General features: G+C 72.7%; 50 protein-coding genes (1 of these 50 running past the window's edge). 23 read left to right on the top strand and 27 right to left on the bottom strand.

What is annotated here, in order from left to right; genetic code table 11:
- Positions 1-651, top strand: partial view of a fumarylacetoacetate hydrolase family protein gene (locus J3A75_RS13370; RefSeq protein ID WP_029361308.1) — the 3' portion only. It extends 378 nt beyond the left edge of the window; only the last 651 of its 1029 coding nucleotides appear in the window; its start codon lies off the left edge, out of view; its stop codon occupies positions 649-651.
- A 114-nt stretch (positions 652-765) separates the two neighbouring features.
- Here J3A75_RS13370 and cysN read toward each other — a convergent pair whose 3' ends face one another.
- From cysN to J3A75_RS13355, 3 genes are read right to left on the bottom strand one after another with little or no spacing between them, the layout of a single operon-like run.
- Positions 766-2196, bottom strand: a complete 1431-nt coding sequence (cysN, locus tag J3A75_RS13365; RefSeq protein ID WP_012318769.1) for a sulfate adenylyltransferase subunit CysN — start codon at positions 2194-2196, stop codon at positions 766-768.
- A complete protein-coding gene (gene cysD / locus J3A75_RS13360) occupies positions 2196-3155 on the bottom strand; it encodes a sulfate adenylyltransferase subunit CysD (protein ID WP_012318768.1) in 960 nt (319 codons plus the stop codon). Before cysD ends, cysN begins: the two co-directional genes overlap by 1 nt.
- The gene (locus J3A75_RS13355; protein ID WP_209650284.1) at positions 3152-3994 is read right to left on the bottom strand and encodes a phosphoadenylyl-sulfate reductase; all 843 of its coding nucleotides are present in this window, start codon (positions 3992-3994) and stop codon (positions 3152-3154) included. The genes cysD and J3A75_RS13355 overlap by 4 nt, the downstream gene beginning before the upstream one ends.
- A gap of 265 nt (positions 3995-4259) precedes the next feature.
- Between J3A75_RS13355 and J3A75_RS13350 the strand changes: the two genes are divergently transcribed.
- The 6 genes from J3A75_RS13350 to J3A75_RS13325 all read left to right on the top strand — a co-directional run bounded on the left by J3A75_RS13350 (position 4260) and on the right by J3A75_RS13325 (position 12442).
- The gene (locus tag J3A75_RS13350) at positions 4260-4775 is read left to right on the top strand and encodes an Lrp/AsnC family transcriptional regulator (protein ID WP_010686224.1); all 516 of its coding nucleotides are present in this window, start codon (positions 4260-4262) and stop codon (positions 4773-4775) included.
- A 111-nt stretch (positions 4776-4886) separates the two neighbouring features.
- The gene (locus tag J3A75_RS13345; RefSeq protein ID WP_024830361.1) at positions 4887-6656 is read left to right on the top strand and encodes a sulfite reductase flavoprotein subunit alpha; all 1770 of its coding nucleotides are present in this window, start codon (positions 4887-4889) and stop codon (positions 6654-6656) included.
- Between the two features lie 236 nt (positions 6657-6892).
- Positions 6893-8743: an NADPH-dependent assimilatory sulfite reductase hemoprotein subunit gene (locus tag J3A75_RS13340; protein WP_012318765.1), complete on the top strand. Its 1851-nt coding sequence runs from the start codon at positions 6893-6895 to the stop codon at positions 8741-8743.
- 391 nt (positions 8744-9134) lie between these two features.
- A complete protein-coding gene (locus J3A75_RS13335; protein WP_209650283.1) occupies positions 9135-9434 on the top strand; it encodes a hypothetical protein in 300 nt (99 codons plus the stop codon).
- A 130-nt stretch (positions 9435-9564) separates the two neighbouring features.
- A complete protein-coding gene (locus J3A75_RS13330) occupies positions 9565-9831 on the top strand; it encodes a hypothetical protein (protein ID WP_012318763.1) in 267 nt (88 codons plus the stop codon).
- A 430-nt stretch (positions 9832-10261) separates the two neighbouring features.
- Complete coding sequence (locus J3A75_RS13325) at positions 10262-12442, top strand: TonB-dependent siderophore receptor (RefSeq protein WP_024830363.1); 2181 nt, start codon at positions 10262-10264, stop codon at positions 12440-12442.
- Positions 12443-12500: 58 nt separating this feature from the next.
- Here J3A75_RS13325 and J3A75_RS13320 read toward each other — a convergent pair whose 3' ends face one another.
- From J3A75_RS13320 to J3A75_RS13295, 6 genes are all read right to left on the bottom strand, one after another.
- A complete protein-coding gene (locus tag J3A75_RS13320; protein WP_029360869.1) occupies positions 12501-13697 on the bottom strand; it encodes a PepSY-associated TM helix domain-containing protein in 1197 nt (398 codons plus the stop codon).
- A gap of 76 nt (positions 13698-13773) precedes the next feature.
- Positions 13774-15378 carry a galactarate dehydratase gene (garD, locus tag J3A75_RS13315; protein ID WP_024830365.1) on the bottom strand — a complete coding sequence of 535 codons (1605 nt, stop codon included), beginning with the start codon at positions 15376-15378 and terminating at the stop codon, positions 13774-13776.
- A gap of 44 nt (positions 15379-15422) precedes the next feature.
- Entirely contained in the window at positions 15423-16310 is an 888-nt protein-coding gene (locus J3A75_RS13310; protein ID WP_012318759.1) for a 2-hydroxy-3-oxopropionate reductase, read from the bottom strand.
- Positions 16311-16334: 24 nt separating this feature from the next.
- Positions 16335-17099 (bottom strand): HpcH/HpaI aldolase family protein, encoded by a 765-nt coding sequence (locus tag J3A75_RS13305; protein ID WP_058621221.1) that lies wholly within the window; start codon positions 17097-17099, stop codon positions 16335-16337.
- A gap of 136 nt (positions 17100-17235) precedes the next feature.
- Entirely contained in the window at positions 17236-18126 is an 891-nt protein-coding gene (locus J3A75_RS13300) for a LysR family transcriptional regulator (protein WP_012318757.1), read from the bottom strand.
- 121 nt (positions 18127-18247) lie between these two features.
- Complete coding sequence (locus tag J3A75_RS13295) at positions 18248-19381, bottom strand: branched-chain amino acid ABC transporter substrate-binding protein (protein ID WP_116655533.1); 1134 nt, start codon at positions 19379-19381, stop codon at positions 18248-18250.
- A gap of 352 nt (positions 19382-19733) precedes the next feature.
- Between J3A75_RS13295 and J3A75_RS13290 the strand changes: the two genes are divergently transcribed.
- The gene (locus J3A75_RS13290) at positions 19734-22451 is read left to right on the top strand and encodes an MGH1-like glycoside hydrolase domain-containing protein (protein ID WP_209650282.1); all 2718 of its coding nucleotides are present in this window, start codon (positions 19734-19736) and stop codon (positions 22449-22451) included.
- Positions 22452-22503: 52 nt separating this feature from the next.
- Here the strand turns inward: J3A75_RS13290 and J3A75_RS13285 are convergent, their stop codons facing one another.
- Together J3A75_RS13285 and J3A75_RS13280 are read right to left on the bottom strand one after the other, a co-directional pair.
- Positions 22504-22821, bottom strand: a complete 318-nt coding sequence (locus J3A75_RS13285) for a hypothetical protein (RefSeq protein ID WP_012318754.1) — start codon at positions 22819-22821, stop codon at positions 22504-22506.
- A 175-nt stretch (positions 22822-22996) separates the two neighbouring features.
- Positions 22997-23275 carry a hypothetical protein gene (locus J3A75_RS13280; protein WP_012318753.1) on the bottom strand — a complete coding sequence of 93 codons (279 nt, stop codon included), beginning with the start codon at positions 23273-23275 and terminating at the stop codon, positions 22997-22999.
- A gap of 583 nt (positions 23276-23858) precedes the next feature.
- Between J3A75_RS13280 and J3A75_RS13275 the strand changes: the two genes are divergently transcribed.
- The gene (locus J3A75_RS13275; RefSeq protein ID WP_209650281.1) at positions 23859-25574 is read left to right on the top strand and encodes an outer membrane beta-barrel protein; all 1716 of its coding nucleotides are present in this window, start codon (positions 23859-23861) and stop codon (positions 25572-25574) included.
- Between the two features lie 318 nt (positions 25575-25892).
- On the opposite strand, the gene J3A75_RS13270 is transcribed toward J3A75_RS13275, so the two are convergent.
- The gene (locus tag J3A75_RS13270) at positions 25893-26441 is read right to left on the bottom strand and encodes a sugar O-acetyltransferase (protein ID WP_041372302.1); all 549 of its coding nucleotides are present in this window, start codon (positions 26439-26441) and stop codon (positions 25893-25895) included.
- 151 nt (positions 26442-26592) lie between these two features.
- Between J3A75_RS13270 and J3A75_RS13265 the strand changes: the two genes are divergently transcribed.
- The 6 genes from J3A75_RS13265 to J3A75_RS13240 all read left to right on the top strand — a co-directional run bounded on the left by J3A75_RS13265 (position 26593) and on the right by J3A75_RS13240 (position 36173).
- Positions 26593-27138 (top strand): TetR/AcrR family transcriptional regulator, encoded by a 546-nt coding sequence (locus J3A75_RS13265; RefSeq protein ID WP_029360879.1) that lies wholly within the window; start codon positions 26593-26595, stop codon positions 27136-27138.
- Between the two features lie 199 nt (positions 27139-27337).
- Entirely contained in the window at positions 27338-30811 is a 3474-nt protein-coding gene (locus J3A75_RS13260) for a PAS domain S-box protein (RefSeq protein WP_209650280.1), read from the top strand.
- 508 nt (positions 30812-31319) lie between these two features.
- Positions 31320-32996 (top strand): methyl-accepting chemotaxis protein, encoded by a 1677-nt coding sequence (locus tag J3A75_RS13255; RefSeq protein ID WP_209650279.1) that lies wholly within the window; start codon positions 31320-31322, stop codon positions 32994-32996.
- Positions 32997-33499: 503 nt separating this feature from the next.
- Positions 33500-34513, top strand: a complete 1014-nt coding sequence (gene tauA / locus J3A75_RS13250; RefSeq protein ID WP_012318747.1) for a taurine ABC transporter substrate-binding protein — start codon at positions 33500-33502, stop codon at positions 34511-34513.
- 23 nt (positions 34514-34536) lie between these two features.
- Positions 34537-35328, top strand: coding sequence for a taurine ABC transporter ATP-binding protein (locus J3A75_RS13245; protein ID WP_012318746.1), 792 nt, complete (start codon positions 34537-34539; stop codon positions 35326-35328).
- A complete protein-coding gene (locus tag J3A75_RS13240; protein ID WP_070999290.1) occupies positions 35325-36173 on the top strand; it encodes an ABC transporter permease subunit in 849 nt (282 codons plus the stop codon). The genes J3A75_RS13245 and J3A75_RS13240 overlap by 4 nt, the downstream gene beginning before the upstream one ends.
- On the opposite strand, the gene J3A75_RS13235 is transcribed toward J3A75_RS13240, so the two are convergent.
- Positions 36170-36889: a hypothetical protein gene (locus J3A75_RS13235; protein ID WP_209650278.1), complete on the bottom strand. Its 720-nt coding sequence runs from the start codon at positions 36887-36889 to the stop codon at positions 36170-36172. The genes J3A75_RS13240 and J3A75_RS13235 overlap by 4 nt on opposite strands.
- A gap of 712 nt (positions 36890-37601) precedes the next feature.
- On the opposite strand from J3A75_RS13235, the gene J3A75_RS13230 reads away from it, so the two are divergent.
- Entirely contained in the window at positions 37602-38201 is a 600-nt protein-coding gene (locus J3A75_RS13230) for a PAS domain-containing protein (RefSeq protein ID WP_024830378.1), read from the top strand.
- A gap of 12 nt (positions 38202-38213) precedes the next feature.
- Here J3A75_RS13230 and J3A75_RS13225 read toward each other — a convergent pair whose 3' ends face one another.
- Complete coding sequence (locus J3A75_RS13225; protein WP_012318742.1) at positions 38214-38390, bottom strand: hypothetical protein; 177 nt, start codon at positions 38388-38390, stop codon at positions 38214-38216.
- Between the two features lie 266 nt (positions 38391-38656).
- Between J3A75_RS13225 and J3A75_RS13220 the strand changes: the two genes are divergently transcribed.
- From J3A75_RS13220 to J3A75_RS13210, 3 genes are all read left to right on the top strand, one after another.
- The gene (locus J3A75_RS13220) at positions 38657-39166 is read left to right on the top strand and encodes a ferritin-like domain-containing protein (protein WP_012318741.1); all 510 of its coding nucleotides are present in this window, start codon (positions 38657-38659) and stop codon (positions 39164-39166) included.
- A 97-nt stretch (positions 39167-39263) separates the two neighbouring features.
- Positions 39264-39908: a cysteine hydrolase family protein gene (locus J3A75_RS13215; protein WP_083743835.1), complete on the top strand. Its 645-nt coding sequence runs from the start codon at positions 39264-39266 to the stop codon at positions 39906-39908.
- Between the two features lie 203 nt (positions 39909-40111).
- Positions 40112-40309: a hypothetical protein gene (locus J3A75_RS13210; protein ID WP_012318739.1), complete on the top strand. Its 198-nt coding sequence runs from the start codon at positions 40112-40114 to the stop codon at positions 40307-40309.
- Between the two features lie 91 nt (positions 40310-40400).
- On the opposite strand, the gene J3A75_RS13205 is transcribed toward J3A75_RS13210, so the two are convergent.
- A complete protein-coding gene (locus tag J3A75_RS13205; protein ID WP_209650277.1) occupies positions 40401-41171 on the bottom strand; it encodes an SDR family NAD(P)-dependent oxidoreductase in 771 nt (256 codons plus the stop codon).
- 152 nt (positions 41172-41323) lie between these two features.
- Here J3A75_RS13205 and J3A75_RS13200 point away from each other — a divergent pair, with 152 nt between their 5' ends.
- Positions 41324-41953 (top strand): TetR/AcrR family transcriptional regulator, encoded by a 630-nt coding sequence (locus J3A75_RS13200; protein WP_012318737.1) that lies wholly within the window; start codon positions 41324-41326, stop codon positions 41951-41953.
- A 45-nt stretch (positions 41954-41998) separates the two neighbouring features.
- Here J3A75_RS13200 and J3A75_RS13195 read toward each other — a convergent pair whose 3' ends face one another.
- The 5 genes from J3A75_RS13195 to J3A75_RS13175 all read right to left on the bottom strand — a co-directional run bounded on the left by J3A75_RS13195 (position 41999) and on the right by J3A75_RS13175 (position 46636).
- Complete coding sequence (locus J3A75_RS13195) at positions 41999-42343, bottom strand: DUF1330 domain-containing protein (protein ID WP_029361121.1); 345 nt, start codon at positions 42341-42343, stop codon at positions 41999-42001.
- Positions 42344-42407: 64 nt separating this feature from the next.
- The gene (gene pyrF, locus J3A75_RS13190; RefSeq protein ID WP_029361122.1) at positions 42408-43100 is read right to left on the bottom strand and encodes an orotidine-5'-phosphate decarboxylase; all 693 of its coding nucleotides are present in this window, start codon (positions 43098-43100) and stop codon (positions 42408-42410) included.
- A gap of 70 nt (positions 43101-43170) precedes the next feature.
- Positions 43171-43788, bottom strand: coding sequence for a uracil-DNA glycosylase family protein (locus tag J3A75_RS13185; RefSeq protein ID WP_012318734.1), 618 nt, complete (start codon positions 43786-43788; stop codon positions 43171-43173).
- Between the two features lie 137 nt (positions 43789-43925).
- Positions 43926-46121, bottom strand: a complete 2196-nt coding sequence (locus tag J3A75_RS13180) for a xanthine dehydrogenase family protein molybdopterin-binding subunit (RefSeq protein WP_012318733.1) — start codon at positions 46119-46121, stop codon at positions 43926-43928.
- A 59-nt stretch (positions 46122-46180) separates the two neighbouring features.
- Complete coding sequence (locus J3A75_RS13175; RefSeq protein ID WP_012318732.1) at positions 46181-46636, bottom strand: (2Fe-2S)-binding protein; 456 nt, start codon at positions 46634-46636, stop codon at positions 46181-46183.
- A gap of 284 nt (positions 46637-46920) precedes the next feature.
- Here J3A75_RS13175 and J3A75_RS13170 point away from each other — a divergent pair, with 284 nt between their 5' ends.
- On the top strand, positions 46921-48456 hold the full coding sequence (locus J3A75_RS13170) for a sensor histidine kinase (RefSeq protein WP_070999283.1): 1536 nt from the start codon (positions 46921-46923) through the stop codon (positions 48454-48456).
- Between the two features lie 27 nt (positions 48457-48483).
- Here the strand turns inward: J3A75_RS13170 and J3A75_RS13165 are convergent, their stop codons facing one another.
- Positions 48484-48900: an EVE domain-containing protein gene (locus tag J3A75_RS13165; RefSeq protein WP_012318730.1), complete on the bottom strand. Its 417-nt coding sequence runs from the start codon at positions 48898-48900 to the stop codon at positions 48484-48486.
- Between the two features lie 224 nt (positions 48901-49124).
- On the opposite strand from J3A75_RS13165, the gene J3A75_RS13160 reads away from it, so the two are divergent.
- Entirely contained in the window at positions 49125-51503 is a 2379-nt protein-coding gene (locus J3A75_RS13160) for an EAL domain-containing protein (RefSeq protein WP_024830382.1), read from the top strand.
- 25 nt (positions 51504-51528) lie between these two features.
- On the opposite strand, the gene J3A75_RS13155 is transcribed toward J3A75_RS13160, so the two are convergent.
- The 5 genes from J3A75_RS13155 to J3A75_RS13135 form a co-directional block, all read right to left on the bottom strand.
- On the bottom strand, positions 51529-52527 hold the full coding sequence (locus J3A75_RS13155) for an NAD(P)H-dependent glycerol-3-phosphate dehydrogenase (protein WP_209650276.1): 999 nt from the start codon (positions 52525-52527) through the stop codon (positions 51529-51531).
- Complete coding sequence (locus J3A75_RS13150; RefSeq protein ID WP_012318727.1) at positions 52524-53381, bottom strand: GNAT family N-acetyltransferase; 858 nt, start codon at positions 53379-53381, stop codon at positions 52524-52526. The genes J3A75_RS13155 and J3A75_RS13150 overlap by 4 nt, the downstream gene beginning before the upstream one ends.
- Positions 53378-54442 (bottom strand): tRNA (adenosine(37)-N6)-threonylcarbamoyltransferase complex transferase subunit TsaD, encoded by a 1065-nt coding sequence (tsaD, locus tag J3A75_RS13145; RefSeq protein ID WP_012318726.1) that lies wholly within the window; start codon positions 54440-54442, stop codon positions 53378-53380. The genes J3A75_RS13150 and tsaD overlap by 4 nt, the downstream gene beginning before the upstream one ends.
- A 99-nt stretch (positions 54443-54541) precedes the next feature.
- Positions 54542-54751: a molybdopterin-binding protein gene (locus tag J3A75_RS13140; protein WP_012318725.1), complete on the bottom strand. Its 210-nt coding sequence runs from the start codon at positions 54749-54751 to the stop codon at positions 54542-54544.
- Positions 54752-54823: 72 nt separating this feature from the next.
- Positions 54824-55162, bottom strand: a complete 339-nt coding sequence (locus J3A75_RS13135; protein WP_012318724.1) for a DUF2293 domain-containing protein — start codon at positions 55160-55162, stop codon at positions 54824-54826.
- A gap of 102 nt (positions 55163-55264) precedes the next feature.
- Between J3A75_RS13135 and J3A75_RS13130 the strand changes: the two genes are divergently transcribed.
- On the top strand, positions 55265-55570 hold the full coding sequence (locus J3A75_RS13130; protein ID WP_012318723.1) for a hypothetical protein: 306 nt from the start codon (positions 55265-55267) through the stop codon (positions 55568-55570).
- 111 nt (positions 55571-55681) lie between these two features.
- Here J3A75_RS13130 and rpsD read toward each other — a convergent pair whose 3' ends face one another.
- Positions 55682-56299, bottom strand: a complete 618-nt coding sequence (gene rpsD, locus J3A75_RS13125; RefSeq protein ID WP_010686187.1) for a 30S ribosomal protein S4 — start codon at positions 56297-56299, stop codon at positions 55682-55684.
- Between the last annotated feature and the right edge of the window lie 98 nt (positions 56300-56397).

Here is a 56397-nt window from a genome sequence, read left to right as displayed (position 1 = left end):
GTCACGCGGCCCGAGAAGATCATCATGATGGGCTTCAACTACCGCCACCACGCGGAGGAGACCGGCACGCCGATCCCCAAGGACCCGCCGCTGTTCAACAAGTACAACAACGCCCTGAACCACCACGGGGGCACGATCGCGCTGCCGACCCAGGCGGCGCGGGAATTCGACTACGAGACCGAGCTGGTGATGGTGTTCGGCCGGGAATGCCGGAACGTGTCCGAGGCGGACGCCCTCGATTATCTCGCCGGCTACTGCACGGGCAACGATTTCAGCGCCCGGGACCTCCAGACGCTGACCTCGCAGTTCATGATCGGCAAGACCTCGGACGGGTTCGCCCCGCTCGGCCCCTACCTGGTGACCGCCGACCGGGTGAAGGACCCGAACAATCTCAAGCTGAAGACGCTGGTCAACGGCCAGGTGCGCCAGGACTGGAGCACCAACGACATGATCTTCAACTGCCGCCAGCTCATCAGCTTCGCGTCGAAGGTGATGACGATCCGGCCGGGCGACATCTTCTACACGGGCACGCCGCAGGGCGTGATCTTCGGCGAGAAGATCCCGCGCAAGGACCGGGCCTGGCTGAAGCCCGGCGACGAGGTGGTCTCGGAGCTGGAAGGGCTCGGCGCACTGCGCTTCAGGCTGGTCTGATCCGTCGTCCGAGCGGTGCGACCCGCACCGTCATCACCGACGCGACGCGCGGCCGGCCCCCTCTCCTGTGCGGGAGACGGGGGCCCGCGCGCGAGCCGCGTCGCGCGCCCGGCCTCAGCGCCCGAACAGGCGACCGAGACGGGCGAGGATCCCGGCCCCTTCCGCGGGCTTCGCACCGGTCGCCGCACCGGTCGCCGCACCGGGCGTCGCCGCCTGCGCGGCCTCCGCCTTCGGCGCCAGGACCAGCCCGAGGGCCGCCGTGTCGGTGGTCTCGCGGTCGATCAGGATCAGGCTGCCGGTCTCGCGGTTCTCCGCGTAGGCGTCCACCGCCACCGGCCGGTCGAGGCGCAGGGCCACGTCGGCGATGTCGTTGGCCGACAGGCGCTCGGCCGGGCCGGGCTTGCCGGTCTCGGGGTCGATGCGCGAGACGATCCGCTCCACGGTCGCGGTGACCGTGGCGGTGCCGATCTTGGCGAACAGGCTGGCGCCCGGCGCCAGATCGGTCTCGGCCGCCCAGAACAGGCGCGCGTCGAGGGTCTCGGTGACCCGCATCGGCGCGCCCGTCGCCACGATCACCTGCCCGCGCGAGGCGTCGATCTGATCGGCGAGCACCAGGGTCACCGACTCGTCCTCGCCGGCCTCGGGCAGGTCGCCGTCGGCGGTGTAGATCCGCGCCACCGTGGAGGTCCGGCCGGAGGGCTGCACCGTCACCGAATCGCCCGGGCGCACCCGGCCGCTGGCGATCCGGCCGCTGTAGCCGCGGAACTCGGAATTGGGCCGGTTGACCCACTGCACCGCCATCCGGAACGGCGCGTTGAGCGCCTCCGCGTGGACCGGCACGGTCTCGAGGTAGTGGAGCAGGGTGCCGCCCGTGTACCAGGGCGCCGCGACGCCCGCGTCCACGACGTTGTCGCCGTTCTTGGCCGAGAGCGGGATCGCCTTGACCTCGGCGAAGTTCAGCCCGCGGGCGAAGTCCGAGAACCCCGACACGATGCCGTCGAAGGTGCCCTGCGCCCAGCCGGCGAGGTCCATCTTGTTCACCGCGAGCACCACCCGGCGGATCCCGAGATTGGAGACCAGCAGCGCGTGGCGCCGCGTCTGGCGGGTCAGGCCCTGGCGGGCGTCCACCAGGATCACCGCCACGTCGGCCGTCGAGGCGCCGGTGGCCATGTTGCGGGTGTACTGCTCGTGGCCCGGCGTGTCGGCCACGATGAAGGAGCGCCTGTCGGTGGAGAAGAACCGGTAGGCGACGTCGATGGTGATACCCTGCTCGCGCTCGGCCTGGAGGCCGTCCACCAGCAGCGCGAGGTCCACCTCCGCGCCCTGCGTCCCGTGCTTGCGGGAATCCCGCTGGAGCGCCGAGATCTGGTCGTCGAAGATCTGCTTGGTGTCGTGCAGGAGCCGCCCGATCAGGGTCGACTTGCCGTCATCCACCGAGCCGCAGGCGATGAAGCGCAGCACCGCCTTGTTGCGGTGGGCGGTGAGGAAGGCCGCGTAGCCGGCGGCGCGGTCGGCGAAGGCCGTGGGAGCCTGGTGCACCGTCATCAGAAGTACCCCTCCTGCTTCTTGCGTTCCATGGCGCCGGCCCCGTCCTTGTCGATCACCCGGCCCTGGCGCTCCGAGGTCCGGGCGGCGAGCGTCTCGCCGATGATCTCGGGGAGCGTCGCGGCGTCGCTCTCCACCGCGCCGGTCAGCGGGTAGCAGCCGAGCGTGCGGAAGCGGACGAGGCGCTGCTGCGGGGTCTCGCCGGGCTCGAGCGGCAGCCGCTCGTCGTCGACCATGATCAGCTGGCCCTCGCGCTCCACCACTGGCCGCTCCTGGGCGAAGTAGAGCGGCACGATCGGAATGTTTTCCTGCTCGATGTAGAGCCAGATGTCGAGCTCGGTCCAGTTCGACAGCGGGAAGACCCGCAGCGACTCGCCGCGCTTCTTCTTGAGATTGTAGAGGTGCCAGGGCTCGGCGCGCTGGCGCTTCGGGTCCCAGCGGTGCTGCGCGGTGCGCAAGGAGATGATCCGCTCCTTGGCGCGGCTCGCCTCCTCGTCGCGGCGGGCGCCGCCGAAGGCGGCGTCGAACTTGTGCTTGTCGAGCGCCTGCCGCAGGGCCTGCGTCTTCATCACGTCGGTGTGGACCTCGGAGCCGTGGCTCACCGGGCCGACGCCGCGGGCGAGCCCGTCGGGGTTGGTGTGGACGAGAAGGTCGAGGCCGAGCTCCTTCGCCCGGGCGTCGCGGAAGGCGATCATCTCGCGGAACTTCCACGTGGTGTCGACGTGGAGCAGCGGGAACGGCAGCCGCCCGGGCGCGAAGGCCTTGAGGGCGAGGTGCAGCAGGACCGAGGAATCCTTGCCGATCGAGTAGAGCATCACCGGGTTCTCGGTCTCGGCGACCGTCTCCCGGAAGATGTGGATGGCCTCGGCCTCCAGCCGCTTGAGGTGGCTGAGGCGGTCGGCGGTCTGTGCGGACGCGGGGGCGCTCGGCTGCACGGCGGCGGCGAGGGCGGCGCTCATCGGGCGAACTCCGGCTGGCGGGCTGTCTGATTCGGGGTGGTCTTGAAGGCGGCGGGCTCGAGGATTGCGGGCTCGAGGATTGCGGGCTCCTGGCCCGGCTGCACCGACGCGCCGGGGCGTCCGACGTGTAGGCCGCACTCCTTCTTGTCTTCCTGCTCCCACCACCAGCGGCCGGCCCGCTCCGGCTCGCCGAGCCTCACGGCCCGGGTGCAGGGGGCGCAGCCGATCGACGGGAATCCGCGATCGTGCAGGACGTTGTAGGGCACGAAATTGTCGCGCACGAAGCGGTCGACCTGCTCCCGCGACCAGTCGGCGAGCGGGTTCAGCTTGATCAGGCCGCGCTCCGCGTCGAGCGCGGCGAGCGGCGTCGCGGCGCGGTTGGCCGACTGGCCGGCCCGCAGCCCGGTGAGCCAGCCGCTCGCGCCGGCGAGCGCGCGGCCGAGCGGCTCGACCTTGCGGAAGCCGCAGCAGGCCTGCCGGGCGGCGACCGAGCGCCGGAAGCCGTTGATGCCCTCGGCCCGCACGAATTCCTCCGCGGCCGCGCGCTCGGGCGCGTAGGCGGTGATCCGGATGCCGTAGGCCGATTCGGTCTCGGTCCAGGTGTCGTAGGTCTCGGCGAAGAGGCGGCCGGTATCCAGGGTGACGATCTCGACGCGCCCCTTCGCGAGGCCCGCCATGGCCAGGGCGTGGGTGAGTGCCTGATCCTCGACCCCGAGGCTCGTCGTGAAGACGAGGCGGCCGGGGATCTCCGCGGCGATCAGGTGGAGGCGGCCTGGAAGGTCGAGCCCGGACAGCCGCTCCGCGAGGGAGTCGGCCGCCTGTCGGTCCGGACGGGTCATCGCGCCATGTCCCGGGGTTCGCGTGATGGAAAGGCCACGGCCCGCGCCGCGCCTGTTGTCGAGCGGTCGAAATGTTCGCTATACCGAACGAAGTCAAGGCGCCCCGGCGCGCTCGACCGGGTCGGACCGGCGGTTCGGCGTGCGGTTGCGCACAGCTTCCGGCGCGGGCAGCATGGGCCCGAGGTAAAAGATTCTTCTCACCGGTGCCGGTAGACACGTATATGCGCCCGCGCCCCGCGCGCGGCGGAAGCCCACGGAGACGGCTTTGGACGCGATCGATCTGAAGATTCTCGCCCTGCTGCAGACGGACGCCACGCTGTCCATCGCGGCGATCGGCGAGCGCGTGGGCCTGTCGCAGACCCCGTGCTGGAAGCGCATCCAGAAGCTGGAGGCCGACGGGGTCATCGACCGCCGGGTCGCGGTGCTCGACCCGGTGAAGCTCGGCCTCGGGCTGACCGTGTTCGTGTCCATCGAGACGGCCGACCATTCCCAGGAGTGGCTGCAGCGCTTCGCCGCAACCGTCTCGGCCATGCCGGAGGTGCTCGAGTTCTACCGGATGGCCGGCGACGTGGACTACATGCTGCGGGTCGTCGTCGCCGACATGCAGGCCTATGACAGCTTCTACAAGCACCTCATCGCGGTGCTGCCGCTCAAGAACGTCACTTCCCGCTTCGCCATGGAGAAGGTGAAGTCCACCACGGCGCTGCCGCTGCCGGCGCCGCCCAAGAACGGGCGGCACCTGCCGGGGACGGCCCCGGTGCTGGCCGTGGTGGGAGAATGATATTCTCTTTTTTCGCAGCGCAGCGAATGTGATGTCCTATACGCCGCCCGTTCTGCAAAACGAACGTTTCTCGATTGACACAGGCCCTACCGGCCCCGACATGGTCCCGTGATGTCCCGCCCCAATCTCCTCCCGCGCACCGCCCCGTTCGGGGACGGCGAGCGCGCCAGCCTCGACGCGGTGCTCGGCACCGCGAGCCCCACGCAGCGCGCCTGGCTCGCCGGCTTCCTGGCCGGGCTCGACGCCGCGGGCGGCCAGCCGGCCGCGGTGCCGGCCGCCCCGCCCAAGGCCGCCGCGCCGCTCACCGTGATCTACGCCAGCGAATCGGGGAACTCCGAGGCGCTCGCCGGCAACGTCGCCAAGCTCGCGCGCAAGCAGGGCTTCAAGCCGAAGGTCGTGGACTTCTCCGACCTCGACGTCGCGACCCTGCCCAAGGCCGGCAAGCTGATCGCCATCGCGGCGACCTGGGGCGAGGGCGAGCCGCCGGCCCGGGCCGTGCGGGCCTACGGCGAGCTGATGGGGGAGGGCGCCCCGCGCCTCGACGGCGTCGAGTTCGCGGTCCTGTCGCTCGGCGACACCTCCTACGCGGAGTTCTGCGCCATCGGTAAGGCGCTCGACGCGCGCTTCGAGGCCCTGGGGGCTAAGCGCGCCGCCGAGCGCGCCGACCTCGACCTCGACTTCGAGAAGCCCGCCGCCGACTGGATCAAGGGCGCGCTGAAGGCGCTCGCCCCGGCGGAGCAGCCCGACAACGTCGTGGCGGTGGACTTCGCCCGCGCCGGCGCCGGCGAGGACGACGAGGCCGAGCCGAGCCGCGAGCCCCTGGTGGTCGAGGTCGTCGAGCACGTGAACCTCAACTCGTCGCGCTCCGACAAGGAGACGATCCACCTCGCGCTGGCCTTCGAGGACGGCGCGCCGGCCTACGAGCCGGGCGACTCGCTGGAGATCTTCCCCGAGAACGACCCGCAGCTGGTGGACGAGATCCTGAACGCCGCCGGTCTCGCGGGCGACGAGGCCCTGCGCCGGGCCCTGCTCGCCGAGCGGGACATCACCACGCTCTCGGCCGCCACGATCGAGCGGTTCGTCAAGGCCACCGGCCACGCGGACGCGCAGACGCTCATCGACAGCGGCGAGGCCAAGGCCTGGATCGAGGGCCGGCACCTGATCGACCTGCTGGAGACCTACCCGGCGAAGCTCACGGCCGAGCATATCGGCACGATCACCCGGCCGCTGCCGCCGCGGGCCTACTCGATCGCCTCCTCCCGCAAGGAGGTGGGCGACGAGGTCCACCTCGCCATCGCGGCGGTGCGCTACGAGACCCACGGCCGGGCCCGCTCGGGCGTCGCCTCGGTCCACGTCGCCGACCGGATCCGCGACGGCGCCAAGCTGCGGGTGCGGCTGAAGCCGAACCGCCACTTCCGCCTGCCGCAGGATCCGGCCACCGACATCATCATGGTCGGCCCCGGCACCGGCGTCGCGCCGTTCCGCGCCTTCGTGCAGGAGCGCCGGGCCGTGGAAGCCCCCGGGCGGTCGTGGCTGTTCTTCGGCGACCGGCACTTCACCCACGACTTCCTGTACCAGCTCGAGTGGCAGGACGCCCTGGAGGACGGGTCGCTCACCAAGATCGACGTCGCCTTCTCGCGGGACCAGCCGGAGAAGGTCTACGTGCAGGACCGGATCACCCAGCACGCGCAGGAGCTGGTCTCCTGGCTGGACGGGGGCGCGCATCTCTACGTCTGCGGCGACGCGAAGAACATGGCCAAGGACGTGCGCGCCGCGGTCGTGAAGGCCTACGAGACGGCCAAGAGCCTGAGCGCCGCCGACGCCGAGGCGCAGGTCGCGGCTCTGGAGCGCAGCCACCGCTACCAGCAGGACGTTTACTGAGGACACACCGCTCCCCGCACCGCGGGGGGCCTTCGACGAGATGCGGCAGAGACAGGCGTGACGCAGGTCCCCTCTCCCGGGCGGGAGAGGGGCAGGGTGAGGGATCAGGTCGTTCCGGAGAGGGCGCAGCCCTCACCCCGAGGTCGCGGATCCGGTTCCAGTCCTGCACCGGCTTCGCTCCGCTCGCCCCCTCCCCACCGGGGAGGAAGACGCGTTCAGACAGACGGATTCACCCCATGGACGACCACAGCCCCCGCGACGCCGCCGAGACCCCGGCCCCCGGCCCTGCCGCCACACCGGCCAAGCGCGTCTACGAGACCCCGCCGACCTCCCGGCCGATCACGGATGCCGAGGCCGCGCGCGCGGAGAAACTCGCCGCGAACGAGCACATCAAGATCGCCAGCGGCTACCTCCGCGGCACGCTGGCGGACGGGCTCCTGAAGCACGCCACCGGGGCGATCTCGGAGGATGACGGGCAGCTCGTGAAGTTCCACGGGATGTACCTGCAGGACGACCGCGACCTGCGCCCCGAGCGGACCAAGAAGAAGCTCGACAAGGCCTACAGCTTCATGATCCGCCTACGCATCGCCGGCGGCGTCATCACCCCGAAGCAGTGGCTGATCCTCGACGACATCGCCCGGACCTACGCGGGCGGGGCGCTGCGCGCGACCACGCGCCAGACCTTCCAGTACCACGGCGTGATCAAGTCGAACCTGAAGCGCACGATGGCCGCCATCGACGGCGCGCTGCTCGACACGATCGCGGCCTGCGGCGACGTCAACCGCAACGTCATGGCGGCGACGAACCCGGCCCAGACCGGCGCCCACAAGGCCGCCTACCAGCTCGCCAAGGACATCTCCGACTCGCTGCTGCCGAAGACCAGCGCGTGGCGCGAGATCTGGCTCGACGGCGAGCGCGTGGTCGGCGGCGAGGACGAGGCCGAGGTCGAGCCGGTCTACGGCCGGACCTACCTGCCGCGGAAGTTCAAGACCGTCGTGGCGGTGCCGCCCTCCAACGAGGTCGACATCTTCGCCCACGACCTCGGCTTCATCGCGATCCTCGACAAGAAGAACCAGGTCACCGGCTGGAACGTCACGGTGGGCGGCGGCATGGGCATGACCCACGGCGAGCCCGACACCTTCCCGCGCACCGCCGACGTGATGGGCTTCGTGAAGCCCGAGGACGCCCTGAAGGTCGCGGAAGCCGTGATGACGGTCCAGCGCGACTGGGGCAACCGCAAGAACCGCAAGAACGCCCGGCTCAAGTACACGATCGAGCGCTACGGCCTCGACGCCTTCCGGGCCGAGGTGGAGAAGCGGGTCGGCAAGAAGCTCGGCGCGCCCAAGCCCTTCACCTTCACGGGCAACGGCGACCGCTACGGCTGGGTCGAGGGCGACGACGGCCGCCACCACCTGACGCTCTACGTGCCCTCGGGCCGGATCAAGGACATCGACGGCGGCCCGCAATTCCTCTCGGGTCTGCGCCGCATCGCCGAGGTCCACCAGGGCGATTTCCGCCTGACCGGCAACCAGAACGTGATCATCGCCAACGTCCCGGCCGAGAAGCGCGCCGAGATCGACGCCCTCGTCGATGAGTACGGCCTGACCCGGGGCGCGAGCGCGCTCCGGCGCAGCTCGCTCGCCTGCGTGGCCCTGCCGACCTGCGGCCTCGCGCTGGCCGAGAGCGAGCGCTACCTGCCGGACCTGATGACCGAGCTGGAGGAGAGCCTCGCGTCCCACGGGCTCGCCGAGGAGGAGATCACGATCCGCTCCACCGGCTGCCCGAACGGATGCGCCCGGCCGTTCATCTCCGAGATCGGCCTCGTGGGCCGCGGCCCCGAGCGCTATCACCTCTATCTCGGCGCGGCCCACGACGGCTCGCGGCTGAGCAAGCTCTACAAGGAGGACGTGGCGGCCTCCGAGATCCGCGACACCCTCGACCCGCTGTTCGCCGACTACGCGAGGGGCCGGCAGCCGGGCGAGCATTTCGGCGACTACCTGATCCGCGCCGGCCACGTGGCCCGCACCACCAACGGCCCGGACTTCCACGACCGGACCGGCGCCCTCAAGCCGGCCACGCTCGGCTGACGGCAGCCCCCGGGCGCGTCCGGGACGGGGTTCCCGGGCGCGCCGAGGCCGCCGCGGCAGGGCCGCGGATCGCGTGCTCCGGCCCCGCCTCGCCCTGACCCATCGCGCGCACCGAACCCGGACCGGTCCCGGGCTGCCGGAGCGCGGCGGGAGGCGCGACGGCGATCGCCCCCCGAGAGGCATCTCTCCCGCGCACCGTCCCGGACGGCCGCCCGGGCGCCCCTGAAGCGCTGCCGGGGACTCGGCCGCGCGCTCGGCCCCCCGCCCGGCGAACCCTGCCCCGGCCGCGGATCGCCGCAGCTACGCCCGTCCCGCGGCCGCGATGAGAATGAACGTTCATTGACATGAGAATGAACGTTCATTACAAGGGTGGGGCAAACAGGAGCGCGCGATGGCTCTCACCCTCGAAGGCCGCTGGTCCGATATCGATGCCCAGCGCTTCGGCGCCCGCGGCCCGGGCGCGCTCGCCCTCGTCCGCAGCGTCTGCACCCCCGCCAACCTGACCTTCGGCGCCGTCCTGGCCCTCGCTTGGCTGGCGCTGATCAACTGGACCGGCGCCGGCCCGGATGGCTGGCAGGCCCGGATCTGCGCGGACCTCCGTCAGGGACCGCAATCCTGCGCCGTCGCCAGCCTGGGCAAGGATCAGAGCCGCGTCGCGCCGGTCGCCGCCGCGGCGCAGCCCGGGTCGTGACCGGCGCGGCGGACGGGGCGCCGGAGACCGCGGCCACCCGCCCGCCCGGCGCGCGCACATCCTCGACGCCGCCGGGGCCCGTTGCGCGCGCGCCGGCTTTCACCGCACCGCCCTGCAGGACCTCGGCCGCGTGGCCGCGACCCTGCGGGCGGAGATCCGGTCGGCATCGACCCGCAACCCGGACAGCGCCCCCATGACGGCGCGGAGCGGGGCCGGGAGCGGCGACCGGTTCGCCGCGACCCCGTCGGGGCGCGCCACCGCGCCGGACTGCGACCCGGCCGCGCTCCCCGATTCCGACGTCGCCGCGGCGATCGCCCCGCTCCGCGCGCGGCTCGACGCCGGGCTCGACGGCCGCCTGCCGACCCCGGCGCTCCCGGATCGGCCCGCGGCCCGCTGATCCCGGCGCCGCTGCGCGCCCCCGGGCCCCACCGGCGACGCGCCCTCACCGCCGCCATCACCGATCGCGGGCCGGATCCGGCGCGCGGTACGCCGGCCGGCCCGCGACCCCCCCCTCGCGCGGGCCGGCCGGCCGTTCTCACGGGCGACGCCGCGTAGCCCCCGGCGGGGCGCGTCGCCGTGAGTCGGCCCGCGCCCGGCGCGCCCCGGGCCGTTGCCGGTTGCAAAGCCCAGCATTGCACACGCAAAGGTCGGTATCTTTGAATCATTTCAAAGCATTGCCGCTCAAAACGTGCCTTCCGCGCCACATCCGGGCAGAGGATGCGCGCGTCACCCGCGGCTTTCCCGATCGGCGTTGAGAAAAGACGGCGTATGCAATCTAGAAATACCGCATCGCGTCGATACGTCGCTCTTGAGAACGATTTTAAAGCATGTCTGCCGCCCGGATCGACGTCGTCGATCGCATCAAATACTGCCGGTCGCGCCTGAATTTCTGCAGCACTGGGCTCGCGACGTCGCTCCTTCTGCTCGCGCCGACAGAGATCCGCGCGCAATCCGAGCCGGTCGCCGACGAGGTCGTTCTCTCCGAACTCAGTGTTGCGGGCACGGGCCCCGTCAGCGAGCGGGCCGACGGTCCCGTCGTCGGCTACCGGGCGACGCGCTCCGCGACCGCCACGCGCACCGACACGCCGGTGCGCGACTCGCCGCAATCGATCAACGTCGTGCCCCGCTCGGTGATCACCGACCAGCAGGACCTGCGGCTGACCGATGCCGTGACCAACGTCAGCAACGTGGTTCTCGGCAGCACGGTGCAGGGACGGTCGCAGAACTACCTGATCCGCGGCTTCTCCACGCAGGTCTTCGCCGTCGACGGCGTGCTGGTCGATCCGGCCATCAACTTCTACCCGGTGACGCGCGACCTCGTGGATGCGGAGCGCGTCGAGGTGATCAAGGGACCGGCCTCGGTGCTGTTCGGGCGGGGAGATCCCGGCGGCGTCATCAACATCGTGACCCGCCGGCCGACATTCGAGCCCACGGCCGACGCGAGTGTTCAGGGTGGCAGCTTCGGCTTCCGGCGCTTCCAGGGCTCCGTGTCGAGCGCGCTGCCCGCCGTCGAAGGACTCGCCGCGCGCCTGAGCTTCGCCGCCCAGGAGGATCCGACCTTCCGCAATTACGGCGGCGACACCAACCGGCGCGTCTTCGTGGCGCCGGCCTTCAGCTGGACGCCGAGCGCCGACACCCGGGTCTACGTGAACTCGGAATTCACCAACCAGCACACCCAGTACGACGAGGGGCTGGTGGCCTTCCGCGGCCGCGTCCCGCTCGACAACATCGGCCGGTTCTACGGTGAGCCGTCCTCGCGCTACTTCGGCGCCTTCAACACGATCACCATGCGGGCCGAGCACGACGTCAACGAGAACCTGACGCTCCGGCAGGTCATCGCCGGGCAATGGGGCACGTTCGACGTGTTCGCCGCCCGTGCCCTATCGGTCAACAATGCCGGCACGCTGCTGAGCCGGCGTGAGGCCACGGTCAACTCGCGCTTCGCCGCGGTCGACAGCCAGACCGAGGCCGTGATGAAGTTCGACACTTTCGGCTTCGCCCATACGGCGCTCCTCGGGCTCGAGTACTCGAACGGTTTCCGCCACGCCTTCTCCCAGCAGGGCAACCTCGCCCCGGTCAGCTTCCTCAACCCGATGTTCGGCGCGGCCTTCCAGCCGCTCCAGTTCCAGGCCGACCTGAAGCAGAAGCTGGAGGTGTTCGGGCTCTACGCCCAGGACCAGATCGTGCTCGCGCCGGGCTTGCAGCTCGTCGTCGGGGCCCGGTTCGATCTCGGCAGCCAGTACTATTTCAACCGCCAGCCGGCCTCGCGGACCCAGCCGCCCGAGCAGACCCTGTTCGGCGCCTCGCCGCGGGTCGGACTGATCTACCGGCCGTTCGAGCCGCTGACCTTCTACGCGAGCTACGCCACGTCGTTCCTGCCGCAGACCGCCAGCGTGCTGAACGTGGCGAGCCCCCCGCCCAGCACGGGCGAGCAGGTCGAGGCCGGCACCCGGGTCGATCTCACGCCCGGCCTGACCCTGAGCGCGGCCGCCTTCCAGATCGTCCGGGACAACGTCGCGGCCACCGACCCGCGCAATCCCACCTTCTCGGTCATCACCGGCCAGCAGCGGTCGCGGGGTGTCGAGGCCGATCTCGCCGGTGAGATCCTGCCCGGGTGGAGCATCATCGGCAGCGTCGGCCTGATCGACGCGCGGATCACCAAGGACACGACCTTCGCGGTCGGCAACCGGCTCGCCGGCGTGCCGGTGTTCAGCGGCAGCCTGTGGACGACCTACGCGTTCCAGGACGGCCCGCTGCGCGGGCTCGGGCTCGGCTTCGGCGTCACCCATGTCGGCCGACGCTACGGCGACCTCGACAACAGCTTCACCGTGGGCGCCTACAACCGGCTCGACGCGCTCGTGTACTACGATTTCGACGCCCACTGGCGCCTGTCGGTGAACATGCGCAACCTGACGAACGCGCGCTACATCGAGGCGCCGACCAACGCGACCAACAACACCCCCGGGGCGCCGTTCACGGTGCTGGCGACGATCACCGCCCGGCTCTGACGGGCCGAAACCTGCGCGGGGCGGGCCCCATCGAACGATGGCCCGCCGGAGGCTGCCGTCAGGGGCTCGCCGTTCGGACGGCGCCCGCCGGCGCCCCGGCTTCGACGGCCCTCCGGCGGGCCCCGGCGCGGCGGCGCAGGACGTAGAGCGTCAGGCCGGTCGCCGCGAAACCCGGCATGGCCAGCGCCGCGAGGCAGAACAGCAGCGCGACGAGGTCGCCGAAGAAGCGGCCGCGATGCACCTCCAGGACGTTGTCCAGGAGGCGCCGGCCCAGCGGCGCGTCTGCGGCCCGCTCGGAGGCCAGCAGCGCGCCCGTGGCGGGATCGTAGCGGTCCTCGTTGCGGGCGCTCGGCGCGTCGACGCCCTTCGGCAGCCAGCGGATGCGGATCGCCTTCGTGTCGGCGCCCGGGAGGGTCAGGACCGCCGTGCCGGCCTCCGCGCCGGTCCGCGCGCGGAAATCCGCCCAGGCGCGGTCGACGGCCGGGCCGCTGACGGCGGGATCGGCCGGCTTTCCGGCGGCCCTGCGGCCGGCCGGCTTCGCGGCGTCCGGAGCGCCCGCGAGCAGCCGCGTCGCGCCGTCCTTGAACCACGGGTAGGACCACGTCAGGCCGCTCAGCGCGATGACCAGGTAGACCGGCAGGAGCCACGTCCCGACCACGGCGTGCAGCGACCACCAGCGCGGCCGGCCGGGCCGCGACAGGGCCGGCTTCAGCCAGATCCGCCAGCGGTGGATCCGGGGCCAGCGCAGGTAGAGGCCGGTCGCCAGGAAGGCCAGCAGCGCCAGGGTGCAGGCGCCCGTCACCGTGCGGCCCCAGCCCTTCGACCCGCCGGGCAGCAACAGCCAGCGGTGCAGGTCCCGCACCGTCGTGAAGGCGCCCTCCAGCCGCACCGGGCCGAGCAGCGCGCCGTCGTAGGGGTCGGCGTAGGCGGCGGGCGGCCGCGCGCGGGTCTCGGGATCGCGGGCGAAGCGGACGTGGACGCTCGCGCGCGGGTCGTCCGACAGGGTCAGCACGTTGGCGACGCGGCCGCCCGCCTGCGCGTCGATCCGCGCCGCCAGCGCCGCTGGGGCCAGCGCCGTCCGGCCGCCGGGCGCGACCTCGAGCCGGTCGCGGTTGGCGAAGGCGGTGACCGCCTCCTCGTAGCTCATCAGCGCCCCGGTCAGGCCCATCAGGGCGAGGACGAGGCCGGCGGTGAGGCCGAGCGCCCAGTGCAGGCGGAAGAGCAGGGTCCGGAGGGAGGGAATCGGCAGCGTCATGGCAGTGCCGGCTGCCTAGCAGAGTCCGGCCACGCTGACGACGCGGCGGGACGCAACGCCGTCCCGCCGGTGAGTCTCAGGTGATCGGCGCGGGGTTGAACAGGGTCAGGTCGTTGAACAGCCCCCACCGGTCCGACCAGGGGCGCTTGCGCCCGCTCGCCACGTCGAGGATCAGGTGGAACAGCTCCCAGCCGACCTCCTCGATCGTCGCCGCGCCGGTGGCGATGCGCCCGGCATCGAGGTCGATCAGGTCGGCCCAGCGCTCGGCGAGCTCCGTGCGGGTGGCGACCTTGATCACCGGCGCCTGACTGAGCCCGTAGGGCGTGCCGCGGCCGGTGGAGAACACCTGCAGGGTGATGCCCGAGGCGAGCTGCAGCGTGCCGCAGACGAAGTCGCTCGCCGGCGTCGCGGCGAAGATCAGGCCCTTCTCGCGGACGCGCTCGCCGGGCGCCAGGACCCCGGAGATCGCGCTCGTGCCCGATTTGGCGACCGAGCCCAGCGCCTTCTCGACGATGTTGTTGAGCCCGCCCTTCTTGTTGCCCGGCGACGGGTTGGCGCGGCGGTCGGCCTCGCCCTTGGCGAGGTAGGCGTCGTACCACGCCATCTCGCGGACCAGCGCCGCGGCGACCTCCGGGGACTTGGCGCGCGGGGTGAGCAGGTGGATCGCGTCGCGCACCTCGGTCACCTCGGAGAACATCACGGTGGCGCCGCAGCGGACCAGCAGGTCGGCCGCGAAGCCGAGCGCCGGGTTGGCGGTGACGCCCGAGAAGGCGTCGCTGCCGCCGCATTGCAGGCCGACCACCAGCTCGGAGGCCGGGCAGGTCTCGCGCGTCCGGCGGTTCAGCACCGCGAGGCGCGCCTCGGCCATGGTCAGGATGCTGTCGATCATGGCCGAGAAGCCGTGGTGGCGCTCGTCCTGGAGCCGCACCACCCCGTCGCCGGCCGCGCCGCTGTCGGGCAGGAGCCGCTCCGAGACGAGCTTCTCGCAGCCGAGTCCGACGACCATGACCTCGCCGCCGAAATTCGGGTTCCGCGCGAGGCTCTGGAGCGTCCGGATCGGCACCACCGCCTCGGGGGCGTTGATGGCGACGCCGCAGCCGTAGGCGTGGGTCAGGCCGACCACGTCGTCGACGTTGGGGAAGCGCGGCAGCAGTTCCTGCTTGATCCGCCGGATCGCCACGTCGAGGGTGCCGGCGACGCACTGGACGCTGATCGAGATCGCCAGGATGTTCTTGGTGCCCACCGACCCGTCCGGGTTGCGGTAGCCCTCGAAGGTGTAGCCCTCGAGCGGGGGCAGGGGGGCCGGCACGCGGGTGGCCATCTCCAGGGCGTCGAGGGCCGGGGCGACCGGCGTGGCGACGCGGGATTCCTCCACCCAGGCGCCCCGCGGGATCGGTTGCGTCGCGATGCCCACCACCTCGCCGTAGCGGCGGACCTCGCCGCCCTCCGGGATGTCGGTGAGGGCGACCTTGTGGCCCTGCGGCACGAACTCGACGAGTTCCAGCCCGTCCGGGAACACCGTGCCGGCCGGCAGCCCGAAGGCGTTGACCACGATCGCGACGTTGTCGCGCGCGCTCAGGCGGATCGTGCGCGGCACGTCTCCGGCGGCCCCTGCGGCCCCTCCGCCGGCCCCCGCGCCGGCCGGGTGCGGGCGGGTCGGGGCTTCGATCTCGGCCCGCATCGGATGCTCCTTCCGTCTCGCGCCCGTCCGGGCTCCTGTCGGGATCAGGCGGCGTCGCCGACCGCGTGGTTCGCCAGGGCCTCCAGGGCCTTCACCAGGGCGGAGTGGTCCCAGGCCGCGCCGCCCTGCGCCACGCAGGCCGAGAACAGCTGCTGCGCCAGCGCCGTGGCGGGCAGGCTGAGGCCGAGCGTCCGGGCGTTGTCCAGGGCGAGGTTCAGGTCCTTCTGGTGCAGGCCGATGCGGAAGCCGGGGTCGAAGGTCCGCTCGATCATCCGCGCGCCATGCAGCTCCAGGATCCGCGAGGTGGCCAGCCCGCCGGTGATCGCCTGCCGCACCTTGGCGGGGTCGGCGCCGGCCTTCGAGGCGAAGAGCAGCCCCTCGGCCACCGCCTCGATGGTCAGGGCGACGATGATCTGGTTGGCGACCTTGGCGACCTGCCCGGACCCGACCGGGCCGACATGCGTGACCGTCTTGCCCATGGCGGCGAACAGGGGCTCGGCGCGCGCGAAGGTCTCGGCCTCGCCGCCGACCATGATCGAGAGCGCGGCGTTCTTGGCCCCGACCTCGCCGCCGGAGACCGGGGCGTCGAGATAGGCGCCGCCCCGCTCGGCGATCCGGGCGGCGAAATCCTTGGTGGCCAGCGGCGCGATCGAGCTCATGTCGATCACGGTCTTGCCCGGGCTGAGCCCCCCGGCGACCCCGTCCGCCCCGAACAGGACCTGCTCCACGTCCGGGGTGTCGGGCAGCATCAGGATGATCGTGTCGGCGCGCTCGGCCACCTCGGCTGCGGTGGCGCAGGCGGTGCCGCCCGCCGCGAGCAGGGCCTCGGGCACGCCGCGCCGGGACTTGAGGAACAGGCTGTGGCCCGCCGCGATCAGGTGTCCGGCCATGGGCGCGCCCATGATGCCGAGGCCGATGAATCCGATGTTCATGCGTAGCGATCCCGGTTGCGGAACTCAGGCGCGGAAGCGGGCGGCGAGCGCCTCGGCGTTGCGGGCGAGCAGCCCCATGTCGGAGCCCACCGCGGTGAAGCGGGTGCCGGCCGCGATGTAGCGGCGGGCCAGCTCCTCGCTCGGCGTGAGGATGCCGGCCTGCTTGCCGGCCTTGACGATCCGGGCGATCGCCGCCTCGATAGTGGAGACCACCTCCGGATGGCCCTGCTGGCCGAGATAGCCGAGGCTGGTCGACAGGTCGCCGGGCCCGATGAACACGCCGTCGACGCCCTCCACGGCGGCGATCGCGTCCAGATTGTCGAGGGCGCGGCGGGACTCGACCTGCACCGCCACGAAGATCTCGGCCTCGCAACGGGTGTGGTAGTCCTTGATCCGGCCGAACCGGGCGGCGCGGGGCGCCTGCGAGAAGCCGCGGATGCCCCGCGGCGCGTAGCGGGTCGCCGCGACCACCCGGGCAGCCTGCTCGGCATCGTCGATGTTGGGGATCATCAGCGACTGCGCGCCGGCGTCGAGGACGCGCTTGATGGTGATCGGGTCGTCGCTCGGCACCCGCACCATCGGGTGCGTGTCGCCCTCCATCATCGCCTGGAGCTGGGCGTAGATGTCCCGGAGGTCGTTGGCCGAGTGCTCCATGTCGAGGAGCAGCCAGTCGAACCCGGCCCCGGCGACCACCTCGGTGGAGATGGGACTGGCGAGGCTGCACCACAGGCCGATCTGCTGGCGCCCCTCGGCGAGGGCCGCCTTGAAGCGGTTGGTGAGGCTGTCCATCACGATCCTCCCTGCGCGCGGGCGCGTCGCGGCGTCTGCGCGCCGTCCGCCCCATCACGCGCAGCCTTCCGCCGCGAGGTCAAAGCCAAACACTGGATCGATCGATGCGGATCGAGCATCGATCGACCGTGTGGGCTCACGCGGGCGGCATCTCGGCCACGATCGAGACCAGCTGGGCGATGAGCGGGTCGTCCGCGTCGCGCCGCCACGCGAGGAGGAGCTCCACCGGGCGCGGCGCCGGCAGGGCGAGGGGCCGAAACACCACGCCCTCGAAGCGCAGGCGCTCGGCGGCGGCCGGCACCAGGGCGATGCCGAGCGACGCCCGGACCAGGGCCAGGATCGAGTGGATCTGCGTCAGCTGCTGGACCATAGGGGGCCGGATCTCGGCCTCGGCGAGCAGGCCCAGGACGAGGTCGTGGAAGTAGCGCGCCTCGTTGGGCGCGTAGCCGATGAGCGGCTCGCGCCCGAGATCGGCGGGGGTGAGCCCGTCGCGCAGGGCCAGGGGGTTCCCGGCCGGCAGGGCCACCACCAGGGGCTCGGCCAGCGCCCGGACGGCGATCAGGTCCGGGTGCGTCACCGGCGGGCGCACCAGCGCGGCGTCGATCCGGCCGGCGAGCAGCTCCTCGATCTGGTCCTTGCTGACCATCTCGCGCAGCGCGAGGGTCACGTCCGGCAGCGCCCGCCGGAACGCGGTGACGAGGCGCGGCAGGAAGTCGTAGGCCGAGGCGGCCGTGAAGCCGAACTTGAGGACGCCCGCCCGCCCCGCCGCCACCTGCCGGGTGACGTGGGTCGCGGTCTCGGCGAGCCGCAGGATGCGCTGGGCCTCGGGCAGGAAGCTGCGGCCGGCGGCGGTCAGCCGGACGGTGCGGCTGGTGCGCTCCAGGAGCTGCACGTCGAGGACGCGCTCCAGAACCTGGATCTGCCGCGACAGCGGCGGCTGCGTCATGTTCAGCCGGGCGGCCGCACGCCCGAAATGCAGCTCCTCCGCCACGGCGGCGAAGCACCGGAGCTGGCTGAAGTCGAACATGAAGGCTCCCTCTGCGGATGGCGGCGCAGTCGGGGGAAGCATAAGCCCTGCGCGGCCGCCACGTTCAGGCAGCCGCCCTCATCCAATTAGGTGAGGCGGCGGCCGGCCCGGCCCGCCCGGCCTACGGCGCCACTTCGTGCCCGGCGTAGTCGATCCGGCCGTCCGGACCCTTCGTCCACTCGTAGATCACGTAGTCGGGCCGGGTCAGGTCGCCCTTCCTGTCGTAGGCGATCGGCCCGACCACCGTGTCCACCGGCTTGCCCTGGTGCAGCCAGTCCGCGAGCGCCCGGCCGTCGCTGGAGCCCGTCTCGGCCATCGCCTTCGCCAGGACCTGCACGGCCGCGTAGGCGTAGAGCGTGTAGGCCTCGGGATCGATGCCCCGGGCGTTGAACGCCGCCACCACGCCCCTGGCGTTCGGGTTCTTGCGGGCGTCCGGCGCGAAGGTCATCAGAGTCCCGGCCGCGCCCGGGCCGGCAATCTGGACGAATTCCTTGTCGGGGATGGCGTCGCCGCTCATCATGCGGGCGGTCAGGCCCTGGTCACGCATCTGCCGGATGATCAGCCCGGCCTCGGTGTGCACGCCGCCGAAATAGACGACGTCGACGTTGGCCGACTTCATCTTGGAGACGAGGGCGGAATAATCCTTCTCGCCCGGGTTGATGCCCTCGAACAGCACCTCCCTGCCGCCCTTGGCCCGAAAGGTCTTCAGCGTCTCGTCGGCCAGACCCTTGCCGTAGGGGGTCTTGTCGTGGACGAAGGCGATCTTCTTGCCCGGGAAGTGCGCGGCCAGGTAGCTGCCCGCCACCGCGCCCTGCTGGTCGTCGCGGCTGCAGGTGCGGAACGTGTTCCACATGCCGCGCTCGGTGAACTTCACGCTCGTGGAGGCCGGCGTGACCTGGATGATGCCGGCGTCGAGGTAGACGTCGGAGGCCGGGATCGTGACGCCCGAGTTGTAGTCGCCGACGACCATCTTCACGCCGTCGCTGGCGAACTTGTTGGCCACCGAGACGCCCTGCTTCGGGTCGGAGGCGTCGTCGCCGACCGTGACGGTCAGCGTCGTGCCCTTCAGCGTCCCGGCCCTGTTCAGGTCCTCGACCGCCTGGCTCACGCCGTTCCGGATCTGGGCGCCGAAGGCGGCGTTCGGCCCGGTCATGGGCGCGGCGACGCCGATCTTCACCGGCGCGCCGCCCTCCTGACCTCGCGCCGCGGTCATGAACAGCAGCCCGGCCAGGCCGGCTATCAGTAATCGCGTCATCTTTCCCCCAAGATGTGGCCGGACAGATCGCCGACGAACGCTGAATTCGGACAGATCAACGCGGATCGCCGCGCGTCGAGTCGCAGACCAGCCGGCGCGATCCTGTCGCTCACCTTCACCGGGGTCAAGGTTTCGGGGCGGGCCGGGACGGCCCGGGGACGGGCGGGCCGCGGGGCCGGAGGGCTCGCCCTCGCGGAGCTGTGTGGCGGCCGCGCGGCAGGCCGGGCCGGGCTGGCGTCAATGATGCATCGGGCCGGCGCATCCGCAGCAACCCGCCGTGACCGATGGCCGCCTCCTGTCCCCGCCGCGCCCCCAGCCCCAGCCGACCGAGCCCGCGTCGGGGACGCGGCTGATGGGGCCGCGCGCGGACGAGGATCGGGACGGGGATCGGGGCGAGGGTCGGGACGCGTCGGTAGACTGGGCCGAGCGCCGCCGGATCGCCGAGCAGGGCCGGGGCGAGCGGGCGTGGTCGCTCTGGGGTCCCTACCTCAGCGAGCGGCAATGGGGGACCGTGCGGGAGGATTACAGCCCCTGCGGCAACGCCTGGGCCGCCCTGACGCACGAGGACGCCCGCTCGCGCGCCTATCGCTGGGGCGAGGACGGGCTGGCGGGGATCTGCGACGAGCGCGGCGGCCTCTGCCTTTCTCTCGCCCTCTGGAACGGGCGCGACCGCATCCTCAAGGAGCGGCTGTTCGGCCTGACCAACCAGGAGGGCAACCACGGCGAGGACGTGAAGGAGGTCTACCACTACCTCGACGCGGTCCCGAGCCACGCCTACCTGAAGATGCTCTACCGCTACCCGCAGGCGGCCTTTCCCTACGCGGACCTCGTCGCCGAGAACGGGCGGCGCGGGCGGGAGCAGCCCGAGTACGAGATCGAGGAGACGGGCGTCTTCGACGGGGACCGGTTCTTCGACGTCACCGTGGAGTACGCCAAGGCCGACGCCGACGACGTCCACGCGGTGATCACCGCGCTGAACCGGGGGCCCGAGCCCGCCGACCTCCACCTCGTCCCGCAGCTCTGGTTCCGCAACACGTGGTCGTGGCAGGCGGGGCCGGCCGGGCAGGCGCGCCCGCGGATCGCCCGCGCGCCCGACGGGGGCGCGATCTGCACCCACGACCGGCTCGGGCCGTACCGGCTCGCCTTCGACGGGGCGCCGGACCTCCTGTTCTGCGAGAACGACACCAACCTGCGGCGGCACGGCGGGCAGCCGGACGCCCCCGGGCCGTTCAAGGACGGGCTCCACGCGGCGATCGTCGACGGCGATCCCGCTGCGGTGCGCCGGGACGCGGGCACCAAGCTCGGCCTGCACTACGCGCTGCGGCTGGCGCCCGGGGAGACCGCCCGGGTCCGCCTGCGGCTGTCGGCGGGCCTGCGCGCCCGGGCCGTCGACGACGGCTCCCTGGTCCGCCGCCGGGTCGCCGAGGCCGACGCGTTCTACGAGGAATTGCAGGACGGCATCGCGAGCCCGGAGTCCCGCGCGATCTTCCGCCAGGCCGCCGCCGGCCTGATCTGGTCGAAGCAGCTCTACTGCTACGACGTGCGGCGCTGGCTGGAGGGCGACCCGCTCCAGCCGCCGCCGCCCCGCGCGCGCGCGGGCGGCCGCAACGGCCAGTGGCGCCACTTCGCGGCGGCCGACGTGCTGTCGATGCCCGACACCTGGGAATATCCCTGGTTCGCCGCCTGGGACCTCGCCTTCCACTGCCTGCCGCTCGCCCTGCTGGACCCGGACTTCGCCAAGAAGCAGCTCCTGCTGCTGACCCGCGAATGGTACATGCACCCGAACGGCCAGCTCCCGGCCTACGAGTGGGAGTTCGGCGACGCCAACCCGCCGGTCCACGCCTGGGCCACCTACCGGGTGTTCGAGATCGACCGGGACCGGCGGGGCGGGCGCGGCGACCTCGCCTTCCTGGAAGGCGTGTTCCACAAGCTCCTGATCAACTTCTCCTGGTGGGTGAACCGCAAGGACGCGCAGGGGCGCAACGTCTTCCAGGGCGGCTTCCTGGGACTCGACAATGTCGGCGTGTTCGACCGCTCGCGCCCGCCCCCGGGCTTCGGGGTGGTGCACCAGGCCGACGGCACCGCCTGGATGGCGATGTACGCGCTCAACATGATGCGCATCGCCCTGGAGCTCGCCCTCCACAACGACGTCTACGAGAGCACCGCCTCCAAGTTCTTCGAGCACTTCCTGCTCATCGCCGAGGCCATGACCGACATGGGCGGGTCAGGGGGCGGGGAGGGCGGCGGGTTCGGCCTGTGGGACGAGATCGACGAGTTCTACTACGACGAGGTCGACATCCCCGGCGGCGGGATGCTGCCGTTGCGGGTCCGCTCCATGGTCGGGCTGGTCCCGCTCTTCGCCGTCGAGGTGATCGAGCCCTCGGTGCTCCACCGGCTGCCGGACTTCGCCCGGCGCCTGAACTGGGTGCTGGAGAACCGGCCCCACCTCGCCCGGCTGGTCTCCCGCTGGACCGAGGGCGGCGTGAAGGACCGCAAGCTGCTGTCGCTGCTGCGCGGCCACCGGATGAAGGCGCTCCTGCGCCGCATGCTCGACGAGGCCGAGTTCCTCTCGCCCTACGGCGTGCGCTCCCTGTCGAAGGTGCACCGCGACGCGCCCTACGTGCTCAACGAGCTCGGCGCCTCCTTCACGGTCCGGTACGACCCGGCCGATTCCACGTCGAACATGTTCGGCGGCAACTCGAACTGGCGCGGCCCGGTCTGGATGCCGATGAACTTCCTCATCGTCGAGGCGCTGCGGCGCTTCCACACCTATTACGGCGACGACTTCCGGGTGGAATACCCGACGGGCTCGGGCGCGCTGCTCACGCTCAGCGCCATCGCGGACGCCCTGGAGGATCGCCTGATCGCCCTGTTCGCCAAGGACGAAACAGGCCGCCGGCCGGCCTTCGGCACCCGTCCGCCGATCGCCCCGGCACCGGGCGCCGAGGAGCCGCTGCTGTTCCACGAGTTCTTCGACGGGGATACGGGGCGGGGCCTCGGCGCCGCGCACCAGACCGGCTGGACGGCCCTGATCATCAACCTGCTGCGCGACCGGGCGCGCGCCCGGTAGGCGCGCCCGGTCGGGAACCGGCCGATCCGACCAGCAGCCGGTCAGAAGCCGGTCAGCAGCTCAGCCGCCGGCCCTCGCGGCGCCCGAACACCCGGTAATGGGCAGCCCCCGATTCCATCTGGCCGTTGGCCACGGCGCGCCGGACATCCGGGTTGCAGCGCAGGTACTCGCGCTCGTCGAACCCGTAATTGGCGCGGCCGCGGTAATCGTCCCGGTCGCGGTAGCCGCGGTCCCGGTAATCGTAATCGCCGCGGTCGCGGTAACCGCGCCCGCCGTAATCGTCGTAGTCGGGGCGCGGCTGCGCGGAGACCGGGCCGACCACGCCCAGAATGCCGAGGCTCACCGCGGCCGCTGCCAGAATCGCCTTCATCGTACCAATCCTCCCTTGTCGGTGGCCAGAAACGCGTCGGGGCGCGGATGGTTCGATCGCCTCGGACGTGGCACCCCCGGCCAAATCGAGCTCAGCCCCCGCGATGCGGGAAGCTCGCCTCGCGGCGCTGCCCCGGCCCGCGCCGGGTCGGACGCCGCCCCGGCGCGGATGCGCGTCACATGCGACGCATCATCTCGCGACGCATCTCGCGGTGGCGCATCTCGCGACGCATCTCCCGATGCATCATGTGGCGCTCCATCCGGTGGCGCATCATCCGGCGCTCCATGCGACGGCGCATCATGTGGCGCTCGACGGGATCCATCTGGACCGTCGAGACCATGCCGGCGGGCGCCGACACGCCCGTGCCGGGTCCGATCGGCGCGGCGGAGGCCGGGATCGCGACGGCGGAGCCGAGGGCCGCCAGCAGGGCGGCGGCAATGATCGTTGAACGCACGTGAGGTTTCCTCTCTCGCCGCCCGGCAAGACGGGCGGGCGTTTCCAGGGGACTCGCGGCCGGGTCCGCCCGCAATCCCGCCCAGGAAGGCTCGGGCTGCCCGGATGGTTCCCCGGACCGGGCCGCCCCGCCACGAACGCGCCGGAGCGGTGTCGCGACGGGCATCGCGTCGGGCCGGCGGCCCGGCCCCGTGGCCGCCCTGGATTAGACCGGGCAGGGCGCAGGTGATGCACGAACGCATCACCCGGCCGCAAAAGCGAACGGAACCAAGCCGCGGCGCGACCGAAGATCAGAGCAAAATCTCCGCTGACAATGACTCCAATACACCCTCAACATACTAAGTCTCGAAGATACACGACATCGATAAAATACACTTCTCTCATCGACGATTGCGGAGCGAGTGAAATTTGATGAGACAGATCAAAACTTCGCGCTTCAAAATCGAGACATCATGACCTAGTCATAAGAACGCATTATGCGAACCGCGCGAGATCAGCAGAAGCTCCACTTCGGCATCCGAATCCTGACCGACGAAGAGACCTTGACGCTCATGCCTTCGACGACGCGCGGCGGGGGACACTACATGTATCGCATCTCGAGTTCCGGACTTCTCCTGTGCCTGCTGTCGCAGACCGCGATGGCGGCGGACCTCCCGCGGAGGGCCCTTCCGCCGGCGGTGACGGCCGTGCCGATCTTCTCCTGGACCGGAGCGCATGCCGGCCTGTTCGCCGGTTACGGGACCCTCGATCGGGCCACGCAGTTCGTCTGCACAGGTCCGGACGGGCAGCCCGGAGCCCGGAACTGCCCGGTCATTCCATCGAAGCGGGCCTCGGACGGGAGCTTCGTCGGCGGCGCCGAGGTCGGCTACGATTGGCAGGTGAATTCCGGCTTCGTCGCCGGCGCCGCCGCGGATTACCAATTCACCCGGCTGTGGGGCTACGATCGCCGCGAAGGCGCCTTTCCGGCCGCGGGCGGCGGCTTCTATCGCCGCAGCGTCGCCCATTCCGGCCAGAGGCTGGACGAGCTCGCCACCCTGCGCGGCAGGATCGGCTTCGCCGTCGATCGCACCCTCGTCTACGCCACGGGCGGCCTCGCCGCGGGCACGGTCCGGACCGACAACAACCTGTCGCTGGCCGGTTTCCCGCTGTTCGACGGGCGCCAGGGCGCGGTGCGCCTGGGCTACGTGGCCGGCGCCGGCATCGAGCACGCCTTCAGCGAGCACCTCTCCGCCAAGGTCGAGGGTCTCTACTACGATCTCGGCTCCCGGGCGGTCCTCCCGGCTCCGTCGTACCCCGTGCTGACCGGCTACCACGCCGGCTCGCGGGTCGCGACGGACGGCTTCCTGGCCCGCGTCGGCCTCAATTACCGGTTCGGAGCCGGGCTGCCCGACCTGCCGCCGGTCGCGCTGGCCGGCCCGGCGACCTGGGATGTCGAGGGCGGCCTGCGCTACTTCTTCAGCGCCGGGACCCCGCGCGAGAAGCTCGGCGACCCCGACGCGCCGGGCCAGCTCAACTCCCGCCTGACCTACGCCAACGCCCAGGCCCATGCCGGCGAGAGCTTCGCCCGGCTCGAGCACAACCCCACCGGCCTGTTCGCCAAGGGCTTCCTCGGCTCGGGCGGCGTCACCGGCGGCCGCCTCGCCGACGAGGACTTCCCGCCCGCCCTGCGCCGCTACTCGAAGACGCTGTCGCTGATCAAGGACGGCGACATCGGCTACGGCGTGATCGATCTCGGCTACGACGTGCTGCGCCGGGACGGGTACAAGCTCGGCGGCTTCCTCGGCTACCAGTTCGCGTCCGAACTGTATAACGGCTACGGCTGCCGTCAGGTGGCGGGCGGGACTCCCTGCGCCAGACCCTACCCGACCAGCATGAAGACGCTGGGCGAGAGCATGCAGTGGAACGCGCTGCGCGTCGGCGTGATCGGCGAAGCGCGGTTCGACCGGGTCCGGCTGAGCCTGGAAGGCGCCTACCTGCCGGTCGTGAGCCTGAGCGGCGTCGACCGGCACTGGCTGCGGCCCGACATCAACCCGGGGCCGGAAGGCGGCCGCGGCGACGGCTACTTCCTGGAGGGGATCATCGCGTACGACCTGACGCCGTCCGTCAGCGTCGGCGTCGGCGGCCGCTACTGGCAGCTCCAGGCCGACAAGGCGCACACGACGGCCTTCCCGTTCTCGCCGCCCAGCCCGATGAAGTTCGAGACCGGTCGCTACGGCGGGTTCGCGCAGCTCTCCTACCGGCTGGCCGATTTCGGCTTCGGCGAGACAGGCGCTCCGGCGGCCCCGATCCGCAAGGACTGATCCAGCCGCCACCCCGCGCCCGAACGCCGGCGCGGCCGGTCAGGGGACGGGCCGCGCCGGCCGTTCGATCCCGGTGCCGCGATCCCGGTGCCGCGATCCCGGCATCGGCCCCACCCGGCCCGCGGCAGCGACGCCGCGGGGCCGCTCAGCTTGGCCGCGCGGCCGTGTGAACCGGCCGCGACCGGTCGTCGGCGTCCCCGGCAGGTCCGGCCCGGACGGGAGCTCCGGCCCGGACGGGAGCTCCGGCAGGCTCGGCGGAGGGCCGACGCGGCCGGACCGCTCCCCCACGCAGCGCGCGCCCCGCGCCCCCTCATCCCCTCAGGGCCGCGGCCGCGCCGGGTTCCCCACCACGGTGACGCCGGCCGGGACGTCGCGCGTGACCACGCTGCCCGCCCCGACGATCGCGTCGTCGCCGATCGTGACCCCGGGGAGGATGATCGCGCCGCTGCCGATCCAGACATTGGCGCCGATCACCACCGGGCGGGCGAATTCCAGCATCTGCCGCCGCTGCGCCGGGTCGCGCGGATGATCGGGTGTCAGGATCTGCACGGCCGTGCCGATCTGCGTCAGGTCGCCGATCGTGACCGACATCACGTCGAGGATCGCGCACCCGAAGTTCAGGAACACGCCGCGGCCCAGGCTGATGTTGTAGCCGTAGTCGCAGTGGAACGGCGGCCGGATGTTGCAGCCCGGACCGACGCGCGCGAAGGCCTCCTCCAGGAGTGCCTGCCGCTCGGGCTGGCTCCGCGTCTGCGTGGCGTTATACCGGTCCATCCATTCCGAGATGCGCCGGTTGTCGGCGGCCAGCTCCGGGTCGTCGGCGCAGTACAGCTCGCCGGCCAGCATCTTCTGCTTCTGGGTCTTCATGATCTCTGTCGTCACGGTGAGAACCTCCCTCCGGCCGCGTCGGTCCGCCTCCGGCCCGACACCGCGGGCCCCAGCCATGCGTACAGATGTACACATCGAGGCCGCGCGCGTCACGGCCCGGCTGCCCTGAACCGGATCCGAGGAGGTCTGCTTGCCCGCCGCCCAGCGCCGTTTCGACCCGGATCGCCGGGCGCGCATCGTCCGGGCGACCCTCGACGTCGTCGCCGAGCACGGCGTCGCCGGCACGACCCACCGCCGGGTCGCGGCGGCGGCCGACGTGCCGCTCGGCTCCATGACCTACCATTTCGACAGCCTCGACGCGCTGCTGACGGAAGCGTTCACCGGGCTGGCCGACACGGTCTCGGCGCGGTTCGCCGACCGGCTCGCCGCGGCCGCGACCGTCGACGAGGCCTGCGAGGCCGTGGTCGACCTGATCGTGAGCGACATCTGGGCGAGCCCGCGCACGATGCTGCTGAGCTACGAGCTCTACGCCTTCGCGGCCCGGAACCCGCCGCTGCGCCGGGTGATGCAGGACTGGATGGCCAAGAGCCGCGCGGCCCTGGGGCGGCACTTCGCGCCGGAGACCGCCAAGGCCCTCGACGCGATGATCGAGGGCCTGACGATCCATCGCTCGGTCGACCCGCAGCCGGCGGATCGCGCGCAGGTGCGGGCGATCGTCGAGCGGCTGGTGCGGTAGGTCTGCTCCCGTCCGCGCCGCGACACGCTCCGGCGCGCCGGGCCCTCAAGCGATCGTGATCGCGGGGTGACAGGCGCCGAATGCCGCACGGTGCCGGCAAGGAATCCGCAACCATCGCACGAGCAGGTTCGTGCCGATATGCGCGCCGCCGGCGCGTCCGGGCGCGGTCCGCGTCGCTGGCAGGGATCCGCAAGCGCCGATGCAGACTGACGCGACCCGCCCGGCCGCGCCGCCGGATCCCGCTCGGCCTCAGGCCGCGGGCGAGCCTGCCCCCTGGGACGGGGCCCCCGGCTTCGGGCAGTGGCGCCTCGATCCGTGCACCCGCCGGGTGACCCGGTCGGCGAATCTCGCGCGGCTGCTCGGGACGCCCGGCGCGTGCGACCTGCCGCTCGCCGAGCACGTCGCCTGCTATCATCCGGACGACCGCGCCGCCCTGGTCGCGCGGCTCGAGGGGATCCTGGAGGGGAGCCGGCCGGCCATCCCCTACCAGGCGCGGGCCCGCGTCGTCCGCCCGGACGGGACCGTGCTGGACGCGATCATCCAGGGGCTGCCCGAGTCCGGGCCCGACGGCGCGCTCGTGGCCCTGCACGGCCTCATCCTCGATGTGACCGACCTCGTCCAGTCGGAGCGGCGGGCGCGCGAGACCGACATGATCCTGCGCGGCACGCTGGACAGCATGGAGCAGGGCCTCGTCGTCCTCGATGCCGGCCGGCGGGTGCGCGCGTTCAACCGGAGCGCCGCGGACCTCCTCGACCTGCCGGACGACATCCTGCGGGCGGGCGTCGCCCTCCCGGACATCCACGCCTACCAGCGGGCCCGCGGCGACTTCGCGGAGGCCGGGTCCGATCCGGGCTTCGCGACGGCCGGGCGCGGGCGGGGCCCGCTGCCGCCGCTGTTCGACTGGCGCCTGCCCAGCGGGCTGATCCTGGAAGTCCGGTGCTCGGCCCTGCCGGACGGCGGCACCGTCCTGACCTTCGGCGACGTGACGCAGAACCGGATCGCCGAGCGGGCGCTGGAGGAGAGCGAGCGCCGCTACCGGCTGCTGGCCGAGAACGCCACCGACATCATCATCTGGTCCGACCTGACCGCCCGCCGCCGCTACGTCTCGCCGGCGGTGCGCGCCGTCCTGGGCTACGACCCGCAGGACCTGATCGGCACCCACCCCCTCGACTTCGTCCACCCCGACGAGGTCGGCGCGTACCGCCGCGTGCTCGACGACCTCACCGGCGGCCGCGCGTCCCGCGCCCTGACCTCCCAGCGCTACCGGCACCGGGACGGGCACTGGGTCTGGCTGGAGATCTCGTTCAGCCTGACCCACGACCGGGCGACCGGCGCCCCGGACGGCTACGTCGCGACCCTGCGCGACGTGAGCGCCCGCAAGGCCGCGGAGGACGCCCTGCGCCTGAGCGAGGCCCGCTACCGGGCCCTGGCGGACGCGCTGCCGCAGCTCGTCTGGATCGCCAGCATCGAGACCGGCGACGCCTCCTACGTCAACCGGCGCTTCGAGGATTACTACGGCCCGATCGGCCCGACGCGCGCCGCCCGGATCGCCCGGACCCATCCCGACGACGCGGAGCGGATGGAGCGGCTCTGGTCGGAGGCCCCCACCCGCCGCGCGCCCTACGAGGTCGAGGGCCGCCTGCAGCGGCACGACGGCCCCTACCGCTGGCACAAGATCGTGCTCCTGCCGATCTGGCAGGGCGAGACCATGGTGGGCATGCTCGGCACCGCCCTGGACATCGACGAGATCGTCACCGCCCGGCGCGAGGTGGAGGCTGCCAGCAGCCTGCTGCACCTCGCCCAGCAGGCCGCGCATGCCGGAACGTGGCACCTCGACCTCGACAGCGGCCGGATCGAGTGGTCCCCCGAGAGCGCGCGCCTCCACGGCATCGAGACCGACCGGAACCACGTCCTCGACACCCGGGACTGGCTCGCGCTGATCGACCGCGGCGACGGGGAGCGCGCGATGGAGATCGCCGCGGCGGCCGCGGCCGCGGGGGAGACCTTCTCGATCGAGTTCCGCGTCCCCACCCCGGACGGGGGCGTGCGCTGGATCAACGGCGTCGGGCGCGGCGCGCCCGGGCAGGCGCGGCGGATGATCGGCCTCAACATCGACGTCACCGCCCGCAAGGCCGCCGAGGCGGCGCTCCTCGACGCCAAGGCGGCGGCCGACGCCGCGTGCCTGCAGGCGGAGCGGGCGAGCGCGGCCAAGAGCGAGTTCCTCGCCGCCATGAGCCACGAGATCCGCACCCCGCTCAACGGGGTGATCGGCTACGCCGACCTGCTCCTCGACGGGACGGATCTCGGCCCGGCGGCGCGCCGGAACGCCGACCGGATCCGCACCGCCGGAGCCGCGCTCCTGACGGTGGTCAACGACGTCCTCGACTTCTCGAAGGTCGAGGCCGGCCAGATCGAGATCGTGCCCCGGCCCTTCGCCCTGGAGGCGCTGATCGACAACGCGGTGTCGATCGTGCGCCCCTCGGCGGAGCGCAAGGGGCTCGCCCTCACGGTCGCCCTCGGCCCGGGCCTGCCCGACTGGATCGAGGGCGACGAGGACCGCCTCCGGCAGATCCTGCTCAACCTGCTCAACAACGCCATGAAGTTCACCGCCTCGGGCGGCATCGACCTGTCGGTCCGGGTCAGCCCGGACGCCGCCAGCGCGACCGGCGGGACGCGGCTGCGCTTCGCGGTCCGCGACACCGGCATCGGCATCCCGACCGACAAGTGCGACCGCCTGTTCCGGCGCTTCTCGCAGGTCGACGGCTCGATCAGCCGCGAGTACGGCGGCACCGGGCTGGGGCTCGCCATCTCGAAATCCCTCGTCACGCTGATGGGCGGGACGATCGGCGTCGCGAGCACGGTCGGTCACGGCTCGACCTTCTGGTTCGAAGCCGACCTGCCCGCCGCCTTCCCCCCGGCCCGCGAGACCGCGCCGGCCTCGGCGATCGCCCGCGCGACCGGCCGCCGCCTGCTCCTGGCCGAGGACGTGCCGCTCAACCAGGACCTCGCCCGGACGATCCTGGAGCGCGCCGGGCACGCGGTGGACGTGGTGGCCGACGGGGTCGCCGCGGTGGCGGCCGTCCAGCGGCGGTCCTACGACCTCGTGCTGATGGACGTGCAGATGCCCGTGATGGACGGCATCGCGGCGACCCGGAGGATCCGCGCCCTGGGCGGCGCCGCCGGCCGCCTGCCGATCCTCGCGATGACGGCGAACGTCCTGCCGCAGCAGGTGGCCGAGCTGCGCGCCGCCGGGCTCGACGACCATATCGGCAAGCCGTTCCGCGCGGACGCGCTGCTCGCCGCGATCGACCGCTGGGCGGGGCCCCGCGCGGAGCCGCCGCGCCGCGGGGGCACGATCGACCGCGCCACCCTGGACGAGATGACCGCGATGGTCGGCCGGGCGCGGATGGGCGATCTCCTGGCGATGCTGGCGAAGGAACTCGCCGAGCGGTTCGGGCCGGCGGCGCCCGACGGCGACCGGACGCGGCTGATGGGGGACGCGCACGCCATGGTGTCGGCGGCCAGCATGATCGGCTTCGTGGATCTGGCCGCGACCTGCCGGGCCTTCGAGACGGCCTGCCGCGCGGGCGACGACGTCACCGCGCTGCTGTCCACCCTCCGGGCCCAGGCGGCCGCGACGATCGACGAGATCGCGGTGCTGCGCGCGGCCTGAGCGGACGACCTGAGCGGACGACCTGAACCCGCTCGCCCCCGCGGCGCGCACCACGCCCTCTTCGGCGGCCCGCGAGAGCCGCTCCCGGTCGTGCGGCGACCGGGCCGAGGACGGCTCGAGGACGGCTCGAGGATGACCGTCGCCGATCCGGGCCGGGCGCCTGTCCCGCCCCTCCGACGACCTCGATCGGGACGATTCCACGACCGGACCGGGAACGGGAACGGGAACCGACGGCGTCGGTGATGCCGATGGCCGTCCGCCGGGCCGTCCGTCAGGCCGGGACCTGGAACACAACCTCAATCAGCATCAGCCATATATACGCATACTATTAGCGCCATATTCCAATCTATTCGGACATAACTTCTTATTACCTGTGATGACATAAGCCGCCTTCGCCGACCGAACTGCGTTCCGGCCTGCCGCTTATAGCCTCCACGAAGCTCTCCCCCTCTCGCGCATGCACCCCGCGTCGGACGCGGCGGCCCTGCGCCGCGACGCCCGGATTCCCATGACCCTGCGCATCGGCACCCGTCTCCAGTTGATCACCGCGATGGCCCTGCTCGGCATGGCGGTGCTGATCGGGCTGGCGGCCTGGGACCTGTCCCGGGTGATCGGCGACGCGCGCGCGCTGCAGACCCGCAACCTCGTCGAGGCGGCGCACGGGGCGCTGGCCTACTTCGAGGGCGAGGAGCGGGCGGGGCGGATGAGCCGCGCGGCCGCCCAGGCCGCCGCGATCGCGGAGATCCGCGGCCTGCACTACGCCGGCAGCGAGTATTTCTGGATCCAGGACATGCAGCCGCGGATGCTGCTGCATCCGAAGGACGCGCTGATCGGTCAGGATGTCGGCGGCCTCACCGATCCGGCCGGCAAGCACCTCTTCGTCGCGATGGTGGAGCAGGTTCGCCGGGCGGGGGCGGGGTTCGTCGCCTATAGCTGGCCGAAACCGGGCCTCGACCGGCCCGTGCCCAAGATCTCCTACGTGAAGGGTTTCGCGCCCTGGGGCTGGATCATCGGGACCGGGATCTACGCGGACGACACCGCCGATCAGGTGCGCCCGGCCCTCCAACGCCTCCTCGCCGGCGCCGCCCTCGCCGCGCTGGTGATCGCCGGCCTGGCGACGCTGATCGGCCGGGGCGTCGCCCGCCCGATCCGGGCGCTGACCGACACGATGGACGGCCTCGCCGGGGGAGACCTCGAGCGGGCGGTGCCCCGCTCCGGCGGCACCGAGGAGATCGGCCGGATGGCCGCCGCCGTGCAGGTGTTCAAGGACAACCTGATCCGCACCCGGCAGCTCGAGGCGGAGACGGCGCGGGCCCGCGCCTCGGCCGAGGCGCAGCGCCGTGCCGGCATGCGCCAGATGGCGGACGGTTTCGAGGCCGCGGTCGGGGGCATCATCGGGCAGGTCTCGGCCGCGGCCACCGAGCTGCAGGCCACCGCCGGTTCCATGTCGGGCTTGGCCGGCCAGACCTCGATCCAGTCCCGCACGGTCGCGGCGGCGGCCGAGGAAGCGGCCGCCAACGTCGGCACGGTCGCGGCGGCCGCCGAGGAACTGGGCGCTTCGGTGCAGGAGATCGGCCGGCAGGTCCAGGGCTCGGCCGGCCTCGCCCAGGCGGCGGTCGGCGAGGCCGACCGGACCGGCGCGCTGGTGCAGGAGCTCAGCGCGGCCGTGACGCGGATCGGCGACGTCGCCGGGCTGATCGCCGCGATCGCCGGCCAGACGAACCTGCTCGCGCTCAACGCCACCATCGAGGCGGCCCGTGCCGGCACGGCCGGGCGCGGCTTCGCGGTCGTGGCCTCCGAGGTGAAGGCCCTGGCCGAGCAGACCGCCAGGGCGACGGCGGAGATCTCGGGGCAGATCGCGCGGGTTCAGGGCGTGACCGGGCAGGCGGTCGGCGCGGTCGGCGCGATCACGGCGCGCATCCGCGAGATCGACGCCGTGGCGACCTCGATCGCGGCCGCCGTGGAGCAGCAGGGCGCGGCCACCCAGGAGATCGTGCGCAACGTCGGGGAGGCCGCGCAGGGGACCGGGGCGGTGACCGGCACGATCGCGCGCGTGGCGGGTGCCGCCGGGGAGACGGGCGCGGCGGCGGGGCAGGTGCTCGGCGCGGCCTCCGCGCTGTCGCGTCAGTCCGAGCACCTCGCCGCCGAGGTCGGGCGCTTCCTCGCGACGGTGCGCGCCGCCTGAGCCGCGGGCGCGGCCCCGCGCGGGACCGCGCCCGGGGTTTTGCACGCCGAAATTTTCGTCTCCCGCGGGCGCGGCGGCCAGCAGCAACGATCCCGGCCGTCGGTCCGGCCCGCCGGACCGTGCCGGGCCAAGCGCTGCATCGACCCGGCGTGGCGCCGCGCCTCCGCTCCGAGACGCTCCGGGACGACGAGGAGCGGCATCTCCGATCGGATCGTTCCGGAGATCAGGCCACGATCTCGCGCGCTCCGGGGAGATGAACATCCCGACGCGCGCGATCTTCGCGCCGCCGGGCGCGACCGTCCCCGGCCCGCTTGCCGCCGCGACGGCCCGCGGCGCGGCGCGGATCCCGGGCGCGGCCCGGCCGGAGCGCGGGCCGCGGGCGCGCGGGTGGCGCGCCCGGAACGGCCGCCCGGGCCCTTGCCTTCGACGCCGAGCTTGGCCGACCCTGGACCCCGGCCGCCCGAGTCGCCTCCGCGCCGGGCCGGCCGGAGAGGGGACATCTCATGACATCAGCCGGTCCGCACCGCCGCGCCGTCGCGCTGGCCGCCCTGGCCACCCTGGTTCTCGGCGCGCCGCTCCCCGGCACCGCCCGCGCGGCCGACCGGGAGGTCACCTTCGCCCACCAGGACATGGTGGTGCCGTTCCGCGCCCTGATGGCCTCCGGGGCGATCGAGAAGGCGACCGGTTACACGATCCACTGGCGCAAGTTCGGCGGCGGCGGCGACGTGATCCGCGCCATGGCCTCGGGCAGCGTCCAGATCGGCGAGGCGGGGTCGAGCCCGATCGCGGCGGCCGCCTCGCAGGGGCTCGACATCCAGCTGTTCTGGATCCTCGACGAGATCGCCGACGCCGAGCAGCTCGTGGCCCGCGCCGGCAGCGGCGTGACGGGCGTGGCCGACCTGCGCGGCAAGACGATCGCGGTCCCGTTCGTGTCGACCGCCCACTACCAGCTGATCGCCGCCCTGGCGGAGGCCGGGCTGACGCAGGCCGATGTCCGGATCCTGAACATGCGCCCGCCCGAGATCGCCGCCGCCTGGGAGCGCGGCGACATCGACGCGACCTTTATCTGGGATCCGGTGCTCGCCCGGGTGAAGAAGTCCGGCACGGTGGTGGTCTCGGCCGGCGACCTCGCTCGCCGGGGCAAGGCGACCTTCGACGGACTCGTGGTCGACCGGGCCTGGGCGGCGCGGAACCGCGACTTCCTGGCGACGCTCGTCCGGCTGATCGCCGCCCAGGACGCGGCCTACGCCGCCAAGCCCTGGGGCGCCGACGCGCCGGAGGTGGCGGCGGTGGCCCGGGTCACCGGCTCGGCCCCCGCGGAGGTGCCGGCGAGCCTCGCGGCCTACCGGTTCCCGACCCTGGAGGCGCAGGCCTCGCCGGCCTGGCTCGGGGGCGGCGCCGCCAAGGCCCTGACCGAGACCGCCGCGTTCCTGAAGGCGCAGGGGCGCGTGCAGGCGCTGGCGCCCGACTACGCCCGGTTCGTCACGACGGAGTTCGTCGAGGCGGCCCGGAAATAGCCTGTCGCCGGACCGGAGGGCCCATGATCGAGATCCGCAACCTGAGCGTCCGCTACGGGCAGGGCGCCGACGCGGTCGCCGCGCTGTCGGGGATCGACCTGACCATCGCGCCCGGGGAGTTCGTGGTGGCGCTCGGCGCCTCGGGCTGCGGCAAGACCACCCTGCTCTCGGCGATCGCGGGGTTCCTGGCGCCCAGCGAGGGCCGCATCCTCCTCGACGGGGTGCCGGTCCGGGGGCCGGGGGCCGAGCGGGGCGTGGTGTTCCAGCGCCACGCCCTGATGCCCTGGCTGGACGTGGCCGAGAACGTGGCCTTCGGGCCGAAGATGCGGGGCGTGCCCCGGGCCGAGCGGCGGCGGATCGCCCTGGCGATGCTCGACCTCGTGGGCCTGCCCGACTGCGCCGACCGGAAGGTCCACGAGCTCTCGGGCGGCATGCAGCAGCGGGTCGGCCTCGCCCGGGCGCTCGCCGGAGACCCGCGCGCCCTGCTGATGGACGAGCCGCTCGGCGCGCTGGACGCCTTCACCCGCGAGCAGATCCAGGAGCTGATCCTCGAGATCTGGCACCGGACCGGCAAGATGGCCTTCTTCATCACCCACGACGTCGAGGAGGCGGTGTTCCTCGCCACCCGGCTGGTGATCATGAGCCCGCGGCCCGGCCGCATCGTCGAGACGCTGGACCTGCCCTTCTCCCGGGCCGCGGTCGCCGGCCGCGACACGCGGGCCGTGAAGTCGGACCCCGCCTTCATCGCCGTGCGCGAGCGCGTGCTCGCGCGCATCCGCGGCGGCGCCGACGCGGCGGCCGAGGCCGTCCGATGAGCGCTCTGTCCCGCGCCGCGCCGGACGCGGTCCCGGCCTCGGCGCCGGCCCCGCGGGCGCGCTTCGGATCCCGCCGCGGCGGGATCCTGGTGCCGGCGGTCAGCACCGTCACCGTGCTGTCGGCCCTCGGCCTCTGGCTGGCCGCCACCCGCGCCGGCTGGGTGAAGCCGCTGTTCCTGCCGCCGCCGGAAGCGGTCCTGGCGGCCTTCGGTCAGGCCTGGCGCGGGGAGATCGACGGCGCCCCGCTCGGGCTCCACATCGGCGACAGCCTCCTGCGCGTCCTCGGCGCCTTCGCGCTCGCCGCCCTGTTCGGCATCCCGGCCGGGCTCGCCATGGGCACGAGCCGGATCGCCCGGGGCATCCTCGACCCGCCGATCGAGTTCTACCGGCCGCTGCCGCCGCTCGCCTACCTGCCGCTGATGATCATCTGGTTCGGGATCGGCGAGCTGTCGAAGGTGCTGCTGATCTTCCTCGCCTGCTTCGCCCCGGTGGCGCTCGCCGCGCGGGCGGGGGTGCGCTCCGCCTCGCTCGACCAGATCAACGCCGCGCGCGCCCTCGGGGCGAGCCGCTGGCAGGTCCTGCGCCACGTGGTCTTCCCGGCGGCGCTGCCGGAGATCCTGATCGGCCTGCGGATCGGCATGGGCGTGGGCTGGACCACCCTGGTGGCCGCCGAGATGGTGGCGGCCCAGGCCGGGCTCGGGCAGCTCGTCCTCAACGCCTCCAACTTCCTGCGCACGGACGTGGTGCTGATGGGCATCCTGGTGATCGGCCTGTTCGCCGGCCTGTTCGAACTCGGGATGCGGGCCCTGGAGCGCGTGCTGGTACCCTGGAAGGGCAGAAACTAGCGCCGCCGCAGCACCTGCTTGAGCCGGCTGTCCGCGTGCGGATCGACGTAGTGCAGCAGGGCGGTGGCCCGGATCGCGTCGGACGCGCAGGGCTCGTTCGTGTGCAGCGAGCGGTAGCCCCAGAAGAAGTAGAGGCTTCCCGGCTTCAGCGGCAGGCGGATCACGCGGTTGCTGCCGCGGTCGTAGGCGCGGGTCAGGAGCGTCTGCGCGAGCGGATTGTCGACCAGCACCTTGTCCACGAGGTTGACGAGGTAGCTCCGACGCAGCGGGCGGGTGTTCGGGTGGATGATCAGCCGCCCCGGGGACCCGTGGTCCGGCATCGTGACGGGGATGAGGGCCGTGAGCACGTAGGAGTCGAACTGGAAGCGCATCGAGTGCGTCCTGGCGCCCCCTCCCGCCAGGCAGCGCAGGATCTGGTAGAAGCCGACATCCGGCGCGGGCCGTCCCACGGCGCTCTCGTAGATGCCGCGGCACAGGGCGTTGAAGGCCGGGTCGTCCGGCAGGGCGGCCAGGAACGTGCCGCCGAGATCCTTCGTCCCGGCGAAACCCGCGTACTCGCCGCCCTTCGCGGCGACCGCCCGCGCGACGAAAGCCTGCGCGACACGCAGGTCCTCCGGGCTCACGTAGTCCTCGAGAACCGCGTAGCCCCGTGACGTGATCTGCCGTGCAATCGCCCCCGCGACCGGTCCGGAGGGGGCCTTGAACATGTAGCTCATGGGACCGTACCTTGCCGACGCGCGCCGCACGACGCCTGAGAGCCGGTAAATCCGCTACCAAGAACACTATCTAAGCCTATACAACCCAATTCGGCAATCGTTAACCGGCATAAATAGCTGCACGGGATGGCGCAATTTGCGCCATTACTGCACAGTCCGCCGGGGCAGATGGATTCGTTCTCACGGCGCGGCGATGGATGGTTCCGCGCGGAGGCTCTGTGGATCGACGGAGCCTGCCGTCTCGCGCGGGTCTCTGCATCCACGTCCGCGTCCCGACAAGATGTGGGGCCCATCAGGCAGCGGACGTGGAGGTCGGCAGAACCAACCCGTCCTTGATCGCGTCGGCCCGCGCGCCGGTCGCCCTCATTTGATGTGCTGACGAACCGCCCTCGGCCTTCGCGCGGATGTCCAGGGCGCGCCCGATCCGCTCCGGGTCGGGGACGGCGCCGGCTCCGCTCCTGCCGGCGCAGATCAGGTGCCGGCCAGTGGAAGGGACGGCCCGTCGCCGCGCGAAGCAGAAGAAAATTCTCTTCCGGCCCTCCGCTCAACTCTGGCGGAAGCCTAGGGCTGGCGAACCGGACACGGAGAGACAACACATATATTTGAATACAAGATCTTTACGAACATTTATATTACGCTAAAACGAATTACGCAGGATCACACGCGTCGTGCAGCATCGCCTCTGGCTGCGGTGAGATCGGGGATGTCTCGGATGGACCACGCGGACGACGTCGTATCCGAGGCGGCGCTCCTCGCGGCGCTCGAGGCCTCCGGCGGCGTCGGCTTCTGGATGTGGGACATCCGCCGGGACGAGGCGCGGGCTGATCCGGTGAGCGCCCTGCTGTTCAACATCAGCCCGGCCCGGTCGCGGGCCGGGGTCAGCCTCGCCGAACTCCTGAAGGCCGTCCATCCGGACGATCAGCCCCATATCTCGCAGGTCATCCTGGACTGTGTCCGGACCGGCGGCTCCTACACGGCCGAGTACCGCGTCTGCTCGCCGGAGGGGCGGCTGCGGTGGCTGTTCACCCGCGGGCACTTCTACCTGGACCCGGACGGGCGGCCGACCACCGGACGGGGCGTGATCGTCGAGATCTCGGACAGCAAGTCGGCCGGCGCGGCCTTCGCGGAGCGCGACGGGGTCACGATCGACGATGCGCTCAACCGCACCGCCGACCTCTGCCTGTCGCTGCACAACACCGTCTCGGCGCTCGGCGACACCGCCCTGGTGGCGCTGGCCGAGACGCTGCTCCTTGAGACCGGCAAGCGGCTCGCGGAGCGCCAGCGCGCCGAGCGCAGCGGCGCCCTGCACTGAGCGGGGCGTCCGCTAGAGCTCGCGGATCTTCCGCTCGATGCGCGCCGCCTCGGCTTCGTCGACCTCCACCGGCCGGCCGGTATCGTTCGGCAGGCCGGGCCCCGTCTGGGCGATGGTCTCGTCGCGGGGGCGGGCGCTCGGGCCGTCCGAGAGCGGCGGCTCCTTCGGGCGTTCGCGCTCCTGGTCCATCGCCATCCTCCAGGTCCGAGACCGCGCCCCGGCCGGATGCCGGGCGCGCCTCACAGGACCAGAACCCCGCGCGGCCCCGTCCGGGTCCCGGCGCCGTGCCGTCCCGCTCGGGACCGGCGCACGCCCCGTGCGGTGACGGGGCGGGCCAGGCCCGCGCGGCCGGGCGGCCCTGCGCCTGCGACCTTCCGACCGGAACTTGGCCGTGCGGCACCCGTGTTTGCCGGTTGAAAGAGCCCCGGGCTCGCAACCACTGAGAGGTGAACACCATGACCATGGACGCCCGCGAGATCTACGTCACGGCCCTGAAGAACACCCATGCTGTGGAGATGCAGGCGCTGCAGATCATGGAGCGGCAGGTCGAGCGCCTGGAACGCTACCCCGAGATGGAGCAGGCCCTGCGCCGCCACATCGAGGAGACGCACGGGCAGCGCCACCGGCTGGAGGAGGCGCTCCAGAGCCTGGGCGACAGCCCCTCGACCCTCAAGGAGGGCTTCCTCGGCTTCGTCGGCAACATGATGGCGCTGGGCCACACGCCGGCCCAGGACGAGATCCTGAAGAACACCTACGCCAACCACGCCTTCGAGAATTTCGAGATCGCCGCCTACGAGTCGCTGCTCACCATCGGCGACGCGGCCGGCCAGCAGGGCCACCGGACGGCGTTCGAGCAGTCGCTGAAGGAGGAGCAGGCCATGGCGGAGGCGGTTCGCAAGCTGATCCGCCCGACCACCGAGCGCTACCTCTCCCTGACGACGTCCGGCGCCAAGGCCGACCGCTGAGGTCCCGCCGTCCCCGCCCCGAGACGGGGCGGGGACGGCGCCCTCGCGCACCTTCACCCCTTCCCGAGCCACGTCGAACCGGCCTGATCGCGCGCCCATGGACACCGGAAGCCGCCCATCGACGGACAGCCCCCGGCCGGAGCCGGGATCCCCCGGCGGAGCCCTGGGACGTGGCTGCGTCCATCTCTGCGTCGACATGCAGCGCATGTTCGCCGAGACGACCGACTGGCAGACGCCGTGGATGAACCGCGTCCTGCCCCAGGTCTGCCGCCTCGCGGCGGCGCACCCGGAGCGGACCGTCTTCACCCGCTTCATCCCGGCAGCCCGGCCGGGCGAGGGCCGCGGCACCTGGGCGACCTACTCGCGGCGCTGGGCCGGCATGACCCGGGAGCGCCTCGACCCGGGTCTGATCGACCTCGTCCCGGATTTGGCCCGGCTGGCTCCGCCCGCCGAGATCGTCGACAAGACCGTCTACTCGCCCTGGCTGGAGACCGGCCTGGACGCGCGCCTGAAGGCGCGGGGCGTTGACACCCTGATCGTCACGGGCGCCGAGACCGACGTCTGCGTGCTGGCCGCCGTGCTCGGCGGGGTCGATCTCGGCTACCGGATCGTGCTGGCCACCGATGCCCTGTGCAGTTCCTGCGACGAGGCGCACGACGCCCTCCTGCTGATGTACCGGATGCGCTACGGCCACCAGGTCGAGACGATGACGACCGCCGAGATCCTCGACCGCTGGCACTGAGCCGGCCGCCCGCCTGCCCGCCGGGCCCGAACATTCGCCCTGTAATGGCCAAGCTCAGGCGAGTTCTCCGCCGGGTGCCGCCGGCCTTCCCGGTTCACGAACACTCGATCCGTGCGCTCGCGCACGCGAAAAACAGTCGCAACGCATGAACCAGCGGCCGGCGCGACCGTTATGCTCCTGAACACGGTTCCGGAGGAAAGGTTATGGCCAAGCACGAGATCCTCGGCTACTTCGAGCACCGCCGCGACGGAGCCTGGGTCTGCGTCCGTCCCTTCACCCTGACCACGCGGGATGCCAGCGTCGACATCCGTCAGGGCATGCGCTTCGACTACGGCAAGCGTGTCGGGGGCGTCGATCTGGCCGAGTACCTCGAGCGCCTGGGCTCGCAGTTCGGGTCCTGAGAGCGCGGCCGCCGGCCCGCCACACAGCGCAGATCCCTCGACGCGGCGCCGGGCGTGACCCCGGCGCCGCGTCGCGTCGTTCCGGCCCCGTTCAGGCGCCCCCCCACTGCATCGTCAGGCCACCGTCGACCACCAGGGTGTGGCCGGTGACGTAGGCGGCGTCGTCCGAGGCGAGGTAGAGGATCGCCCGGGCGATCTCCTCCGGCTGGCCGGCCCGGTGCCACGGGATCCGCTCCAGAGACTCGTCGAGAACCTCCCGCTTCTCGAACCGGTCGGCGGTCATCGGCGTCTCGATCAGGCCCGGGGCGACGTTGTTGACGTTGATCCGGTCCTCCGCGAGTTCCCGCGACAGCGACCGGCAGAGGGAGCCGAGCCCGGCCTTCGACATGCCGTAGGGGGCGCTCTCCGGCGTCGGCAGGTGCTGGGCCACGGAGGAGACGAACACGATCTTGCCGTTCCCGCCCTGCGCCCGGCGCATCCGGATGAAGGGGCGGGCGCAGAACAGCGGCCCCATGAGGTTCACCCGCAGGATCCGCTCCAGCACCGCGTCGTCCATCTCGGCGACCGGCATGCCGCTCATGGCCTGCCCGGCATTGGCCACGAGGATGTCGAGGGTGCCGAACTCGCTGCCGATGCGGTCGAAGGCCGCCGTGACCGCCGCCGGGTCGCCGACATCGAGCTGGAGCACCAGCGCCCGGCGGCCCGCGGCCTCGACCCGCGCGGCGGTCTCCCGGATGCCGTCGGCGTCGCTGTGATAGGTGATGGCGACGTCGGCGCCCGCGCGGGCGAGCAGCTCCGCGGTCGCCTGCCCGATGCCGGAATCGGCCCCGGTGACCAGGGCACGGGTGTCGGTGAAGCTCATCGCGGATCTCTCGCTGGCGCCGCCGTCGCGGCCGGGTGCCTGGGCAATGGGTGTCGCCGGGGCCGGTTCCGGGCGCGCGCAGCCGCCGCAGGGGAACCCGATCTGGGTTCGCGTCTTTGACGCTCCGCCTCCGCATGGCCTAGTGAGGACGCATGTCCCTGGAAGTTACGATCCCCTCGCTCGCGGAGGAGTGCGCGCCCGACACGCGGAGCCGCATCCTCGCGACGGCGGACGCGTATTTCCGGGAGATCGGCTACCAGAAGACGACCGTGGCCGACATCGCCCGGACGCTGAAGATGAGCCCGGCCAACGTCTACCGCTTCTTCGAGTCGAAGAAGGCGATCAACGAGGCGGTGCTGGAGCGGCTGATCGGCGAGAGCGAGGCGGTGATCCTCGGCATCGCCGACCGGCCCGGCCTCGACGCCGCCGCGCGCCTCGCGGCGGCGATCGAGGCCCTGCATCGCGACTGCACCCGGCGCTGCGAGACGTTTCCCCGCCTGCACGAGATGATCGAGGCGGCGATGGCGGAGAGCTGGGACGTCTGCCGCCACCACGTGGCCCGGATCACCGCCGGGTTCGAGCGGATCATCCGCGACGGGGTGGCGCGGGGCGAGTTCGAGGCGGCCGATCCCGCCGAGGCGGCCGCCTGCATCCACGTCGCCATCGCCCGCTACACCCACCCGCTGCTGGTGGGCTGCTCCACCCTTCAGCCGGTGCCGCCCATGGCGGCGATGACCGCGTTCCTGTTGCGGAGCCTCGCGCCGCGCAGGCCCCTGTCGTAGCGCGCCGGGGCCGCCCCTCTCGGGTTCCGCCCCTTGCCCCGCGGGCTACTCGGAGGCCGGTCCCGCCTCCGGCGCCGGCTCGGAGGCGCTGGGCTGCGGGCCGTCATAGCCCTCGATCACCAGGATCTCGGCCTCGACGCCGCCGCGCTGCTTGGCCTTGGCGGCTTGGTAGAGGTCGGAGTTCCAGCAGGCGAGGGCGTCGGCGTAGCTCGGGAACTCGATCACCACGTTGCGGGACCGGGCCGGGCCCATCACCGCCGCGTGGGCGCCGCCGCGCACGAGGAAGCGGCCGCCGAACTTGGCGAAGGCCGCGCCGTTGGCCGCCACGTAATCCTTGTAGGCCTCCGCGTCGCGGACATCGACCCGCGCGATCCAGTAGCCCTTCGTCATGCTGCGTCTCCTGCCCTGCGGAGCGAAGTGGATCCGGCCCGCGCGAAGGCAATCCCTGTCCGGGTCAGGCGAGGTCCGCCACGATCGCCTGCGTGACCGCGCGGGGGTCGGCGGCACCGGTGATCGGGCGGCCGACCACCACGTGGTCGATCCCGGCCCTGCGGGCATCGCCCGGCGTCATGACCCGCTTCTGGTCGCCGGCCTCGGCGCCCGCCGGGCGGATGCCCGGGGTGACGATCAGCCTGTCCGGCCCGACGATGCGACGGACCGAGCCCGCCTCGGCGGCCGAGCAGACGAGGCCGTCGATGCCGATCTCGGCGGCCTGGGCGGCGCGCTTGGCGACGAGCTCCGCCACCGGCAGGCCGTAGCCGGCCTCCGCGGCGTCGGCATCGTCGTAGGAGGTGAGCACCGTCACGGCGAGGATCCTGAGCCCCGCGCCCCGGCCGCGGACCGCCGCCCGCATGGTCTGCGGGTAGGCGTGGACGGTGAGGAAGGTGGCGCCCGAGCCCGAGGCCGAGCGCACGCCCTCCTCGACGGTGTTGCCGATGTCGTGGAGCTTCAGGTCGAGGAAGACCTTGAGGCCGCGGGCCGCCAGCCGCTCGGCCAGGGCGAGGCCGCCCGCGTAGCCGAGCTGGTAGCCGATCTTGTAGAAGGTCGCGGCGTCGCCGATCCGGTCGATCAGCGCCTCGGCCGCCTGCACGCTCGGCAGGTCGAGGGCCACGATCAGGCGGTCGCGGGGGTCGGCAATCTCGGTCATCGGCGCGTCCTTCGGGGGTCGCGGCAGCGATCCCGCGGAACGCCGGCGACGTCAATGCCGGCACGGCCCCTCACCCCGCCATCACCCGCGCCACCTCGGCGCGCAGCACCGGCAGCAGCTCCGCCTCGAACCAGGGCTCGCGCTTCAGCCAGCCGTTGTTGCGCCAGGACGGGTGGGGCAGGGGCAGGACCCGGGGGCGGCGCGGCTCGGCCAGGATCTCCCGCCAGCGCCGCACCGTCCCGGTGAGGCCGCCCTCCATCCGCCCGAGATGCCAGCCCTGCGCGTACTGGCCGATCACCAGGATCAGCTCCAGCTCCGGCAGGCCGGAGAAGAGCTCCGCCCGCCAGCGCTCGGCGCATTCCCGGCGGGGCGGCCGGTCGCCGCCCTTGGCGTCGAGGCCGGGGAAGCACGACCCCATCGGCACGATGGCCACCCGGGCGGGATCGTAGAACCGCGCCTCGTCGAGGCCGAGCCAGGCGCGCAGCCGCACCCCGGACGGGTCGGTGAAGGGCTGTCCTGTGCGGTGGGCCCGGGTGCCGGGCGCCTGGCTGGCGATACAGAGGCGCGCCGTGGCCGAACCCTGGACGATCGGTCGGGGCTCCTGGGGCAGGGGCGGCCCGTAGAGCGGGCTGTCGCGGCAGAGGCGGCAGGCGCGCAGGCGCGCGGCGGTGTCGTCGAAGGCGGGCATGCCCCAGAGATGGCGTCGCGGCGCCCGAAAAAGAAACGGCGCGGTGTCGCGCCGCGCCGTCGTCAGTCGGGTCTCTTGCCTTGGGGGGAAGGCCCCTCCGTCCTACGCCGAAGCGCGCGATCGGAACGTGCGTTTCCTCACGCGCCCTTCACGCCCGAGAGGTCGAGGGGCAGCGAGCGCACGCGCCGGCCGGTCGCGGCGAAGACCGCGTTGGCGATCGACGGCCCGAGCACGGGTACGCCCGGCTCGCCGATCCCGGTGGGCGCCACCTGGCTCGGCACGATGTGCACCTCCACCTTCGGCATCTCGCTCATCCGGGTCGGTTCGTAGGCGTCGAAATTGTGCTCCTGCACGTGGCCCTCCTTGAGGGTGATGCGGTTCCGCAGCACCGCCGACAGGGCGAAGCCGACCGCACCCTCGACCTGCGCGCGGATCACGTCCGGGTTGACCGGCACGCCGACATCCACGGCCGCCACGATCCGGTTCACGCGGATCGCGGCGTCGCGTGCCGTGACGTCGGCCACCATGGCGACGTAGGAGCCGAAGGATTCGTGGACCGCCACCCCGAGGCCGCGCCCCTGCTCCTGCGGCTTGGCGCTCCAGCCGGCCTTCTCGGCGGCGAGCTTGAGCACGCCGGAGAGCCGCGGCGCCTGGGTCAGGAGGGACAGCCGGTAGGCTACCGGATCGACGTTGGCGGCGTGGGCCAGCTCGTCGATCATCACCTCCATCACGTGGGCCGTGTGGGTGTGGCCGACCGAGCGCCACCACAGGACCGGCACGCCCTCGCGGCCGTTATGGACGCCGAAGCGGTAGGCCGGCAGCGCGTAGGCGGTGTCGGAGGCGCCCTCCACGGTGGTCGAGTCGACGCCGTTCTTCACGATCATCGCCTCGAAGGGCGAGCCGATCATGATCGACTTGCCGACCATGACGTGGTCCCAGCCGACCACCGCGCCCTTGCCGTCGATGCCGGCCCGGACCCTGTGCAGCACGGTCGGGCGGTAATAGCCGCCGGCCATGTCGTCCTCGCGGGTCCAGACGAGGTGCACGGGGGCCTTCTCGCCCGACGCCTTGAGGACGGTCGCGGCCTCCGCGAGGTAGTCGGCGGTGGGCGTCGCCCGGCGGCCGAAGGAGCCGCCGGCCCAGTTGCTGTGCAGCCGGACCCGGTCGGGCGTCACCCCGAGGATCGCCGCCATGGTGGCCTGCTCGACGGTCTGGAACTGGAAGCCCGCGTAGACGTCGTAGCCGCCGTCGGCCGCCCGCTCGATCGTGGCGTTGAGCGGCTCCATCGCCGCGTGCGCGAGGTAGGGGAAGGTGAACTCGGCCTCGACGACCTTGGCGGCGCCCTTCAGGGCCGCCTGCGGGTCGCCGCGCTCGGACGCGGTGAGGCCGGGACTCTTGGCCCGCTCGCGGTACTCGGCGAGGATCGCGTCGGACGAGCGGGTCTCGGCGGTGCTGTCGTCCCAGGCGACGGTCAGCGCCTCGCGGCCCTTCATGGCCGACCACGTGTCGCGGGCGATCACCGCCACGCCGGTCGGCACCTGCACCACGTCGAGGACGCCCGCGACCTTCCGGGCGGCCGCGGCGTCGAAGCTCTTCACGGTGGCGCCGAAGCGCGGCGCCCGGGCCACGACGGCCGTGACCTGGTTCGGGCGGCGGATGTCGAGGGAGTAGACCGCCGTGCCGTTCGTCTTGGCGACGGAATCGAGGCGCGGCACCTTCTGGCCGATCAGCGTCCACTCGCTCGGGTCCTTGAGCCGCGGCTCGGACGGCACCGGCAGGGAGGCCGCCGAGGCCGCGAGCTCCCCGAACCGGGCCTGCCGGCCGGACGGGGCGTGGCGCACGAGATGGTCGGCGACCGTGATCTCGGCGACCGGCACCTTCCAGCGGAAGGCGGCCTCGGCCGTCAGCATCTCGCGGGCGGCCGCGCCGGCCTTGCGCAGCTGGAACCACGAATTGGCCACCGCGGTCGAGCCGCCGGTGCCCTGGATCGGGCCCATCAGGGTGTTGTTGTAGAGCGCCGCGTCGGCGGGCGCGAACTCCGTGCGGACCTTCGCCCAGTCGGCGCCGAGCTCGTCGGCCAGGATCGTGGCGAGCCCGGTCGTGTTCCCCTGGCCCATGTCGAGGTGCTTGATCACCACCGTGACGGTGTCGTCGGCGCCGATCCGCACGAAGGCGTTGGGCTGCGCCTTCACGTCGGCGAGGTTCGGGCCGGGCGCGGCGCGGGCGGGTTTCGGGTCGAGCCGGAACGCGACCACGAGGGCGCCGGCGCCGGCCAGCAGGCCGCGGCGGCTGGGACGGGCGGGCAGGGGGCTCGGTCGACGGGCGTTCAGCATGGCGGCGAGGCTCCGGTCGGGACCGCGGGGGAGGGCGGGAAGGTGGGCGCCGGGACGGATCAGGCGAGGCTGCGCGCGGCTTCGTGAATCGCCGCGCGGATGCGCTGATACGTGCCGCAGCGGCAGATGTTGCCGTCCATGGCGCCGTCGATGTCGGCGTCGGTCGGCTTGGCGTTGCCCGAGAGCAGGCCGATGGCCGACATGATCTGGCCGGACTGGCAGTAGCCGCACTGGACCACGTCGAGCTTGCGCCAGGCCGCCTGGACGGCCTCGGCCACCCGGCCCGACACGCCCTCGATGGTGGTGACCTGCGCGGTGCCGACATCGCCCAGGCGCGTCTGGCAGGCGCGGACCGGCTGGCCGTCGAGGTGGACCGTGCAGGCGCCGCACTGCGCGATGCCGCAGCCGTACTTGGTGCCGGTGGCGTCGAGCCGGTCGCGCAGCACCCAGAGCAGGGGCATGTCGGGATCGGCGTCGATCGCGTGCGTGACGCCGTTGACGGTGAGATTCGGCATGGTCGGCGACCCTCTCTCGACGCGCGTGTCCGGGCGCCCCGGACCGCGGCGTGCGGCCGCGCTCGGGCAAGCGGGCCTGCACACCAGGATAGCGAGTGCGGGCCCGGACACGATGTGCGGCACCGCACGCCGATCCGGCGGCACGACAGTCTCGATACAGCCCGCGATGCTTAAGATTGCAGGGATGTCGGCAGCCGCTTCTTAACACATCCGCCCCATCCTCACGGAGTGCTTCCCAGCCACCGCCGCCCGTCCGCGCATTCGAGCCGAGTTTCAAGACGCGCATGTCCGATCTCACCGTCGAGATGGTCCAGCGCGGTCGCGGCCCCTCGACGGAGGAGGCGGCGCGCCGCCTCGGGGTTGCCCGCGAGATCCGCTCGGCCCGCGAGAAGCTGACCTCGCAGACCGGACTTGAGCGGGCCTTCGACTACGAGCTGCTGCGCCACTACGCCCAGTACCGGGCCGGGGCGGGCATCCCGCTGGCGGGGTTCGCGGCGGCGCTGGCCGCGGCGGCGACCTTCTGGATCGCGCCGCCGGTGGCGGCGGCCTGGGCGCTCGGCGTCTTCCTCATGATCACGCTCAACACGACGTTGAGCCGGCGCTTCCTCCGCGCCGACCCGGCGACGATCCCGCTCGCCCGCTGGCGGCGCCGCTTCCTGGTCGGCGAGGTGCTGCAGAGCCTGTCGTGGGCCGCGATGATCGGGCTCGGCACCACCGGCGGCTGGACCTTCGCGCTGTTCGGCCTCGTCATCGCCTCCGCGGTCACAACCATGCTGGCCGCGACGGTGCCGCTCGCCGCCGTCGCCGCCCTGGTGCCGCTGGCCCTCGCCACCGCCTCGCTCGCGGCCTTCTCCCGCGGGATGGACCTGCTGATGCTGGTGGTGATGGCCGGCGGCGCGCAGGTCTTCTTCCTCGGCCTGTCCCGCCGCCTCTACACCTCGACGGTGGGCGCCCTGCGCTCCCGCGCCGAGAAGGACGCGGTGTTCGGCGAGCTGGAGCAGGCCAAGGCCAACTCGGACGAGGCCCGCCGCCGGGCCGAGGAGGCCAACCTCGCCAAGTCGCGGTTCCTGGCCACGATGAGCCACGAGCTGCGCACGCCGCTCAACGCCATCCTGGGCTTCTCGGAGGTGATGAAGAACGAGGTGTTCGGCACCCACACGGCGCCGTCCTACCGCGAGTACTCGCACGACATCCACGACAGCGGGATGCACCTCCTGAACCTGATCAACGAGATCCTCGACCTGTCGCGGATCGAGGCGGGGCGCTACGAGCTCAACGAGGAGCCGGTGCAGCTCGCCCACGTGGTCGAGGAGTGCCGCCACATGATGGGCCTGCGAGCCAAGGCGAAGAACCAGACCTTCCACGACCTCGTCGACGGCTCGCTGCCGCGGCTCTGGGCCGACGAGCGGGCGCTGCGCCAGATCGTCCTGAACCTCCTGTCGAACGCCGTGAAGTTCACGCCCCCGGGCGGCGAGATCTGGCTGAAGGTCGGCTGGACCGCCTCCGGCGGGCAGTACGTGTCGGTGAAGGACAGCGGCCCGGGCATCCCCGAGGACGAGCTCGGCACGGTCCTGTCCTCGTTCGGGCGCGGCTCGCTCGCGATCAAGACCGCCGAGCAGGGCTCCGGCCTGGGGTTGCCGATCGTGAAGGGGCTGGTGGAGCTGCACGGCGGGCAGTTCCAGCTGTCCTCCAAGCCCCGCGAGGGCACCGAGGTGGTGGTGACCCTGCCGGCCAGCCGAGTCATGGACACGCTGCCGCCGGTCGATGTCGAGCCGGAATTCATGGGGCCCGTGCGCGGCCCCCTCAACCGCGCGGCCTGAGCCGGCCGTCGGGCGGCGCGCCGCGGCTCAGCCGAGACCGCCGAGCGCGCAGACCCGCGCCCACTCGGCCTCGGTTACCGGCTGCACCGACAGGCGGGAATTGTTGACCAGCACCATGTCGGCGAGCGCCGGGTCGGCCTTGATCGCCTCGAGCGTCACCGGGCTCGGCATCGCCCGCACGGCCTTGACGTCGACCATGCCGAAGCGGCCGGTCTCGTCCGTGTGGTCGGGATAGTAGGCGCGGATCACCGCCACGATGCCGACCACCGCCTTGCCCTCGTTCGAGTGGTAGAAGAAGCCCCGCTCGCCGACCTGCATGGCCATCAGCTGCTTCTTGGCGAGGTGGTTGCGCACGCCGTTCCAGTACGTGCCGGCCTCCCCGGCCGCGACCTGCTGATCCCACGACCAAGTCGCGGGCTCGGATTTGAACAGCCAGTACGCCATCGCTGAAGTCCCAGTGGACCGCCCGGTCGGGCGGCGCGCCCCGCCATAGCCCAGCTTCGGCCCTCCGGGACAGGCCGGCCCGGCCCCGGCCGCGCGCGGCACCGCCGGCCAAGCAGAACCCGCGTCAAACGCCGCAGATCTTCTATCGTATTTCTTGGGTAAATATTAAATTCTGCATGCCAATAGCCGTACAAATCATCAACTACCAATTCTCGGTTGCATAGATGCTCGCAGTCGTCGGTTGTTTCGTCGGGGAACACAACCTGTGGCTGGTGGCCCTCGCGGCCCTGGTCTGCACGCTGGCGAGCGCCACCGCGATCGAGCTGCTCATCCATGCCGGCCGGGCCGGCGGATTCAGCCGCTACGTCTGGCTCGCGGTGGCCGCCGCCGCCGGCGGATCGGGGATCTGGGCGACGCATTTCCTGGCGATGCTCGCCTTCGAGCCGGGGCTGCCCTCGGGCTACGGCGTCGGGCTGACGCTCCTCTCCTACGTGGACGCCGTCGCGATCACGGGGCTCGGCTTCGCCCTGGCCGCGTCCGGCCGGGCGATCCAGGCGGGTCTCGGCGGCGCCGTGGTCGGCGGCGGCATCGCGACGATGCACTACACCGGCATGGCCGCCTATCAGGTGGCGGGACACCTCGTCTGGAATCCCGCGCTGGTCGTCGTCTCGGTCGCCCTCGGCGCGGGTCTGGGCGCCGCCGCCCTGGTGGTCGGCCTGTCGGCCACCACGGTCCGGGGTCGGTACGGCGGCGTCGCGCTGCTGATCCTGGCGATCTGCGCCCACCACTTCACCGGCATGGGCGCGGTGACCCTCCATCCCGACCCCACCGTGGCGATCCCCACCGGCGCGATCCGGACCGGGTGGCTCGCCGCGGCCGTGGCGGTGGCGAGCTGCTTCATCCTGCTGCTCGCCGGCGCCGCCCTGATGGTCGACCTGCGGGAGCGCCGCCGCGCCGATCTCGAGCGCGAGCGCCTGCGCAGCCTCGCCAACGCGGCCGTGGAGGGCCTCGTCGTCTGCCGCGGCGGCGAGATCGTCAGCGCCAACGAGGCCTTCGCCCGGCTCGCGGGCCTGGAGGCGGCCCTCCTGACGGGCCGGAGCCTGACAGCCTACCTGCCGGACCTCGTGTCCGGGACCGGGACGGCCGACCAGCCCCTGGAAACCGAGCTCGTCCCGGCAGGGGGCGCCCCCATCCCGGTCGAGGTGATCATGCGCCCGGTCGCCGAGTACGGGCGGCTGCCGCACCACGCCGTGGCGGTGCGCGACCTGCGCGCCCGGCGCCGGGCCGAGAGCGAGATCCACTATCTCGCCCACCACGACGCGCTCACCGGCCTCGCCAACCGCACGAGCTTCCACGCGCGGCTCGAGCGCGAGATGCGCACCGCCGACGCCCTGGGCGGCCGGCTCGCGGTGCTGTGCCTCGACCTCGACCGTTTCAAGGAGGTCAACGACCTGTTCGGCCACGCGGCCGGCGACGCGATGCTGCGCGACCTCGCGCTCCGGGTCGGCGGCCTGCTCGATCCCCGGCAGCTGATGGCGCGCCTCGGCGGCGACGAGTTCGCGATCCTGACGCCGCAGGCGGACGGATCCGCCGAGCGGCTGGCCGAGCGGATCCTCGCCACCCTGGCGGCGGTGCCGGCCGCCTCCGGCCCGGTGATCGCCACCAGCATCGGCATCGCGGTCTATCCCGACGACGCCGCGGACCAGCGCGCGCTGCTGAGCCACGCCGACGCCGCCCTCTACCGGGCCAAGAACGAGGGGCGCGGCACCTGCCGGCGCTACGACGCCAGCATGGGCGCGCAGATCCGCGACCGGCGCCAGCTCGAGCACGACCTCCGCCACGCTGTGGCGAAGGGCGAGCTGGAACTCGTCTACCAGCCGCAGACCCAGATCGAGTCCGGCGCGATCACGGGCTTCGAGGCGCTGCTGCGCTGGCGCCATCCCGAACGGGGCAGCATCTCCCCGGCCGTGTTCGTGCCGATCGCCGAGGAGACCGGGGCGATCCTAGAGATCGGCGCCTGGGTGCTGCGGGAAGCCTGCCGGGCGGCGGCCGGCTGGCCGAACCCGCTGGCGATCGCCGTCAACGTCTCGGCGGTGCAGCTCCACAATCCGCTCTTCGTCCAGTTCGTCCACGGCACCCTGTACGAATCCGGCCTGAAGGCCGAGCGCCTGGAGATCGAGATCACCGAGACCGCGCTGATCCGGGACCCGGCCCGGGCGCTCCTCACCCTGCGCCAGCTCAAGGCGCTCGGCGTGCACATCGCCATGGACGATTTCGGCACCGGCTACTCGTCGCTGTCGAACCTGCGCTCCTTCCCGTTCGACCGGATCAAGATCGACGGCTCGTTCATCAAGGCGGTCCACAGCAACCCGCAGGGAGCCGCGATCGTGCGCTCCGTCCTGGGGCTGGGACGCGGCCTCGGGCTCGCCGTGGTGGCGGAGGGCGTGGAGACCGCCGAGGAGCTGTCCTTCCTGGCCGACGAGCAGTGCCACCTCGCCCAGGGCTACCTGCTGGGCCGGCCGGCACCGATCGCGCGCTTCTCGACCCACACCCACGGCGACGCCCGCGGCGTCCCGCCGGGGCCGGCGGCCTCGGCGGCGTGAGGGGGCTGCGGACCGGGGCAGGCGCTCAGTCGGTCTCCCCGCGCAGCGGCCGGGCCAGCAGGCCGGCGATCACGTCGTCGACGCTGGCCGTGCCGGCCACGATGGCGGCGACGGCCGCCGCGACCGGCATCTCGATGCCCTTGGCGGCGGCCAGCCCGGCGAGCGCCGCGGCCGTGAACGCCCCCTCGGCGAGCTTGCCGCCCGCGGCCTCGGCCGGGCTCGCCCCGGCGCCGAGGCGCTGGCCGAAGGCGAAGTTGCGCGATTGCGGCGAGGAGGCGGTGAGCACGAGGTCGCCGAGGCCGGAGAGCCCCATCAGGGTCTCGGGCCGGCCGCCGAAGGGGCGCGCGAAGCGCATCAGCTCGGCGAAGGCCCGGGCGATCAGCGCCGCCCGGGCGCTCTCGCCGAGCCCGCGCCCGGCCACGATCCCGCAGGCGATAGCGAGCACGTTCTTGCCGGCACCGCCGATCTCGACGCCGCGCACGTCGTCGGTGTGGTAGAGGCGGAAGCTCGGTCCCGACAGCAGGGCGCTCAGGGCGGCGGCGCGGCCGGCATCGGACGCCGCCAGGGTCACGGCCGTGGGCAGGCCGCGGGCGACGTCGATGGCGAAGCTCGGGCCGGACAGGACCGCCACGGGCGTTCCCGACGGCAGGACCTGCTCGGCCACCGCGCTCATGAAGCTGTCGCTGCCGCGCTCGATCCCCTTGGCGCAGAGGATGACCGGCCCGGCCGTCGCCAGGGGCCCGCGCAGGGATTCCAGCACGCCGCGCACGGTCTGGGCGGGCACGACCAGGAGCGTCGCCCGGGCACCCGCGAGGTCCGCGGCCTCGCCCGTCGCCCGGATCGCCGGGTGGAGGGGCACGCCCGGCAGGTAGCGCGGATTCTCCCGCTGGGCCTGGAGGGCGGCGGCGGCCCCGGCGTCGCGCAGCCAGAGGGTGACGGGATGGCCGGCCCCGGCGGCGGCGTTGGCCAGCGCCGTGCCCCAGGCACCGCCGCCGACGACGTTGATCGGGGTCTCGGCGCTCATGCCGCTTCCTCCCTGTCCGCGCAGTCCAGCCGGTAGAGCACGTGGTCGCGCAGCGGCCCTTCCGGCACCGCCGGGTGCGGGAATGTCCCGGCCAAGCGCATGCCGAGGCGCTCCATCACGGCGCGGGAGCGGCCGTTGCCGGCCGCCGTGAAGGCCACGACGTCCCGGATCCCGCAGCGCCCGGCGAGGTCGGCGCGGGCGAGCCGCGCGGCGCGCGTGGCGAGCCCCAGGCCCCACGAATCCCGCGCGAGGCGCCAGGCCAGCTCGACCGTCGAACCGGGCCGGTCACCGCCCGGGAAGGGCAGGGGGCGCAGGATCCGCATCGCGCCGGCGAAGCCGACGAACCGGCCCGCGCGCTCCAGGGCCCAGGGGCCGAACCCGTCCGCCACGAAGCGGCGGTCGAGGAGGCCGGCCTCGGCCTCGCTCTCCGTCGCGGTCCGGGTCCGCGGAAAGTGGGCCATCACCGCCGGGTCGGCGTTGAGCGCCGCGAACGGCGCCGCGTCCTCCGAGCGCCAGCGGCGCAGGGTCAGGTCGCCGTCGCGGAGAGCCGCTGGCACCGGCGCGAGGGCGATCTTGCCGCGCCACGCGAGCGAGCGGCGGTTGAGGAGGGCGAGATCCGCGCGACCCGCGAGCACCGCCTCGCCGAGCGCGATCGCCAGCTCCAGCTGCGCGAGGGGCATGGTGGCGTGGGCGGGCGGGCGGACATGGTCGCGCCACGCGCCGCCGCAGGCGTGGTCCAGGAGGATGCGGGCGAAGCAATGGTCGAGCCGCACCGGCCAGCCCGGCCGGGCGGCCCCGGGCAGGCGGCGCTCCACCAGGTCCCGCCAGTGGGCGCGCCGGTCCGCCGCGCTCATCCGGCCGGGACCGCCGCGCGGGCCGGGGCGGCCGCCAGCGGCCAGCGCGGCCGGGCCGGGGCGGTGAGGTCGTCCACCAGCCCGAGGCGCAGGCGCTCCAGCCCGGCCCAGGCGATCATCGCGCCGTTGTCGCCGCAGAGCGGCAGGGGCGGGGCCACGAAGCTCAGGCCCGCCTCGCCGGCCAGGGACGCCAGCGCCCGCCGGACGGCACCGTTGGCCGCCACGCCGCCGGCCGCCACCAGGGCGGTGGGCCGTCCGGCCACGTCCGAGAAGGCGCGCAGGGCGACCCGGGCGCGGTCCACCACCACGTCGACCACGGCGGCCTGGAAGCTCGCGCAGAGATCGGCGACGTCGCGCTCGGCCAGCGGGGCGATCCGCTCGGCCTCGATCCGCACGGCGGTCTTGAGGCCCGAGAGGGAGAAGTCGGCCTCGCGGCGGCCGAGCATCGGCCGGGGCAGGGCGAAGCGCTCGGGATCGCCGGCCTCGGCCGCGCGCTCGACCTCGGGGCCGCCGGGATAGCCGAGGCCCAGGAGCTTGGCGACCTTGTCGAAGGCCTCGCCGATGGCGTCGTCGACGGTGGAGCCGAGGCGCACGTAGTCGCCGACGCCGCGCACGGCCACGAGCTGGGTGTGGCCGCCCGAGACCAGGAGCAGCAGGTAGGGGAAGGCGATGCCGTCGGTGAGCCGCGCCGTGAGGGCGTGGGCCTCGAGGTGGTTGACGGCGAGCAGGGGCTTGCGGGTCACGAGCGCCAGGGTCTTGGCGGTGACGAGGCCGACCAGCACGCCGCCGATCAGCCCCGGCCCGGCCGCCACCGCGATGCCGTCGAGGTCCCGGAAGCCGGTCCCGGCCCGGTCGAGGGCGCGGGCGATCAGCCGGTCGAGCACCTCGACATGGGCGCGGGCGGCGATCTCCGGCACGACGCCGCCGTAGGCCGCGTGCTCGGCGATCTGACTGAGCACCTCGTTGGCGCGGATCTGAGCGACACCGTCCTCGTCGATCGACACCACGGCGGCGGCGGTCTCATCGCAGGTGGTCTCGATGCCGAGCACGGTCTTCTGCACGCGCGGAACTCCTTGTCCGGACTCATCCTATCCGGCGGCGGCGGCGGCGCGAAGGCGGCCGGCCCCCACCGGAGCCCGGAGCGTGGTAGATGGGCGTCGTCAGTCGACGGCGACCATGACGTCGGAGGCCTTGATCACCGCGTAGGCGGGACCGCCGGCGACGAGCTTGAGGGACTCGACGGCCTCGTTGGTGATCGAGGCGGTGACCACTTGGCCGGGGCTGATCTCGATCCTCACGTGGGAGGTGGTCGCCCCCTTGTCCACCGAGACGACCGTGCCCTTGAGAACGTTGCGCGCGCTGATCTTCATGGTCTGCTGCCAATCTCCATGAGCGGTCCCGGGCCGGTCTCCTACAGCATGGCGGAGCCCGGCGCGACCACCTCAGCGCGGATCGGCCTCGGGCTCGCCGGGCTCGTCCTCGGGGACCGGCGCGGCGCCCCAGGCGGCGAGCGCGGCGTTCAGGTCGTCGAGGACGAAGTGCCGGGCGCTGTCCCGGTCGTAGCCGTCGGCCAGGAGTTCGTCGTAATCGGTGAAGACGTGGCGCGCGTAGCTCACGAGGGCGAGGCGGGCCGCCGTCTCGGGGGCGGCGCGGCGCAGGCCGGGGCTCGCCAGCGCCCGGTCGAGGGCGGCCTCCGCCTCGAAATCCGGCAGGCGCGGGGCGAGGCGGGCCAGGGCCGCGGCGACGGCCTCCCGGCGGTTCAGGGGCGGACCGGCGCTCACCGGAGATCTGCCGTCGGCATGATTTTAAAGGTGTGATCGGATAGGATCGCCGCCAGATGAGGCGGGGCCGGCACAGGATCCTCCGCCGGGGAGATCAGGTCCATGGCAATTCTTCGTCCCGCGCTGCTTCTCGGCCTCCTGCTCGGGGCGACACCGGCGCTGGCCCAGAGCCCGGCTCCGGGCGCGGCTCCCGGACCGGCCGCCGCCCCGACCGGTCCCATCGTGGGCGGCCGCCGGGTGACCCCCATGAGCCAGACCAAGGCGCCGGGCAACGCCGCGGCCACCGGGCTGCCGCAGCCCGTGAGCCAGGCCGAGATGATCAAGGCTCAGAAGGCCGCCGAGGCCCGCTCGAAGGCCTGGGACAGCAAGATGCGCCACACGATGGGGTCGATCTGCCACGGCTGCTGAGACCCGACCCCCGCCCCGGCCGGCGGTGGCCGGCGGTCGGGCCGGGGCCCTCGAAACGCGAAGGGGCCGCCCGAACGGGCAGCCCCTCCACCGGTCGCCGGGGCGACAGGATCAGCGGGAGTAGAACTCGATGACGAGGTTCGGCTCCATCTGCACCGGGTAGGGCACCTCGGACAGGCTGGGGATGCGGGTGACGCGGGCGGTCATCTTGGCGTGGTCGGCCTCGATGTAGTCCGGCACGTCGCGCTCGGAGAGCTGGGTCGCCACGATGACGATCTCGAGCTGGCGGGACGATTCCTTGACCTCGATCAGGTCGCCGGCCTTCACCTGGTAGCTCGGGATGTTGACGCGGACGCCGTTCACCTTGACGTGCCCGTGGTTGACGAACTGGCGCGCGGCGAACGGGGTGGCGACGAACTTCGCCCGGTAGACCACGGCGTCGAGGCGGCGCTCGAGCAGGCCGACGAGGTTCTCGCCCGAGTCGCCGCGCAGGCGGATCGCCTCGGCGTAGTAGCGGCGGAACTGCTTCTCGGTGATGTTGCCGTAGTAGCCCTTGAGCTTCTGCTTGGCGCGCAGCTGCGTGCCGAAGTCGCTCATCTTGCCCTTGCGGCGCTGGCCGTGCTGGCCGGGGCCGTACTCGCGGCGGTTGACGGGGCTCTTCGGGCGGCCCCAGATGTTCTGGCCCATGCGGCGGTCGAGCTTGTGCTTCGCCTGAATCCGCTTCGACATATTTTCCGCGTCCTCTCGTGACGAGAATGAGGAACGCGCCCTCCTTTTCCCGGCCCTTCGCGGTCCGGGACGACAGGGCGGGAGGATCCCGCCCACGG

This window comes from Methylobacterium sp. PvP105 (assembly GCF_017876975.1).
GTDB lineage: Bacteria > Pseudomonadota > Alphaproteobacteria > Rhizobiales > Beijerinckiaceae > Methylobacterium > Methylobacterium radiotolerans.
The sequence above is the reverse complement of the archived record's forward strand: the minus strand, read 5'-3'. Positions and strand labels throughout refer to the sequence as shown.

Coding starts and splice junctions, on each gene's coding strand:
- J3A75_RS13270 (WP_041372302.1), bottom strand. CDS start 26,441: ATGAAGACCCAGAAGCAGAAGATGCTGGCCGGCGAGCTGTACTGCGCC.
- J3A75_RS13345 (WP_024830361.1), top strand. CDS start 4,887: ATGTCCCGCCCCAATCTCCTCCCGCGCACCGCCCCGTTCGGGGACGGC.
- J3A75_RS13185 (WP_012318734.1), bottom strand. CDS start 43,788: ATGCCCGCCTTCGACGACACCGCCGCGCGCCTGCGCGCCTGCCGCCTC.
- rpsD (WP_010686187.1), bottom strand. CDS start 56,299: ATGTCGAAGCGGATTCAGGCGAAGCACAAGCTCGACCGCCGCATGGGC.
- J3A75_RS13205 (WP_209650277.1), bottom strand. CDS start 41,171: ATGAGCTTCACCGACACCCGTGCCCTGGTCACCGGGGCCGATTCCGGC.
- J3A75_RS13155 (WP_209650276.1), bottom strand. CDS start 52,527: ATGAGCGCCGAGACCCCGATCAACGTCGTCGGCGGCGGTGCCTGGGGC.
- J3A75_RS13215 (WP_083743835.1), top strand. CDS start 39,264: ATGGACACCGGAAGCCGCCCATCGACGGACAGCCCCCGGCCGGAGCCG.
- J3A75_RS13160 (WP_024830382.1), top strand. CDS start 49,125: ATGCTCGCAGTCGTCGGTTGTTTCGTCGGGGAACACAACCTGTGGCTG.
- J3A75_RS13245 (WP_012318746.1), top strand. CDS start 34,537: ATGATCGAGATCCGCAACCTGAGCGTCCGCTACGGGCAGGGCGCCGAC.
- J3A75_RS13255 (WP_209650279.1), top strand. CDS start 31,320: ATGACCCTGCGCATCGGCACCCGTCTCCAGTTGATCACCGCGATGGCC.
- J3A75_RS13140 (WP_012318725.1), bottom strand. CDS start 54,751: ATGAAGATCAGCGCGCGCAACGTTCTCAAGGGCACGGTCGTCTCGGTG.
- J3A75_RS13220 (WP_012318741.1), top strand. CDS start 38,657: ATGACCATGGACGCCCGCGAGATCTACGTCACGGCCCTGAAGAACACC.
- J3A75_RS13325 (WP_024830363.1), top strand. CDS start 10,262: ATGTCTGCCGCCCGGATCGACGTCGTCGATCGCATCAAATACTGCCGG.
- pyrF (WP_029361122.1), bottom strand. CDS start 43,100: ATGACCGAGATTGCCGACCCCCGCGACCGCCTGATCGTGGCCCTCGAC.
- J3A75_RS13210 (WP_012318739.1), top strand. CDS start 40,112: ATGGCCAAGCACGAGATCCTCGGCTACTTCGAGCACCGCCGCGACGGA.
- cysD (WP_012318768.1), bottom strand. CDS start 3,155: ATGAGCGCCGCCCTCGCCGCCGCCGTGCAGCCGAGCGCCCCCGCGTCC.
- J3A75_RS13260 (WP_209650280.1), top strand. CDS start 27,338: ATGCAGACTGACGCGACCCGCCCGGCCGCGCCGCCGGATCCCGCTCGG.
- J3A75_RS13240 (WP_070999290.1), top strand. CDS start 35,325: ATGAGCGCTCTGTCCCGCGCCGCGCCGGACGCGGTCCCGGCCTCGGCG.
- J3A75_RS13310 (WP_012318759.1), bottom strand. CDS start 16,310: ATGAACATCGGATTCATCGGCCTCGGCATCATGGGCGCGCCCATGGCC.
- cysN (WP_012318769.1), bottom strand. CDS start 2,196: ATGACGGTGCACCAGGCTCCCACGGCCTTCGCCGACCGCGCCGCCGGC.
- J3A75_RS13180 (WP_012318733.1), bottom strand. CDS start 46,121: ATGCTGAACGCCCGTCGACCGAGCCCCCTGCCCGCCCGTCCCAGCCGC.
- J3A75_RS13235 (WP_209650278.1), bottom strand. CDS start 36,889: ATGAGCTACATGTTCAAGGCCCCCTCCGGACCGGTCGCGGGGGCGATT.
- J3A75_RS13175 (WP_012318732.1), bottom strand. CDS start 46,636: ATGCCGAATCTCACCGTCAACGGCGTCACGCACGCGATCGACGCCGAT.
- J3A75_RS13305 (WP_058621221.1), bottom strand. CDS start 17,099: ATGGACAGCCTCACCAACCGCTTCAAGGCGGCCCTCGCCGAGGGGCGC.
- J3A75_RS13275 (WP_209650281.1), top strand. CDS start 23,859: ATGTATCGCATCTCGAGTTCCGGACTTCTCCTGTGCCTGCTGTCGCAG.
- J3A75_RS13335 (WP_209650283.1), top strand. CDS start 9,135: ATGGCTCTCACCCTCGAAGGCCGCTGGTCCGATATCGATGCCCAGCGC.
- J3A75_RS13285 (WP_012318754.1), bottom strand. CDS start 22,821: ATGAAGGCGATTCTGGCAGCGGCCGCGGTGAGCCTCGGCATTCTGGGC.
- J3A75_RS13195 (WP_029361121.1), bottom strand. CDS start 42,343: ATGACGAAGGGCTACTGGATCGCGCGGGTCGATGTCCGCGACGCGGAG.
- J3A75_RS13355 (WP_209650284.1), bottom strand. CDS start 3,994: ATGACCCGTCCGGACCGACAGGCGGCCGACTCCCTCGCGGAGCGGCTG.
- J3A75_RS13170 (WP_070999283.1), top strand. CDS start 46,921: ATGTCCGATCTCACCGTCGAGATGGTCCAGCGCGGTCGCGGCCCCTCG.
- J3A75_RS13230 (WP_024830378.1), top strand. CDS start 37,602: ATGGACCACGCGGACGACGTCGTATCCGAGGCGGCGCTCCTCGCGGCG.
- tauA (WP_012318747.1), top strand. CDS start 33,500: ATGACATCAGCCGGTCCGCACCGCCGCGCCGTCGCGCTGGCCGCCCTG.
- J3A75_RS13150 (WP_012318727.1), bottom strand. CDS start 53,381: ATGAGCGCGGCGGACCGGCGCGCCCACTGGCGGGACCTGGTGGAGCGC.
- J3A75_RS13130 (WP_012318723.1), top strand. CDS start 55,265: ATGGCAATTCTTCGTCCCGCGCTGCTTCTCGGCCTCCTGCTCGGGGCG.
- J3A75_RS13300 (WP_012318757.1), bottom strand. CDS start 18,126: ATGTTCGACTTCAGCCAGCTCCGGTGCTTCGCCGCCGTGGCGGAGGAG.
- J3A75_RS13340 (WP_012318765.1), top strand. CDS start 6,893: ATGGACGACCACAGCCCCCGCGACGCCGCCGAGACCCCGGCCCCCGGC.
- J3A75_RS13320 (WP_029360869.1), bottom strand. CDS start 13,697: ATGACGCTGCCGATTCCCTCCCTCCGGACCCTGCTCTTCCGCCTGCAC.
- J3A75_RS13165 (WP_012318730.1), bottom strand. CDS start 48,900: ATGGCGTACTGGCTGTTCAAATCCGAGCCCGCGACTTGGTCGTGGGAT.
- J3A75_RS13295 (WP_116655533.1), bottom strand. CDS start 19,381: ATGACGCGATTACTGATAGCCGGCCTGGCCGGGCTGCTGTTCATGACC.
- J3A75_RS13290 (WP_209650282.1), top strand. CDS start 19,734: ATGGGGCCGCGCGCGGACGAGGATCGGGACGGGGATCGGGGCGAGGGT.
- garD (WP_024830365.1), bottom strand. CDS start 15,378: ATGCGGGCCGAGATCGAAGCCCCGACCCGCCCGCACCCGGCCGGCGCG.
- J3A75_RS13225 (WP_012318742.1), bottom strand. CDS start 38,390: ATGGACCAGGAGCGCGAACGCCCGAAGGAGCCGCCGCTCTCGGACGGC.
- J3A75_RS13200 (WP_012318737.1), top strand. CDS start 41,324: ATGTCCCTGGAAGTTACGATCCCCTCGCTCGCGGAGGAGTGCGCGCCC.